This window comes from Bacteroides sp. AM37-9, from assembly GCF_003603455.1.
GTDB classification, from domain to species: Bacteria; Bacteroidota; Bacteroidia; order Bacteroidales; family Bacteroidaceae; genus Bacteroides; species Bacteroides xylanisolvens.
The window spans coordinates 1-57,671 of sequence record NZ_QTNF01000017.1 but is presented as its reverse complement, the minus strand read 5'-3'; the positions used below and the strand labels follow the sequence as shown (position 1 = coordinate 57,671).

Below are 57,671 nucleotides of genomic sequence, written 5' to 3'. Positions count from 1 at the left end.
TAAATATAATAAAGTAGCTGATGACGATACAGTACAAATCTCTGAAATAATAAAATCATCATTTGGCTATGTAGAATCGTTAAGTTTATATGCCCCATTAAATCGAAAATCATCCAGCTTAATGTTTTCTACAGATGCTGATTTTTTTATTTTTGACAAACCAATTGAAGGAAAAAAATCAATTGGAATAGCAGATTCTAAAACCCGTCTCCTCCCCAACGAGCTATTCTTTGATGATTCAATCTATTGGTTGGCTTTAGATAATGGAGTTAAGCACTATGGTAATGCCTATTTTGTCAACGACATAGGTTCTGTCACTTTTTCCAGTGGTTTTGCCGGAAATGGCTGGGGTATCATTCAAAACAAATTGACCGGCAACATCAGTGCAACATTTGATGATCTGACAATTCGTAAAAAAATGAGAATATATGAATTGGAAGTGCAAAAGCAATCAGTGACTAACGGGTCTTGGTGGGTCAGCGATGCCTGTTCTGGAGACTTAGTAGAAGAAATATCATAATGTCTGTATATAAATACAAGAAATATAAAATTTCTCTCCAGTCCGATTCTAAAAAGACACAAGGATTACGGACTGGGGATATAGTTAGAAGACAATATTTTGATGGAAAGAATCTTATTTATTCGTTAATGTGTGTATTGGATTATGGAATAGATAAGACTGTAGATCCTAATACAAATGATATTGTCGAAAAACAGTATTTCATCGGAGCGCTGTTAGAAGGCGATGTGCCCAAAACAGAAGAAATCTTAGACTTTGCCAGAATTACCAATCTGTTTGATATAAATAGATCTGGAGCCATATATTTAACTGGGTCTGACGATAATGCCCCATATATGGATGTGATTGACGGTATTGGACGTAATGAGAGTTTGTGTTGGCCTTTAAATATTGCAACTCCTGATTATGAAGATTCCGAATCACAATATATAGTACGAGGAACAGAAGCAGTAACCACTGATTACATATTATCAGAAGCGGGCAATAATCGCATTTGTCATTTTAAAAGGAATGACGCTATATATTACGGTTTCATTGGTCTGCAACAAGATTTCTACAAATATGTTCAAAACCCCAACCGCATTCTTATTTCATATAAGATCAAAGCCAATAAAGCTGTCAATTGTAAAGTTTCATTAGAATACCAAGATGGAACAAGAACAGATGGAGAAGAAACCACTTCTATTACAACAGATTGGCAATATAAGTTGCACACAATAACTGTCGATTATTCCGGACGTTATTTGCGAACAGTAAAACTGGATTTAAGTGAGATGTCTCCTTCAGATGAAGTTTGGGTGTCGGATTTCAATATCATCTTACTGTCTAGTGTTGCTAACTTTGGCGATGCCAGTAAAATACGTGTTGGCAAATTGAATGGAATAACAGATCCAGTATTTGGTCAATTAGAAGGATATGGAGGTTACTTACAGAAACTTTTTGCTTCAAAATCTGCTCATATTTCTGGAACATTAACTGCTGGTGATGAGAATGGTTTTGCTGCAACCTTTTATGCCGGAAAAATCCATAGGAATGTATTCGTTAATTCTTTAGATGTTAATTTTACATCTGCAATTACTATTGACACTCAAATAGAAAACCCTACTGGAATCGGCAATGTATATAGTGCCTCTAAAATCATAAGCATGATAGCCCAATCTGAAGAGTGGTTCGCGCAACATATCGGGAAAAAATATACATTCTCTTTTTGGATATATGCTGGGCAGGCATGTCAATTATCTATTTTACAAAATGATAAAGCAATAGGGACCGTTCAAATACCTATTGCTGACACGAATATATGGTCTCGTAAAAAGGTAACATTTGAATTACAAGCTCCGAAACAGGCAGAAGAAGCATTGGTTCTATCCATTGTCCCAACTTTTGATACCTCTGATAATGCAGGAGAATCAATATTTTATTTTTCTTCACCACAATTAGAGGCAGGAGAACTAGTCACACAATACCAACCTACTGACACTATACTTAATTACACAGAGGATTATGGAGCTTGGTTTAATCGTGGTGGCATTGGTGGGACCATCCAGAACCCATTGCTTCAATTAAATTTTGACGGAGAAGGTAGTATTGGTACTCGTAGTAATTCAGTATTAATCAAAACAGATGGTTCTGGACATTTTGCCAATAAAAATATTAAATGGAATAAAAATGGCGATGTAACATTTGGCAAAAATGTGACAATGACTTGGGATAACCTTGACCAGTCTGTAAAAGATGAATTAGTCAGTAAGTCTATTCGTATTGTTGGAACTGATACCTTTACTCTTTTAGGAGATTTAACAGGAGCCGACCCTGTTACTAATCCGGCAGATATTACCTTAACGCTGGAAGAAGAGAATCTACAGTCTACTTCCAGTCAACGACAATGGTATTATTTACAAGGATATGATTATATACCGTTTGAAGGAGAAAATGGAAAGACATTAACAATATGGCCTTTTGAACCTTATTGGGATAATGGTAACTCGTTAACAGTTCGTTGTATCGTGAAATTTAGTGATGAAGAGTATTCCGCTACATTCACAATACGGAAACAATATATAGTGGGCTATTCACTTGAAATTACTTCCAGTCAAGGAGTATCATATAAAAACAATAGTTGTCAAACTGTTTTAACCGCTAACGTCTATTATCAAGGTAAACTAGTTGATCCGGATTATGTAGCTAAAAACTACATATTCAAGTGGACTAGGTATCATCTTCCCGATATGGAAAATGAAGTGATTGATTGGTGGAAAGAACAAAGAGATAATGAAGGCAATATAGTACAACAAGAAATTGATAGATCAAAACCAAGTATCACATTAAATTATGGAATATCAGGACAAGACTGTTTTATGTGTGAACTTCTAAACGGTAACATGTTCCCGTATGAATTCCCTTTAATATTTTAAGTATGGCGGCAGAACAAGAGCAATCCCCTAACCTGCTTGATTTTAATAATAAGCAAGAAAACAATGGAACTAATAACCGTGGACGTTTAACAGCTCACGAATTTAATCAATTGATAAATGCCGTAAACAATAACTCAAATGACACCTTTTCCTTCAAAAAACAAGTAGGTAATCTTTCATTTGATGTAATTGAAAATGAAGAGGCTTTTGAACAAATCGAATCCAAAGATGAAAACACCGTGTATTTCATACTTGAAGAATGATACAGATAAATGGTAAAGATGTCAGTCAAATAAGAGTTGGTAACAAAATAATTACCGCAGTTTACATAGGGACAAAATTAGTTTGGCAATCTATACGTTCCTGCTTTGGATCTGGTTTCTGGATTAACTCATCTCCTTGGAAAAATGATGAAGGCTGGAAAAACTAACAAATTTTTAAATTACGCTTTACAAAAAAATAATTAATTATGGCTAAGAAATTCAGAACTGACGAAATTCCTGCTGGTAAATTTACAGAGGACTGGGGTGGCAATAAAAACAATACCATCCCCGCAGCACCTGACGAAACGAACCTTCTCCCCTACTCTGGGGAGGCTGTCCAAAAGTTTATAAAGAGCTATTTGCAAGACCATGAAAACAATAAAATTGGTCACATTCCTCCTATGACAAAAGATCCGGACGGTTTTTATCATATTCGAGCATTTGCTAATAAAAACACATACAATGAATGGCTTGCTGACCCTGATGAGAATCAAGCACTAAAATTGCTTGATGTTACTATCCCTATTAGTGACGAACAGGGTGTAATGAATATTGTAGAATTAACTACGGCCAGTAATCAAACAAATTATGTAAGCATTGATGGTAGTATAGTTCTAAAAATGCGTTTTACTTCTCAAACATACAATCCTGTTACTGGGAAATACGCAAATACCTATGAAGATGGTACTATGACTATCCAAAGGCGTGCCTCCGCTTCCGATTCTTGGCGTACAATTGGTACAATGGCAATCAAGAGTGTAGAAGCCGAAAGCGACACTTATACGGATGTAGATATTAGTGGATTACTTAACAGTGGAACCTGTCAATTACGTATCATTGTAACTGGAGACCAAACACAAAGTACCACAACTTATGTAGTGTTCCAAAGTGTTACAAAAACAGAATTGAAACTTACGTTCCGAAACGAATGGCAGCAACCTATTACTGGTGCCACTATGTCTTTATTATATACATATACTGGTGCCGTAGCTAAAACATTAAATTTAAAAATTAGTGGTGAAGGTGGTGTACGTTCTGTCCAATACGCTGTTGGTAAAGTTGAGTACACGGAAACCCCAAATCAGTTTGATGTAACCGACACTGAAGGGGATCCTGTTAAAGTTATGTCTCATGGAGTACATGAAATTGAGGCTTGGTTATCTGTAGACGGCACAGATGTGGAAAGCGAACACATTGTTTCACAGGTAATGGTAGTTTCAGACCCTGATAATAAGACTCCATATATTATGTTGAACCAGATAGTCAAATCTCTTGTAAACTGGACATCCGTTCAATTTTTCCAATGGGCAATATATAACCCAGGTTCAGATGTATTACCTGTTACTTTTAAATTAACAGACATTCAAGAGGTTGAGAATTATCTGTCTTACACTGAACAGCAAGCCCAAAATGGTGTGGTTTACACATTTGGTAACATGATAGAAATCGAAAGTAAAGAAACGAATTTCAGTGCTTATATGTTATTTAGCACTGGGGGAAAATACTTGCGTGATCGTATTAGTTTTAATATCGATAACTCACAAAATTTTGCCCCGACTGATGGTGCCGATTTAATTATCAATCCAAAACTACGTAGTAATACAGAAACCCACCCAGATACTATTATTAATACCGTTTCAGGCGAGAATGTTCCCGCGACCTTTGAAAATTTTGGTTTTATTAGTGATGGTTGGGTTGAAGACGATAATGGAATCAAATGTTTGCGTGTTCCTAGTGGAAGAAACATAGCAATTGATTATGAGACGTTCTCCGACTTTATCCAAGCTCAAAAAACAGGTTCTCTTACATTTGAAATAGACTATGCTATTCGCAATGTAACCAACGAAGACGAACCGGTATTACGCATGTGTTCTTACACAAAAGATAATAATCCGCTAGGTTGGGAAATGAAACCTATTGATGCCTGTTTTATGACCCAATCCAAAGTAACCCGTAAAAATCAAGACGTTGGCTACAACGAAGGGGTACGCACTAAAATCGCAGTCAATCTACTATACAACTTGTCCAGCACTGGACAAAACTATTGCCGTATTTTCATAAACGGGATTATTAACCGTGAAATCAATTATGCGACAGACGACACTTTCGTACAATATGTAGACGGAAAGCAAACATCACAAGGTATCCGTATTGGTAGTTCTGGAGCCGACATTGACATTTACAGTATTAAGGTGTATAAGAAAGCACTCACAGCTAATGATGTGCGCCAAAACTATATGGCATCCTTAGATAATAGTGAAGAAAAAATAACATTCCGCGATTCTAATAATATTCTTGATGGTAATACTATCAGCTACGATCTTGCTTATGAAAAATACAATGTTATTCTTTGGAAAGGTAAATATGCTACTTATGGCAATACTAAAAAGGACAAATTCAACGGAACTTTAATTATCCATATCCCTGGAGAACCGGAGAATAGTGGAACATTGTACGACATGAACGAAAAAGGTCAAGGAACCTCATCCATGTTGTATTGGTGGTGGAATGGACAATGGGGCTTCAATGAAGATGGATATTGGGTTGATGAAAATGGAGTAAATCGTGGTAAATGTTATCAGTTAACTAACGATGTACCTGGAGCACTCAAATTGGTGGGGAAAGTAAATTTTGCCAGTTCAGCACAAAGCCATAAAATAGGTTCTACAGCTCTATTTAATGATTTATTTAAAGCTGTATGTGGCGGTAATTCCATTACCAATACAGAAGGTTTTGAAAATTGTCGTGTAGCTGTACTTCAAAAACCGTTTTTGTTCTTTGTACAAGAAGATGAGAATTCCGAACCACAATTTAAATCTTTTATGACTTTTGGTCCAGGTAAGGGAGACAAACCGACATTCGGATACGACAAAACAAAATTTCCAGATTATGTATGTCTGGAAGGAGCTGATAATGACCGTGCTTTGGTGATGTGCCGCGTACCTTGGATTGATGAAGATGTCACTTTAGAAGGTGAAGAAGATTGGATGTATAACGGCGAAAAGCAAATGAGTCTGGTCTTTGGGGATACCAATAAGATCGCCCCTATCAAAAGTGGATTTAACTTTGTCTTTAAGCATTATGATAATATAGATTATTTCAACGGTACCATTGAAGATTTAAATGCCGCAGAAAATCTTGATACCTCCAAACATTATTGGCTGACTAAATCAGGGCGTAACAATGCACAGTTCGATTTATTCAGATATGATTTCATTACTTCTACTTGGGTGGGTGCAGGCATTGAAAAGATTGAAAGTGGAAGATATTCGACTGTAAACATCAACGAACAATGCGGGAATATTGCCAGCGGTACAGATTGGGATGCAATTAACTCATCGTTTAAAACGGCTAGAATAGCATTGTTCAAGGCCGATGCAGGAAAATACTTTAATCTTACAGAAACTCATTTTGCTATGAATTTTTGTAAGTTAATTGCAGCTAGTGATAACAGAGGGAAGAATATATATTTTTATGTTGACCCCAAAACTCATTTAATTGGTTGGCATCAAGATGACTTGGACACAATATTTCCCGTAAATAATGTAGGACAAAGAGAAAAACCTTACTATGTAGAAGAACATGATAAAAACAATGATGGAGGCTTTTATTGGAATAGCGAAGGGAATGCACTATTTAACCAAATGGAAAACGCTTTTCCAGATGAATTGCGTACCAATATGCGCTCTATATTACAAGCAATGCTTAAATTAAGTGATGATGGAACTTTAATGGGCTGTATGGAAAAATATTATTTTTACGTACAACGTTATTTCCCAGCCGTTGCTTACAATGAAGTGGCTCGTCTTGTATATGAACGTGCCAGAACCGCCTATGTGAGTTCAGACCCGGAAAATAAATACACAAATGGTACAGATCCCATAACACAAAGTTTAGGAGATGGATTACAAGCAGAAATGCAATGGGTTGCACGCAGACTTACCTACATATCTTCTTATGCAGCCTTTGGAGACTTTGGAAGGCGTGACGGTGAAGGATCAGCAGGCTCATTAAACTTCCGGTCTATAATAAAAACAGATGGTACACGTCCACAATTTAAATTTTCTATTGTACCACATATTTGGATGTACCCCTCATTTGCCATAGGTTCGACACTATCTTATGGGGTTGGTAACGCACTGTCTCCACGTATTAAAGCCGGAGAAACATACGATGTCAATGTTGGAACTTCAGATGGCAATACTAATATTTTCTTAAATGGTATTGATTATATGCGTTCCATTGGTGACTTTACAGACAAAAGTTTAGGAGAAACATTTAATTTAAGCGGTGCTCGCCTAACAGCCTTTCATGTGGATGGAAAAGATGTTGTTGAATTCCGTCCTACCGGTATGACTATTACTGCCCCTTTGTTGCAAGAACTAGTATTAAAACGTGTCGCTAGTTTAGTAGGTGGTTTAGATTTATCTATTTTGCTTAAACTTAGAATGTTGAATTTAGTAGGAACAATGTTGTCTTCTGTTGTTCTTCCAGCTACCGAATATTTAGAAGAGGTTCATCTTCCTGGGACTTTAACATCTTTGTCTTTAGATCAACAGCCTAATTTGAAAACCATCACATTGGAAGGAGCTGACCGAATGCAAAGTTTATCAATTGGCGCAGGGATTGCAGATTCGCGTACCATATTTAATTTATGCTTTACAGGCAATGCACCGCTGAATTATTTAAAGTTAGCAAGTATAAACTGGACCGAGGTTTCTCTTTATATGATTAACTATTTGGCTTCTATTACAGACAGTAGTGTATCTGGAAAAATAGCAGTAATAAACAATACTACCAACCGACCTAATTTTAACAATAAAATTGATTGGTTGTATCATTGGGGAAATGTAGATGATGAGAACAACAATCTTCATATTACTTACTACTCAACTCCTATTGCAGCTATAGAAATCAAAGGAAGCCAATACATTTATTCTACAGGTGAACACACTTTTTACTGTAAGCCGAATACCGCTAATGGGAATGATGTGGTTAGCATTCGTTGGTCATTGGATACCAATTTGTATGCAAAAATAGTCAATACGTCAAAAGATTATTGCGTTATCAATGTATCTCAATTAGGAGATGAAGATACATTGGCTCCACATACAACTTTAAGATGTTATCTAACAAAAACAAATGGTGAAGTGCTTGAAGCATCATGGGATATTGGTTTATACCCCAGACGTGCTCATCTCGGAGATTATGTATTTTATGATGGAACTTATGGTCCTACAACTGCTGGAAAAACCGTAGTTGGAATTTGTTTTTACATAAATCCAGCAGATGCCAATGATAGACGTATGGTAGCATTATCAAATCTTGAAAATTCAGGTATAGTATGGGGGCTTTATCCTCAAAATACAGGACAAACGGAAGAGTGGAATGAACAATATGCAATTTATCCTATTGAATTACAAGATGATGTTAATTATAGTGTATATGATATAGGTTCAATTGCTAACATTACACAGACTGGCTTACAACCTACAGAATATGACGACCAAGGTAATACCTCTCCTAACTACATAAGGTATGATAATTATGTAGATGAAAATACAATTGACGGATTTGTAAATTCAGATGTTAAAACAGTTGCTGTTGGAGATGGTATCGCTGCTCCAGGTACAATTAATACAGGAAAAGAGGAATTGGCTGCGGATTTAGCTATTTTATCAGGTGCCTATAAAAGAGGTGACGAAGTTCCTGTCGGTTTAGCAAAAACTTTAAAAATTATTCAACATAGAAATAAAATCTTAGAAGATTCAGGAGTTAATTTGCCGATACCTGAAGCGACTGACTTATATACTGAACAAGCAATGTTGACCCAGTATATAAATAACATAATTGCTAACAATGAGAATCTTAGTAAATATCAACAATTTTATTATCCTGCTGTCAGCAAATGCTATGCTTATCAGCCTACAGTGAAAGCAGGCGAAGAATTAGCAGATAAATTTAAATATCATAATTGGTACCTACCATCTGTTGGTGAACTTATGCGTATGTATTGGCACGCTAGGCAAGGAGTGAATTATGACGATGATAAAATAGGTGCAATTTTTCAAAAAGCAATAGATGCCGGTATTTTGAACGATTTTTCTAATTCTTGGTACTGGAGTAGCAGTGAGGGCAGTCAGTACTACAGCTGGTTCGTGGGCTTTAGTAATGGCTACTTCAGCAACAACGGCAAGTACAACAGTTACATGGTGAGAGCGGTTGCAGCATTTTAGTATAGTGGAGCGTCTTTTGACGCTCCACAAAAATAAATATGCCATAATTGTAAACCTCTACAGAAAAAATAAAGTATTCGTAAATAAACTATATGTAATAAGACACATTGTGAATAAAATCTTTTAATTATGGCAAGAACAATTCGTAATGCAGGAAGTGCACCTATTTACAGAGAAACAGAAAATTTAATGTTACTCTGTATAGAAATGGTAGAACGAACCCCTAATAGTGTAGGAATTCGTCAATTAAGCAAACGTCTCATAGACACTCTGCTTGATGGATTAACAGTGATAGGATTGGCTTTAAATGAAGAAGATCCTGATTCCAAACTTGAACTTATTAATTCATTTTATTTGCAAATGCGTACAGTGAAAACTTGCATTGACACCTTAAAAGAGTGGTCAAATCGGAGTCCTCATACACGCATAATTAGCAACAAGCAAATGCCACATTTTGCTGAATCTTTAAAGGAAATTTCAAAGCATATTAAAAGCTGGAGAAGCAAAGTGTTGGAGCAGCAGACCTGTTGAACGGTTACGACTATGATAACAGGGACATCTTTATTGAAAAATGGGCGTGTCACTGGGCCTTTACCAAGCGTTAAAGACCTAGTTAAGAACAAGATAGTACACGCAATAACCGCAAGCCGGTACTGGAGTAGCAGTGAGAACAGTCAGAACAACAGCTGGAACGTGAACTTTAGTAATGGCAACTTCAACAACAACAACAAGTACAACAGTAACATGGTGAGAGCGGTTGCAGCACTTAACGATAAATATGTCGAGGGATGGTTTAATGCGTTAGATGATTGCTGTGCCCAAAAAAAGACAAGTTCACAATGTGTTATGTATAGACTTATTTGGCATGAAGATCTATTAGATTTAGCGAGAGAAGTTTATGAACGAACATATAGACCAACAACAAGTACTTGTTTTATAGTTACCCGTCCTAAATTACGGGAAGTGTTTGCTGCAAATTTTCGTGACCGTATTGTACAACATTGGTTGTGTTTACGCTTAGAACCACTGTTTGAGGCACGGTTTGTTGAACATGGAAATGTATCATTTAATTGTCGAAAAGGTTTTGGAACCTTTGCATGTATTGATCAGTTGACAAAAAATACGATTGAAGTCTCTGATAATTATTCCCACGAGGCTTGGTATGCTCAATTTGATATTAAAGGTTTTTTCATGTCAATTGATTGTGAATGCTTATTAAAGTACTTATTGCCATTTATCAAAGAAAAATGGAATTATTGGAAAGGAACCGAATATGAACAGGATTTAGATTTAGTGCTTTGGCTTACAGAAGTAATTATCCGACATCGCCCACAAGATGATTGCATACGTCAAGGGAATTTAAAATTATGGAGAATATTACCTAAAAACAAAAGTTTGTTTTATATTGAATGGATGAGAGGTGAACCAATAGGAAACCTAACCAGTCAATTATTCGCCAATTTTTATATGTCATTTTTTGATGAATGGGCTATTAAAGCAGCAGAAGAAAGAGGAGCCAAATATGTACGTTTTGTAGATGATTTTAGCTTTGTGTGCAAAACTAAGGAAGATGCAATTTATTTCAAAAGAGCTTCTAGGAATCAACTACGATATATTTTAAATATTCAAATGCACCCTAATAAAATCTATATTCAAGAAGTTAAAAAAGGAATAAAAATGGTAGGAGGAGTAATTAAGCCGGGTAGAGCTTACTTATCGAATCGAACTGTTGGAAACTTTATTAATGCTGTAAGTTATTTAGAAGAAGCATGTAAAAACTGTGACAAGGAAGCTATATATGCCAATGTGAGGTCTATAAACTCTTATTTAGGTTTCTTAATTCATTATCAGTCATACGGAATCAGGCGCAAAGCATTTTCAGAACTACATTATTTTTGGAAGGCTTGCTATATTCAAGGAAAATTTCAAGTTGTAAAAATAAAAAACACAGTACAATGTTTATAACTTATAATCAAGGTAATGAGCAACCTCAACGCATACGACACAATATAAAATTAGGGTTGCGTCAATACACAATTGCATTTGATGTTCATATAGTAAAAGAAGGTGAAAACGAAGAATACAAATGGTGTGAGATAACCCTTCCAGTTGGAACACCCACATATAGCCAATTGGTTTCAGCTATTATTCATGGACGTTACTCCGATGATGCAATGCAAGCCATTATTAATAATTACCTCCTAGAAGATGAAGATAGTGAGCATCAAAAAGAATGGAATGACATGCAAATGTGGAGAGTGGAAGCAAAGCGTATGGCCAAGGAAATATTAGAAGAGATTAAGAAATAGTTTATCTCTTCTCGCATCAACAAATACTTTGTTCAAAGGCTATTCTTTTGAAAAAGTAATTTATGGGAACAGTAGCAAAATCTTCTATCACACTTGTATCTATTAGCGATGCTTATTCGTTGTCGCTAACCCCAAACTCGTGTGTGATTAAAGCAGATTTCGATGGTTCTAACCCTAAATTAGAACATGCTTATACTATTATTTCAGCATATTGTGGAGATGAGAAAACCCCAATAGAAATTGATTCCAGCACTATTATAAAAAGTAACGATAATATAGAATGTCAACTAATAAAAGTTGATAGCTATAGATACCGATTATCCATTATATCACTCCCAGTTGATATATTACAAGGATATATTGAAATTCCAGTTCTTTCTGGAGTAAGTGCAGGGTTAACTGGGCGTTTCACATTTTCTATTGTACGCGAAAGTACCATGCTGGATTGGATTCAAGATTGGGAAAACAATAAAACAACTATTGGCTCTTCTTATGTGATTACTCCCAAAATATTTGTTGGAAAAAAAATAATTGGTAGTCACGACAGTCTTGAAGATGTTCCAGGATTAACGGGGGTATATATTGGTCCTTCAGAAAATAACGGAGCCGGTATATATGGATATAAAGATAACAAAGAAATTTTTCATATAGACCAAACCGGAGGTAAAATAGGCGGTTGGGATATTACATCTGGTGGTATTCAATGTGAAGATGGCACATTATCCATAAAATCAGAAGGAACCATTTCTGCTCAAAGTGAAGGCATCATTCATTGGTCATTAAACAAAGACGGTTCAGCCTCTTTTGCCAATGGTAATGTTACAATGGATGTTGAGGGAAATGCCTCATTCAAAGGAACAATAGAAACATCTGGTGGTAGTATTGCAGGGTGGATCATAGGAGCCGATAGCATTTACAATGGAACTATAGGAATCAATTCATTAAAAAAATTCATAGCCATCGCTAATGTTGCTTCTGTCCAAGATATTGGTAATCAATTAGACTGGGTAAAAGAATATGGCGGTGTTGCAATGTATTGCATCAGTAACACTAATTATGGTCTGATAGGATATAAAAATAACGAAAAAGTGTTTTCAGCAGGTTCTGATAATTTTATTGCAGGTTGGAACTTTAATGAGAAAGCTATTTTTAGTGGAATACAAACAAATTCTGGATTTACAACAAAATCTGGAGACATAACAATTAGTTCTAATGGTATTAGAGGATTTAAATGGCGTTTAGAAAAAGATGGTTCAGGAGCATTAGCAGGAGATAATATCACATGGGATAAAGACGGAAATATGAATTTTAAAGGTAAAATTGATGCTTCTCAAATTATATCTGGAAAAATTGATACGTCTCTTATTAACACAGATGCTATATTATCAAATGGAGATGCCTGGGCATTATTAAAAGATGGTTCTGGTTATTTAGCTTCAAAAAATTTAACTTGGGATGAATTTGGTAATATAAATGTATTAGCTTCATTATCATTACCATATAAAGAATTTTACATTAACACAGATTCAACCCCAACTCCTATGGATTTATCACAAGGAAGATATTTTATAGCGAGATATGGAAATATATATGGTGATCAAATTATAGAACTTCCTACCCCTATTAAAGAATATAATGGTTCAGAAATTAGAATATATTCCGGATTTATGACAACAAGAGCTTCCAGAAGTGACTTTGATATAATAATAAAAGGAAATGGTATATTTTTCTATCCAGGATATATTCCAGTACTAGGTTCTCCAATACAAATCTCAAAAGTGCGTGTATCAAATAAAGAAATTATTTTAAGATGTATTTCACTGGGGGATTTTGTTTTTTGGTATATACAAAATTTCTGTGACTTTACAAATGATGATTTTAATCCACAGTAAGTCAATAATAAATTGATGTAAATGCGCACAGATATTTATGTAAATACAATTACGGGTGATATAGTTTTAAAAAATCAAAACTCTTTAGAAGAATATTTGTTTGAATGGATCGAAGAAACTGATTTACAACTTACCGCTCAAATAATACTCCCTTCCAACTTTGATATAAAGCAACTTTACACGATTGGTGTGCAAATAAAGATACCATATACACCAATCTATAAACCAATAAAAATACGTTTTGGTAGAGACTTTGGTGGTGGTAATATTCGTATAGTTATAAACCCAACTGATAACTCTGAATGGTTTGAAGTGCATACAAGGCTATTTGGCCTACAAGATAAGATTTTGTATGCTTCACAATTAATAATGGTTAGTCAAGATTATTATCTTATACAAATAAATAAAGGGGTGGCATATTTATGGTCCAATGCAATATCTGATATGGTAAATATAAATGCAAATATTCAGAACCGAAACTTATTGTTACAATGTGTTCCGTCCAACAACTATAGGTATCCAACTTCAGGTGTGGGTTTAATTAAATATCTTCATGCCAACCTTAGTCATTCAGGATTAGCAGAAAAGTTACAAACTGAATTCAAAGATGATAAAGTGGAGATTATTAATGCCGCTTTTAATTCCTATTCAGGAGATCTGGAATTAGACTTAGATTTTTCAGAAGCAGATGCAGGTGTATAAAGTAAAACGAAATCAGAACATATTTGATGTTGCAGTAAGCACACATGGTTCTATAGAAGGTATATTCGATTTGTTAATCAACAATCCTGATTTATCCTTCCACTCACAATTAAAAGAAGATGAAGAAATATATTGGGATGAAGAATTTATTATATATGACAGCATTGTAAATACATTACAATCAGAACATATTGTACCGGCAAACGGGGAACGACATGTATATCACAAAAGTACAACAGCCTCATTACGATGTGTTGTGTACATATCCCCCAAAGAAGCATCCATTGCATTACAAATGGCCGGAGACGGAAATCTTATTGTTGATTGGGGAGATAATAGCGATCTGGAAACTATAACGCTATCTCCCACTCTACAGAAATATGTGCATTTTTTCGATAATTATACCGATGAAAGATCAATTAAATTGTATGGTGATTTCAATTTAAAAACCTGGGAATTGTCTTCTATTAATGGCTTAATGATGCCAACTATGCCCTTGGTGGTAGACGAGATAATTTCGGAGAAGAACAATCTCTCTCTACAAGGACTATTTTTATGTAAAGGTACATATTTGGTGAAACTGGCTGACATGAGTTTATCCAGTCTTGCTCCCATTCAGGATATGAGTTTATCTAATTTAGAGTTAAGAAATATTGATTATACAGAAGACACAGTTATCAATGACTATTTAATCTATATTGCAAAGCATAATAATCAACGGAGGAATTGTAAAGTTATATTAGATACACAACCCTCTGGAACATATAAGGAGCCGCTTAAAGATAGTAATGGCAATTATGTTATTACAACTGGTATGGAAGCGATATACGTGATTACCCATGAAACTGCATGGAATGAAGCGGGTTCATGGAGCTTTGATATAAATGGAACGATTTATCAATATGAAAATTCAGACATAGCATGAGCCGTACATTAACAGAAATATACAATGAAGCCGTGGAGACCAGAAACAAATATCTGGAACTTACAGAGCTAACAAATGACTCAAAGATGTCAATAATCAATGCTTTCACATGGGTAACAGCTGCTGCAATTTACTCATTTGAAACATTGTTAGACGTTTTTACCACAGATATTGCTAAAACCTTTACCCAACGAATTAATGGGACTTCAGCATATTACGCAAATGCCATGTTGAAATGGCAATATGGAGATGATCTAATTATCAATGATGAAGGTACAGCATTTCATTATGCAACTGAAGATACAACAAAAAGATTGATTACACATGTATCTTATCAAGAGTATTATAATGAAGAGTTCAAAGATAATATTTTGATATTAAAAGTTGCTTCCGGAGAAGGTCGTTCTTTGTCCCAATTGTCTGATGAGGAACTAATTGCAGCACGTGCATATCTCAATCAGATTAAATTTGCAGGTGTTAAGTGTAATGTAGTTAGTCGTAGAGGCGATGTGCTTGTTCCCAGAGTCACCGTGTATTATGATGGAGCCATTACGAAAGAGGAACTTTACGATAATATTGATACGGCACTTATTGACTTTATTGTAAATATGAAATTTGATTCTCTTGTCTACTCACAAAAAATTATAGATGCCATTCAAAAAGTAGAGCATGTTACAGATGTTCATATTGATCAAGAAGCTAGTGTAGAACAAGGAATATTTATCGCTCAATATAACGACAACAATGAACTCGGACCATTAACCAAAATTGAACGAAAGTGCTATTTGGCTAGCGGTTATGCAAAACAAAGTACACAACAAGATGCAGAAAGTGAACTTCCAACTTTTCGTGAAGCAATTGTTATAAAACTAGAAACAGAATGAGAAGTTATCGTATTAACACTGACCGTTTAGTAAATCAGTTAGTTCCTCATTATCTTGGAGGACGAAAACTGATATTATTTCTTCAAGCCATTTTACAACCGTTAAACTCTTTGAATATAAAATGGAAAGAATGGGCTGACGAAAAACGAATAGAAGCAGCAATGACCTCCCAGATTATTATGATGGAATATTTCTTAAATTATAAATTTAGGAAGTATTTTTTAGACACCTCTGAACATATTGTCATTTCAGATGGTGCTATAAATGGAGTACCGATATATTGGGAAGATGCTAATAAAAATATATGCGAACTTCCTTTGTATAACGAAGGCGAAACCGAAGTTAGCGGGCACCCAACCACTCCATTGCGTTGGAAAGATGAAAAGATGCCAACAAGTGATGTAAGTTTTGTAGTAAGTTGTCCTGCTATTAATACCAAGACAATCTCACAAGAGGAACTTACAGCTATGATTACTTATTATGTAGATCGTTATCGTATTGCGGGAAAAAAATTTAAAGTTACATACGCTTAAATGAAAGAGTTTACTTCACAAACAGGTGGGCGTTACACCTACATTGATGATATTATGAATTTACAGAATCTTGCATTAGCTTTTACAAGTATATTTGATGAGTGTGATAACTTTATTATCAGCGGATGTCAAGTATCAGGTACAAGTATTAGTGCTGGATATGTCTATATCAATGGTAAAATACGTTATTGCGCAGGAACATCTGGAGTCTCTAAATGGCCTATGTATTTGTATGAGAACAACTCGGTTGAACGTGTGTCTTATGCTGATTCCGGAGATAAAATTGGACGGAATATATACGGATGTGCTGTATCATCCAGTGTACCAATAGCCAATGATGTACTAACTGAAGCACCACCCCAATTTATCAGTATTACATCAGATGGTACAGCACTTCGACTTAAAGAAGCGTTATTTGGTAAATATGCTTTAATGATAGATTCCCCTAATTCAGTTCAGACTGTACAGAAGGATGTTGTTATTGATGGAACAGTAACGGCCAATAAAGACCTTACAGCCCAAAAGGGGATTAATTTAACATCAGGAACAGCTAAAGCTAGCATCACCTATAATGCCTCTGGAGCATTAAGTATTCAATCCCAATTAAATGGAAAGCCTGTTTACAAAGTAACTATAACAGAGGACGGAGCTATTCAATTTTATATTGGAGATACTTTATTGGCTTCGCTTGACTCCAATGGTATGACGCTAAAAGTCACAATGTCTTTAAATTCTATTAAGGCAGGAAATATTGTTGTAGCTAGTAATCATATATATAATACAGGCGTTGCAGCTGATACCGGTAGTATAAATATCAATATGTTAGGGTACAATGAAGGAGACTCCTATTATCGGGACACCAAAATTGGCGATGGAAAAAATACTGTTATACTAGAAATCATAGGAAAATCTAAAGCTAGTATTTTTTATGGACCAGTAAAAATATCCCATGCGGATTCTTCGCTCCTAAGTTTAAAGAATGCCTCTCTTCCTAAGACAGACAATCAATTGATAACCTGTTTAAATTGGGAAGATAAAAATTCAGAACAAATCGGTTATATGGGGTATTCCAATATCTCTAATAAAGATTTATATATCAAAAATAACATTGGAAACTTGGTTCTCAACAATGATGTATATGTAACAGGAAAACTATTCGTTGGTGGAATTGATGTTATAGCTAGAACTATAGAATATCCCAAAGATAGTGGATGGATTGCAATCAATGTTCAGAACTGTGGTATTACAACAAAACTGTATGTCCGTCAAGTTGGGAAAGTAGTGTCCATTCAAGGAGAATTACATACCCATCACAGTGGTACCATATTTACATTACCAAACACCATTGATCCTCCTAAATATAAAATAGGTTATTCCCATAACAAAGGACGTGGAAATTGGCATTGTACAATACAAGGCGGACAACGTAATTGTGTAGTTGATTATTGTAATAATGGATGTTCAGAATACATCGGATTTTTAATGACATATATTATTTAAATTATGAAGATTATTAATGTTAGCGTTGATATTGAGAGTCAACGTTTAAGTTTTCGGTCAACATCGTCTCAAAAAAATGAACATAATGAAAACGTTTCCGAACAGCAGAAAGAAACCAAAACGCCGCAAAAAAAAGCCCGGAAGACCAAAGGGACACAGCCTGAAAAACTTCGAGCAGACACGGATCGGGTTTCTGATGAAACATGAAGTTCCTATAGAATATAAACTATTAATGGAAGTATCTGACTTTCTAAAAATTCATGCACCATCTCCGGAACTGATTGAAGCAATAAGTTATGCTTCAGATGACATATTCTTCAAAAAGGCTAAGTTCTGGAGATGCTTAATGGATTATAAAAAGTATGGTTTAAGACCTCCATATAGTATTCATACAAACGCAAATAAGGAATTATACTATATACATTTAAGATTTAAAAAGTATCTAATTTGACTTATCTAAATTATCAAATTAGATACTTTTTTATATCTATAATCTTGTAAATAAGAAAATAATTAGTAATTTCGCATCACAATTGATACACACGATCTTTTATATTGACTTTTAACACAGTAAATTCATGCACAAGGTATCGCGCTTTTTCAAGCCCTTACCATGTCCTACCCCAGCTCCTAAAAAACTATACCTATTAAAATGCGAAGCAACTGGATTATATAAAATTGGAGCAACAAGCGAGGATGTAAAAAATCGTATTAGTAAGCTGTATTATAATAGCCACACTGATCAACGAACAATTAAAATTATAAAAGTTTGGGAGAAGTGTGGCTATTGTGAGTATTATATACTCAACAGTTTTGCCAAGTTAAAGGTTTCTCATCCTTTCTACAAAAACGGACATACAGAATGGTTTAAATTTATAAGTGATGAATCCAGTCTAATACGGACTGTAGAATCTATTATTTCAAATTTAACATAAAGGAAAATATGATTAAAGTAACTAGACTAAATGCGGTTACTTCTTGGAACCGTGCTTTAAATGCAGCACGCAGAACCGTAGGAAAGTCAGCATTAAAAAAAGAACCTTCAGACTCATGGAAAGCAAAAATGTTATTGGCAGAACATTCTCCCATTCGTTTGGTAGAATATGAATGGACATGGGAACAAATACCTCAATGGGTAACAGTACATTTTACTCGTCATCATATAGGCTGTGAAAAGTTTGTTCATACTCAACGACCGGACCGTACCGGTTCACAAATTCCCAGAGGAGAGCACTTGCAAGGAGAATTAAATGAAATGGATATGACTGCAAATGCACAAGAAATAATGGCTATTTCACGAGTACGTTTATGTAATTGTGCTTCAAAAGAAACTAGAGAAGCATGGACAGCAATGTTGCAAGAACTAAAAAAGATAGATCCGGTCCTTGTTAGTAAGTGTGTGCCAACATGTGTTTATCGCGGTTTTTGTCCAGAGCTAAAATGTTGTGGATATGCCAATACTCATCAATTCCATGAAGCTGTTGAAAAATATAGAAAGACTGAATAATTATGAAAGTGCAAAAAAGAACAGGTCAAATTGTAGATTTTGACCTAGAAAAAATAGAAAATGCGATAAAAAAAGCCTTTGATAGCAAACAAGTTGAATACGACCCAGCAATTGTAGAATCGGTTGATAAATTAATCAGCCTTACCTACACTAATGTTCCAGTATCTGTAGAAACCATCCAAGATAACGTAGAACGCGTATTAATGCAATTTGGATATTATGATATAGCCAAGACTTTTATTCTATATCGTGAACAACGTAAAAGTACGCGTTTTGTCAAAGAACGTATTGATTATATGAATCAATATAGTCAATCAACAGACAATGCAGCTTCTTCATCAGAAACCGATGGGAATGCTAATGTAACTATGAAAAATGTAGCTAACTTGGAAGGTGAAGTCTATAAAACTACTAATCGTATAATCCAACGCCAACGTATGAAAGATGAGTTGAACATTCTCTTTCCAGAAGTAGCAAAGCAATACGAAACAGATCTTGATAATCATATCATTTATACACATGATGAAGCATCTACGCCAGTATTAAAACAGTATTGTATGGCAGTTAGTTTGTATCCATTACTAACAGAAGGCGTAGGCAACATTGATGGTGTTACTCCTTCAGAGCCTAACGATTTGCAGTCGTTTAGTGGGCAAATAACTAACTTGATATTCTTACTTTCTTCCCAATGTAAAGGAGCGGTAGCCGTAGGTGAATATTTCATTGCACTAAATTACTATGTAGTTAAAGAGTTTGGAGATAAATGGTATGAAAAACTTGACTGCGAGGCTTCCTCGCCACATTGCTTAATTAAAAGAACAGTACGTGATAATATCCTGAAAGCGTTCAAACAGTTTGTGTGGGGTGTTAACCAACCAGCCGGAAATCGTAGCTACCAAAGCCCATTTACAAATATTTCTTATTATGACCATACATATTTCACATCGCTCTTTGGAGAATTTTGTTATCCGGATGGAAGTAAGCCTGAATGGATAGCTATTGATACATTGCAACGTATGTTTATGAAATGGTTTAATCAAATACGTTTAAAGCAAGTATTAACCTTTCCGGTAGAAACTTTTGCGATGGTCCACAATGGCGATGATATAATCGACCTAAATTACAAACAACTTTGTGCCGAAATGTATGCGGAAGGACACTCGTTCTTTACTTATATTTCCGATAGTGCAGACAGCCTTGCATCATGCTGTAGGCTTAGAAATGAATTGGCAGAAAATACCTTTAGCCCCACTTCTGGCTTGACCGGTGTTATGACAGGTAGTTGTAATGTGATTACTTTGAATATCAACAGAATCGTTCAAGATTGGGCATTGACCCACACATTAAATGGAACACCTTTAATTAAGGGCAAGAAACTTACAGGCAATCCCTTATGTGTAACAGCAATTGAAAATGATTTAAAGAACTATGTAACTAGGATTTTGGAAAGAGTCTATAAGTATCATATTGCTTTCAAGACAATGCTATACGACCTTGAAGACAAAGGAATGTTTGCCGCTTCAAATGGCGGTTATATTCATATCAGTAAATTATATAGCACCATAGGCATCAATGGGTTGAATGAAGCCGCTAGATTCTTGGGAATGAAGGTAAGTAATAACCCGGAATATATTGAATTCCTTCAACTCATTTTGGGCACTATTAAAGAACAAAATAAACTGCATTCTATCCATGACAGGAAACGACCTTTCTTGTTTAATTCAGAAGTTGTGCCAGCAGAAGGACTGGGAGGAAAGAATTATAAATGGGATAAAGAAGATGGATATGTTGTTCCAGAGGATGAGAATTTATATAACTCATATTTTTACAATGCCCATGATGACACTTCTATACTAGACAAATTTATATTACACGGGTACCAAACCTATCAGTACACTGATGGAGGCTCGGCAGCTCACATTAATTTGGAAGATCATTTATCAAAAGAGCAGTATCTGAAATTAATTGATTTTGCCATAGCCAATGGAACCAATTACTTTACCTTTAATATACCAAACAGCAAATGTGAAGATTGTGGCAAAATCATAAAAAGACCCATTAATACTTGCCCTTGTTGTGATAGCCATAATATTACTCAATATACACGAGTTATCGGATATTTACGCCCAACTAAAGCATTTGGAAGTGATCGACAACAAGAGGCTAGAAACCGTATATATAGTGATGGTAAATCCCAGGTATGAAATATGTAGATACAAAAATAGTGTTTCAAGAATTGCCTAATGAAATTACTTTGGCAATAAATATAAGTGGTTGCCCATGCGCCTGCATCGGGTGCCACTCTTCTTATCTGTCACAGGATATAGGAGAATCATTAACAAAAGAAGCACTTCAACAATTGATACGCAAAAATAAAGGAATAACAGCTATATCATTTATGGGCGGTGATGCAAACCCGGCATATATAAATAAATTAGCCAAATATCTTTATCATAACTATCCTAATTTAAAAATTGGTTGGTATTCTGGACGAGATAAATTACCCGAAGAGATCAAACTTGATTTCTTTCATTATATCAAATTAGGCCCATATATATCCAGCAAGGGACCTCTTAATAATCCGAACACTAACCAAAGATTATATCAAGTTGTTAAAAAGGGGAATGGTATTAACCTATTTGATATTACTTCTCTTTTTTACAAATAATCAATATAATAATTAAATACATATTATATAGTTGTAATACAATAATATATATATTTATTCAAAAAATATTTTTGGTTTTATTTTGATAGTTAAATTGATACAATTATCTTTGCAGTGTTCTTTGAAAAACAACAGTATGTTGCATGGTCAAGCACGTCTTATTGTGCAAGACAATAAGGCAGCAAAACAAGAGATTGAATTGGCTATTGGAAATTTGAAAGATGGTGATTATACTATTCTTATTATGGACGATACCAAAAACAAATCTCTACCGCAATTGAAGTATCTATTTGGCGTAGTACTGAAGACAATTTCAGAACAATTGCCTACACACCCGCCAGTAGATGCCCTATACAGATATTTTGAGGAAATTTATGCTCCGATTCATGTCTGTGATCTTCCTGGAGGTGAAAAGTATGAATACTTTAACCTCAAAAATGAAAAAGCAAGTGAGATGAATGAAGTTATTGAGAGAATCATTCATCATGTAAACACTGAATGGGGTATTAAGGTTATGTTGAAAGATAAAACCAAAATGCCAGAAGCAAAAGAACTTTGGGCTGGAGCTTATACCGAACAGTGGAATCTTCCCCTCTCTAAATTAAACAAATAATTTTCATTTTATGGAAGAGATGATTAAAAATCCGTATGCCCTCTTTGCGGAGAATCAAGAAACTTATGAAGAGGCGGTAAAAAAAAGTACCGATGAGAGCCAATCATTTCAACGTACCAAACATTTCCGTATGGATTCCGCAGGAACTTATACTGTGCGTATCCTTCCCTTGGCACCAACCGAGCAACCAGACGGCTCTTACAAATTAGAACGTAAGGGGTACGAATATCCGGTCAAAACACAGGTGTTGAAACTGGACAACCCACGTCCAACAGGAAAAAAAGACAAACAGTTCTTTGTAAATATCTGTCATTCCAGCTATGCCGGATTATCTATAGACCTAATTGACACTTATCTTCAAGTTGCAGAAAACAAGTATGGCAGTGATGAAAAGTTGATGAAAAAGATTAAAGGTTCAGGCTTTGATGGTGGTCTAAAATGGAACTCTCAACGTGCCATGTATATTTTAGATTTGGACAACCGTGAAGAAGGTATTCATTTACTTATCCTGTCTTATTCGCAATACAAAGACTTGGAGGATCGCAAACTGGCTATATGGAAGAAACTTCTGGAAAAAAATCCTAAATGTTTGTGTCCCATCTCTTCTTTGGAAGATGCTTTCCCGGTAGAAATTACTCGTAAAGAGGAAAACAAGAAAACCACTTACACATTCAACATTGATACAATTTCCGGTGCCGAACCTCTATCTGAAGAGGAAGTCAGTTCGTTGTTGGAAACACAGCGTATCCCGGCTGCTATTTATCGTTACTCACGTTTCCACATGGAGGCTACCATTGAGTTCTTGAAGCAATACGATGCTAAAATGGAAATGGATGTAATGAGCAGCAAAGAGATCACAGAAGCTATTGAAAAGATTAAAATGGAGCTTCATCCTGATGATAAATCCCATTTCTCTTTTGACAAAAAAGAACGTAACAGCGGTGATAATGAGGAACCATCAGACAACGAACTGGATTCATTGTGGAACCTCTGGGAAAAACTAAATGAACGCGGTATTGGTGATAAGAGCGAAGAAGGGCAAGACTTACGTGATGCAATTCGCGAATATATTGATGCCAATGAGCTAAATGTCCGTGTCACTCGTGGAAAAACAAATGAAGATTTGCTGAATGATATTGAAGACGCGTTGGAAGTTGCTAAAGATGGCAGCAACAACGAAGAGGACGGTACACAAAGCGATACTAAACCGGAAGACACGCCTTTAGAGCCAGAACCGGAAGAGGAACCAGCACCAACCCTCGCTCCCACTCATGCTGTTCGTAGACGTGGTGAACATAATGATGACACCAATGAGCCAGCTGCAAACCCAGTCCGTGAACGCAGAGCTACACGTCCTGAACGTAGAAGAAGATAATTCATTTTTGTATTAGCATTATAGGGACATATCTAACTAATATTAATATGTCCCTATTTAAATTGAATCACAATGAGCAAGAAAATACCAAGTGCCTTATTGTTGAATGATATACATGTATCAAAAGACAATATTCCAGAATTTCAAAAAAACTGGGACGAGGCTTTATATATATGCGATCAATATGGGATTGAAGATATGATAATTGGTGGAGATTTGTGGTTATCACGCTCTTCTCAAACACTTAGCACACTCATGGCTGTTCGCCAAGCTATCATAAAAGCCACTAAAGCCGGAATAACCATTACCGTTGCCGAAGGAAATCATTGTAAAGTTGACCAGGAATCAGTTCTAGGGTATAGTCATTTGTTTAGTGAATACCCCCACGTCTATGTTGTTGATGACTATTCGATTATTAATATTAGCAACGATGTAGAACTATATATAATGAGCTATTTTCCAGAAAACGGAAGTTTCGTAGAACGGCTGAAAAAAATGGTAAAGGCGGAATTGAACGCGTCTGTACATAATATCCTATATATTCACGAAGGAATAAACGGGGCACTTAGCACGCCTAATGAAAAAGAACTGCCCACGAACATTTTCAGTGATTTTGATACAGTTCTTGTAGGACATTATCACAATCGTTGTATTATCAAAGGTACCAACATTGAATACATAGGTTCTTCCAGGCAACATAATTTTGGCGAAGATGAAGAAAAGGGCTATACCATTATATATGATGATGGTAGCCATGAATTCATAAAGAACCAAGTCAATATTCGCTACAAAGTTTTGGACATAAAAGCTAGTCAAATCAATTCAAAGCTAATTGATAAGCTGGATGATATGAAAGCGGATGGAAGATACAAGATTAAAACAAGAATCAGTTGTACAAGCCAAGAAGCTTCAAGTATTGATAAACAAAAACTTCTGGAAGCAGGGTCTTCAAAAGTGGAAATTGTTACTGAAGATGTGGAAATCACAGAAACAACAGCCCACTCTTTAGATAAAAAATTCGACAAATCCGGTATTAAGCAAGAATATACCAGTTTTTGTGCTAACAAAGGAATCATAAATATAGAAATGGGGTTACAATACCTTGATAAAATCAGTTAATATGTGGACATTAAGACAAGTTTACGCAAAAAACCTATGTGCTTTTAAGCAATTGGACTATACATTGTTGCAAAAACATACAACGCTGATTTTTGGCAACAATATGGATAATGATTCGCAAGGTTCAAATGGTTCCGGAAAATCTGCTATGCTAGAAGCAATCGCTATTGGGATAACCGGAGAGACACTTCGTAGAATAAAAATGGATGAGATAATCAATGATGCGGAGAATGAAGCGACTGTTTCCCTTTTGTTTCAAAACAATACTACAGGACAGTACTTATCTATTAAACGTGTTATCTCTCGTAAAACAGCACAGATAATCAAAGTTTCTATATATGATGATGAAACTGATTGTAACATAAAACATATAGAACAAGCCGGAGTTGCAGATTACAATAAATTTATACTTGAAACACTGGGGCTGACAAAAGATGATGTTTTCTCAAACTTCATTCTTTCTAAGCACAAATATTCGTCATTTCTCTCCAGTTCTGATCGCGAGAAAAAAGAAATCATTAATCGTTTCAGTAACGGTGTAATGGTAGATGAATCTATCGCTGCATTACAAGAGGATATGATACCGATTCAAGAATCATTAAAACAAGCAGAATTGAATGTAGCGAATCATACCGGACGTGTTGAAACATTACAAGAGCAAATCAACACAGCTATTACAGAATCAACAGAGCGTTCACAAAAGAAAGCTGAACGTATAGCAAACTGGAATGAAGCTATTGCTGGGAAAAGAGCTTATATCCGTGAACAAAATGTTCTCATAAATAAAAGTGACGAGTTACTGGAACAATATGATAAAACAGATGAAGTATTGCAAAAACTGGAAAACAGTAAAAAGGATACCGGTGCATGTTTTGAAATTATTTCAGAACGTTTTACTTCATGCGCTTTGCCATTACCTAAGGATTTTGCAGCTATATCAATTAAAAATCAGAAAGAATTGGAGGTTGTTACAACAGAATATTCCAATGTACAACAACAGCTGATTCAGCATGAGAAAAAGATTGCAACAGCCAAATCCTCTTATGAGAAGCTGTTAAAACAACATGAGAAGTTTCAAGAAAACTTCAAAAAGAAATCCACCAAAATTGAGAATCAAATAAATGAATTATTGGATTCTATTAAAAAGTTGGATGCCGAGAATAGTAATCTTAGATCACAAAGGACTAAGTTGGAAGCAGATATAGCCAGCCTCCAAAAACAACTTGCCGGAGTTATCGTTTGTCCTAAATGCCAACATGAATTCACATTGGCTAATGATGTAGATATAAACGAGGTTAAACTAAGATTGCAAGACCGAAATGGAGAGACACAAGACATTCTCCAAAATATTGAGGCTAATGAAAAACGCATTTCAGATATTACAACAAAAGGACGCGAAGCTCGTAAAGAACAGGATGAATTGAATCGTAGTAAAATAGAATGGTCGAATAAGATTACCGAGACTTGTACAGCATTGGATGAATTATCACGTAATACGTCTTATTTAACCAATAAAATGCAAACTCTCCAGCATCAAATGAATACCCTTCAGAAATCCATTGATGATGCGCGTACTAATTTATTTGATGATTCTTATGCAATATTAGATGAAGCTATTAGAAAGCAAGAATACGAAGCAAAGCAGGCCGAGTTGAATATTAACAATGCTAATGGAGCTATTCAGTCATACGAAGAATCTATTCGTGACATCGAAAACTCTTCCGAAACTGACATGATAGAATCTCTCAAAGCCAACAAGAAAAAATATGAGAAAGAATTGGTATTAGCCATTTCTGAAAAAGAAACTATTGAACGAAAATTAAATTCATATAAAGAGCAAGAAGCAACCTTTATTGAATTTAAAACCCATCTGGCTAATACTAAAATTGATGCTCTTAGTCACATAACTAACGAGTTTCTGGAAGCCATTGGTAGTGACATTCGTATTGCATTTTCCGGTTTTACAGTCTTAAAAAGCGGAAAAATCAGAGATAAGATTTCCATTTCTCTTATTCGCGATGGTGTAGATTGTGGCTCTTTTGATAAATTTTCAGAAGGTGAAAAAGCAAGAGTTAATCTAGCTAATATTTTGGCAATGCACAAACTTACCAATGTAAATTGCGATGACGATAAAGGACTAGATCTCCTGATACTTGATGAAATATTAGAAGCCACTGACGAACAAGGGCTTTCCAACATTTTTGATGCCCTCAATCAATTACAGATTACATCTTTGGTAGTCAGTCATGGAAATATAGCTGAAGGCTACCCATACAAGACTGTAGTCAATAAACTTAATGGCGTTTCATACATAGAATGATTAACGAATCAAAAAACATTAAAAATGAGTCAATAAATCAAATTACACGTGATAATGTGCTTGCATTAGATATAGCAGAGCACTGTGGATATTACTCAACCCATGAATCAGGAACATGGAATTTTACCCAAAGAAAAGGCAAAAATGCGACCGAGCAACATAAAATGTTTTATGACACACTGGTTGAATTTATCCAAAAATACAACATCAAATTGATTATCGCCGAAGATGTATGCGTTTCAAAGCATTTCATTGCAGCGCGAAAACTATCCGAATTTAGAGGCATATTATATCTGATATGCGCCCAGCTTGGACTCCCGGAACCAAAATTCATAAACGTTAGCACAGTAAAAAAATGGGCTACCGGTGACGGAAAAGCTGACAAAAAGAAGATGATTGAATATTGCATCAAACGATGGAATATTACACCAGTCGATGACAACATGGCTGATGCAACCCACATCTTCAAATATTATGTAAGAATATACAAACTTTAGACAGAAAATGAGTTACGCAAGAAACATAAGGCGTAGGCAACAAAGAGAAGGCCAGCCCCATTTAATGATGCTAGGAAGCTTGCTAGGAGATTTTTACGAATTCCTTAGTAAACAACCCCAGCCAACAGACAACGAGGTAAGAAGTAATTTTATCTCTAGTAATAATAAGTGGAAGAAGTATTGTAAAGTCCACAAATTGATGAACTCGGATCACTTGTTTGTGCTCAATGTTCAAGAGGCGTGGAAGAGACATACTCAGCAGTTACCACAGAACCCATAATAATAAGTGATGAAGTAGCTGCACGGCGAAAAGCCCTATTTGATAAATACGTAACACCGTACAACCGAATGATATACAAGTTATGTATGCGCTATACTTTTAATCCTTCTGACATAGAAGACAATTACATAGAAGTGCTTACCAACATGTATAAATATATCGAGACATATAATCCAGAGCGTTCTGTACAAACATGGCTCCATATTGTAACCAAACGATGTGTTTTTGATTTGGATCAACGTAAAAAAAGGCATCAAGACATGTTGAGTGATGATAACGATGTGGAAACATTTTCTTCCAGTGAATCTATTGTAGATTTTGACGAAGTAAGCTCTAACGTAATGGGTATTGACAATTATCAAGAGTTATACAGCGATGATGTTTTAGCTGCATTAAAACAGTTGAAACCACAATACAGAAGCGCACTTTTGTATCAACAGGCAGGATATAAACTCAAAGAAATTGCCGAAATCGAATATCGGAACGGTGCCTTAGAATCTCGCAATATCGAAACTGTCAAAAGTCGATTATTCTTGGCGCGTCAACAACTTCAACAACTATTGACTCGTGATGGAAAAAGAAGAACGACTGACGAAACAGATTAAGACAGTATATACAGAAATAGCCAAGCGTTTGGTAGCCCCCTCCTTCTCATTCCCAGAGGGAGGGCAAGCCAAACGCCAACTATCCAAATTTATTGTCAACTTTACTCAAATTTGTGGTGGAGAATTTAATACTTCACGACTTGTAGACTATTGTGTATTCCAGCTTCATAAAAACAGGAATGCCCAATATCAACGTACATTAGCTCCAAAAACATTTGGGACTACCGCTCTTCAAAAATATCTATCAATGTCTTCCAAATCCAAGCAATATCTGGAAGACCAATGGTTATCTGAAGCCAATCTAACCAGAGCCTATCTAAATTCACTAATCTGTAAAAAAGAGCATCCTCAGTCTAAGTATATTTATATGCCATCTGAGGAATGCACTAAGAAACGGAGTATCAACACAGATATTGGGTTTCTAATATGCTCTACATCCACATTGATGTGGAGTCCATTCTCTCCAGCATGTCAAATATGCACAAATGTCGAGAAATGCAAGCAAGAAACCGCGATAAAATATCCAGAGTTATACCGAATAAGACTCGAAGAATATGGCGAAAGAAGATAACGTATTAACAGAAGATTTCTTATTTGAATTATATTACGCTTGTTTTACATACGACTATGTATGTAGCTTAGTGTGTGAATATATGCAGAAATCGTACCTGCCTGGTAGAGATTTTCAAGCATTGCAGGGGTATCTGTGCAAATACTTCGCAGAACACAAATCATCCCCTACCCTTAATATTATCAGCCAGATAGTTTCTGTCAACAGAGAGGTTTCAGCACTTTTAGAAGATATAAAAGACTGCGCCGAAGGAGTTGAACCGGAAATTATATTGGAACAGTTTGAAAATTATCTAAGACAAGTAAAATTTCAAAAGACTTACAAAGAGATAGGTGAACTTTATGCAAAACAGGATCGTGACAAAGCAATGAAGTTGCTCCAATCATTTGCAGAATGGCAAAATGATTTCAGCTTGCGTCAAAACTCTTTTGTTGATGTAGTCGAAACCTTTGAATCCCGTTTTAGGCGTAATAGAGAAAAACACAATCAAGAGTCAAGATTTAAACCAATCACCAGATTTTATATTGATGGTCTGGATGAAATGAACGGTGGACGAGATTTACGTACTCAATTAACATGCCTCTTAGCCCCTACTGGTGTTGGGAAAAGTCATGCCGCACGTTGGATTGGGAAATGCGCCTCTCAAATAGACGGATTAAACGTACTTCATTTCCAGTTAGAAGGTTCTGAAGATGAAGTTGTGGATGCTTATGCCGCGTCACTAGTTTCCTGTAATTCTTATCGTTATAGTACTGGTACACTAAAAGACCGGGAATTAGAACGAATGATACAAGAAATCAAGGCAATGTCTGGCACCCTAAAGGTCAAATCCTTTCCAAAGTTCGCTAATCAAGTGTCTACCATTGATATAAAAAATGGTATTGCTGAATACAAAAAAATCTATGGCATATCTCCAGATGTTGTTATCATAGATTCTATGGATTTGTTAACAGATTCCAGCGGACGTAGGTGGTCAGAAAATGGAGAACGCCACAAACGAGTTGCTGTTGCTAATGATTTAAAGGACTTGGCAGGTGACGAAAATGTCTGGATGGTTGTGACTTATCAGGCAACTATAGAAAATAGAGAGTGGCTTAACGATGAACAAAATGTATTGACTGAATACAATTGTTCAGAAGCCAAAGGTTTGAGTAGACCAATGACTCATCTTATTACTCTTAATCAAAGCATCAATGAAATGCGCGAAAATGTCATGCGCCTAAATGTTGCAAAATCACGATTCTTCAAAAAAGGAGACCCATTTAAAATTGCTACTGATTATGATAACGAATGTTTTTATGACAGAGCAAGAACATTAAATATCAGCAAAGTTGCGTAATATGGAATTGAGTAAAAAAGAAAAAGAGTATATAATCCAAGAACTTTCTATTGAACTACATGCAAAACCGGATGGTAGCGGAAAGAACTTGATTGTCCCCCAGTGCCCCTATTGTGGGCATGAAGGGGGGAAATACGGTATATATATAGGTAAAGCAACCGAAAGGAAAAAGCCTTTTATGGCACACTGCTTTTCGTGTGGACGTTCAACCCAGACATTAGAGCAATTGCTAACAGATATAGGCCGTCAGGACTTAATTATAACAGATACTTTTGATCTTGATGGAGATAAAAAAATTAATGATTTCTCTTTTCTGGAAAACGATGACAGGGAAATAGATGACTCTCTGTGTGTTGTGGAAATGCCTGAATATTATAAGCGCACTCATTTTAATCGGTATTTAAGAAAACGTGGATTTATTGAAGAAGATTACGATTTCTTTCCTGTTGGCACTACACGTAACATGAACTTCAAGTTTGATGATTATGTAATATTTCCGATTATAGACAATGGAGATATTGTTGGGTATATTTCCCGGCATATTTGGGATAAAGCTGATATTGATGAATACAACCGTAAAGCAAGTCATAATGGAAAATTCCAAATTATGCGTTATAGGAATAGCACTGAAAACGATTTTGTTAAATTATTATACAACTATGATAGTATAATTGAAGACGAAACAGATACCGTAATTCTTGTAGAAGGAGTGTTTGATGTCATTGCACTTACGCGAAAATTAAACCTGTATAATAACCCATCTGTGGCTGTTGTTGCTACGTTCGGGAAGAAAATCTCTGATACACAAATTTATAAGTTACAGGCAAAAGGAGTTCATACAATAGTCATTGGATATGATGGAGACGCTACAGAAGCTATAAAAAAGACAGGTGATCAACTAAATGAATATTTTGATTGCTATGTTGCCGATATAGAAGATTCCAGCCAAGATTTCGACAGCATGGACTTTTGGGAGATATATGACACATTCGCTTTCGGACTGAAAACTTTAACCGAATATAAATTAAACAAAATTCAAATATGAATCCTGATTTATTAAATTGGCTAGATAATAATAAGATGTGTTTCAATATCATAGATGAAGATGTTATTGAAATCACGGGCTTTGGTAAAATGTACTATGAAGATACCAGTATGATTAAGTCCATCTTCCGTACTGATGCTGACAACAACATCAAGTTCAATACAATGGAAAACATCCAAACATTACAAGAAGAAGGCATTAATTATATAGTATTTCAATTTGGAGACAACTGGTATTATTACGATACAAGAAAAGATTTTGAATTTCAAATTTTAAAGTATGTAGGCGATAGGAAGCCATTAAACCATGCCCAAGAATTTGTAAACTTAGGCATACATACCCCTTTTGAATTGCTCAATGGAAGTTTCTCGCTAACAGATTGGATAAAAAAAGCCAAATACTTAGGGCAATCCGCATTAGGTATTTGCGATTACAATACAATGGCAGCAACCCTTATTCTTCAAAAAGAATGTGAAGCTGCTGGCATCCAATGGGTGTTTGGATATTCACTTACATTCACTGATGGTATCGAAAAGATAGATGCCAAAATATACTGTCAGTCACAAGAAGGACTTCAAAATTTGCTTAGAATTCAAAAATGTATTAATGTAGATTCTGAAAATAAAATCATTGATTTACAAGATCTTCTAAAACATGGAACCGGTAATATAATTGTATTTAGCAAATACGCGTCATTTTGGTTGAAAGAAATAGGAAATAATCTTGACCGTTTTTTCGATAGTTTTGACGATTGCTTTTATCAATTAGATTTATCGGAATTCAAAGCTGAACGTATTGATATTAAAGTACTAGATGCCACAAAATGTTACTTTGACTACATTTATGATACAGGCGATCTTCCTCCAGTATTAATTTGTGACTGCTATTATTTGGACAAAGATGATGCAAAAAACAAAATCATCCTTAACAAAATTGCTGAAGGGGCAGCACATGAACAAAGTGATGACCAATATTTTAAGGACTTGGACGAACACTGGACTACTATGTCTGGCTTGTTTGATGAACACAAATGGGACATAGAGGATATATTCAATTGGGCGTGTGAAAATACAGTCAAAATTGCTGAAGGGGCAAAAGCTAGATATGAAATTGAACGCAACTTTATGCCTCAATATGACATGGCTGACAATGAAAAATCAAAGTACGCCAACCGACATGAAATGTTTTTGGATTTGCTGGAAGATGGGTTCAACAAACTGGTCCCCAAAGGTAAAGAAGATATATATCGCAAACAATTAGATTATGAGGTTTATGTATTAGAATCAACCAACAACGTAGATTACATGCTCGTACAATATGATACTGTTAATTGGGCACGCAAAAATGGAATATTAGTGGGATGCGGACGTGGTTCTGCTGGAGGGTGTCTAGTTTTATACCTATTGGGGATAACACTTATAGATCCAATAAAATACGATTTGTTATTTGAACGCTTCCTTCTTCCAGAACGTGCAGGACTATACTCTTCAGATGTGACCATTATTGGAGATGACGTAGATTCCAATCAATATATCGAAGTTACATTAGAAAATCATAAAACTTATAAAATAGACAAAGACGCACAGTTACTTGTGAAACGTGCCGGAATGGATGATCCTATTGTAGTATATGCAGATGAACTGCAAACTGACGATGATATTCAATTTGATAATCGAGATCTTTTATTTACTCTAAACGAAATTTAATTATGATTCCAATTTTAAGAAAAGTGGGATGGGATTTAAATCCCAATGACAAGGTAGTTAATGCCATCCTCAAAAGATGTGAAGCCAATAATGGCGAGTGTCCATGCCACAATGACTCCAAAGACAAACGATGTCCGTGCAGCTCGTATAGAGAACATGATGTTTGTCATTGCAATTTATATGTAAAAATCGAAAAATAAAAAGGTATGGAAGATATGATTTTGACAGAAGAGATGCAAAAAATAATGAATCTCATTCAGGATGATGAGAATAATGTATTCGTAACAGGTAAAGCCGGTTCTGGAAAGACTACATTTCTAAAATATCTAATTGAAAAATCCGGGAAGAATTGCATTGTAGCTGCCCCAACAGGCATAGCAGCGATTAATGCAGGGGGCGTTACATTGCATAGTCTATTTGGCATTCCTTTTGGACCCATTACACCTTACGACCGACTGGAAAACAAATTTTCAGAATACAAAGTAGAACTATTGCTCAAAATGGAATTGCTGATTATTGATGAAATAAGCATGGTACGCCCAGATATTCTGGACACCATTGATCGCAAACTAAGGTGGGTTTACGAAAGCGATGAACCATTTGGCGGTGTACAAGTGATAATGTTTGGCGATCTTTTTCAATTGCCTCCAGTAACAAAGAAACAAGAAAGAGAAATATTGTCTGACTTTTATGATGGCTTTTTCTTTTTCAACGCCTTAGTTTTCAAACGCACAGGTTTCCACATTGTAGAGTTAACAAAAATATTCAGGCAAACAGAACCTGAATTTATTAATGTACTCAACAATATTCGTAATTACCAGGTAACATCCGATGAACTGGATTTATTAAGCGAATTGAAAGACCGCAAAATCAGTAGCAGTTATGATAACGAATACATCCATATTTGTACACACAAAGCTGATGTTGAGAAAATTAATGCCGACAAATTAGGGGAACAAGAGATACGAAACTATGATATAGTTATCAAGGATAAGTTCCCAGAATCATCTATACCATGTGATTTACATTTAAAACTTCGAGTTGGGGCAAGAGTTATGTCATTAGTTAACGACTCATTAAAGGGTTATTATAATGGTATGCTTGGAATTGTGACCGCATTAGAAGATAACGTAATTACAGTACGTATGGATAATGGCCGGACTATCAAATTTGAGCGTTATACATGGAGTAATACGCAATATACTTTAAAAGATAATGAGATTGTAAAAGAAGAAATTGGTTCATGTACTCAATTCCCATTAACATTGGCATGGGCCATTACCATTCATAAAAGCCAAGGACTTACATTCGATAAAATTATCATTCATGTATCACATACTTTTTGTCCTGGACAACTATATGTAGCCCTTAGCCGATGTAGAACGCTGGAAGGCATCGTTTCAGATGCTTTTATCACCAAACAAATGATTATCCCAGAATATGCTCTAATTGATTTTGAAAGGGCATACAAATCAGAAGGTAACTATTATGGTAAACGGTTAGATTAATTAAAAATGAAAGTCATATCAGTTAAATATAAAACATCTTCAACAGAGGTGAAAGCCATAGATTGTTTTGTGGACAGTGGTTATTTGCAAGGTCCTGGAGGTTCCCTTCCAGATGTGGATGTAGACTTCCAATCAGACCGTAGACAAGAGGTAAAAGAGTATATTGAACGCCGTTATAACCATGATGGTAAACAACGTGTGTTTTCTGCCGGAACCTTTACGACTTTAAAGTTGAAAGCAGTTCTTAAAGATGTAGCGCGTGTACATCGAGTACCGGTAAATATTGTAAATTATATCACAGCTATATTTGAAGATGACAATATGAGCTGGACAGACCTGTTTACAATGGCTGCTACTAATAAAAAGGTACATAGCTTCATAATGGAATACCCACAAGTAATTGAAGATATTCGTACTTTGATGGGGCAACCTCGTTCTTCATCAGTTCATGCCTCTGCCCTACTAGTAACCCCAGATTCAAAAGATGGAAAAGATTTGGAGTGCTTTGATTTTACCCCTATAAAGAAAATAGACGGTGTATTGATTTCCGAATTTGACGGTTATTCATTAGACGAACAGGGATTACTAAAAAATGATTGTCTTGGTATCAAGGAATTATCAAAACTACAAGCTGTCATCAATATATGTAATGATAAATATCATACCAATATTACTTTTCAAAATATCGTGCAAAGCGGACTAGATAATCCTAAAGTATATCAACTACTACAAAAGGGATATACCCAAAATATTTTCCAGTTTTCATCTAAAGGGATGACTAAGTTTCTGGTAAGTATGCAACCAGATAAAATTGAAGATTTAATCGCAGCCAATGCCTTATTTCGTCCAGCAACACTAGATTCTGGATCTACAGATAAATATGTAGACTGCAAATTGGGAGATGCAGATCCTGTATATCTATGGGGAACATACAATGCCATGAAGAATACTTATGGTGTGCTGTGTTACCAGGAACAGCTAGCACAAATTGCACGTGAAGTTGGAAAATTCAGTTTAGGTGAAGGTATTAAATTGGTAAAACTTATATCCAAGAAAAAAGTAGATAAGATTCTTGCCTTACGAGACAAGTTTATGGCCGGAGCTAATGAAAATGGTTGCCCAAAAGAAGATGCAGAAGCAATATGGCACATGTTTGAGGTAGCTGGTGGTTATCTTTTTAACAAAAGTCATGCAACCGCTTACGCTGTTACCGCCTATGCCGGAGCCTACCTCAAAGCCAATTACCCTACAGCTTTTTATACCATAGCTCTTCAATGGGCTAAAGATGATGAAATTCCTACATTAATGAGTGAGATGGAACTATGCAGTGAAGCAAAAATAGTTCCACCAGATATAAATGTAAGTGGCGGAACCTTTATTACAGACTATGAAACCAATAAAATTTTTTGGTCTCTTTCTCGTATTAAAATGTTGGGAGCTAAAGCTACAGAATGGATTATAAACGAACGAAATGTACGCGGAGAATTTAGTTCTATTGAAAACTTTATAGAACGAATATTCCGGTATAAATTAAAGCAGTACAAATATTGGGATGATCCAGACAACCCGAATGAAGTTACTAAATGCCCAGTTAATGCAAGACATGTCCGTCATTTAATATTATCCGGATGTTTTGACAAAGTAGAAAATGCCCAATCAGTCATAGAACGATATGCCATTTTAGAAAAAGCCGCAAAATGTTTAGGTTTTGAAATATCCGAAAAAGATATACCGGAAGATTTGAGAAACAAACATTATTTCTGGAGTCAACAGCAAATCGCAATTAGTGGCATTGGAGCTATCGACTATAAACGTATTTATGACAATTCAGAAGCAAAGCCCAAAATAAAAGGAAAAGCATCTTGGGCACTTTTAAAAAACATACAAGACCCCGATTATGATGGAAAACGCGTTGCTATTTGTGCTAACATTGTAGATATTGAGGAGAAAAAGTTTAAAGACAAGAAAACAGGTGAGAATCGAGTTTTCTGCAAACTTTTACTTCAACAAAACAATGATCTGGTAGAAATGGTCATCTGGAATGATGAATGGATGAATGTCCGGGCAACACTTTGTAAGGGTGGTTCTCTTAGCAGTGCAAAGAACAAAATGCTTATATGTTCCGCCCAAGTCAAGTACAGTGACTATACAGGTGGAAACAATCTTCAGTTATATAAATCTTCAATTATAGACATATTATGAAAATAAAAGCAAATATACCAATTATTATAACTATTGTCGGACCATCTGGAAGCGGTAAGACAACAATGGCAAACATCATGTCTGAAAACGGCATTCCAACAATAGTATCATATACAACACGTCCCATGAGGGAAGAAGAAACAAATGGAAAAGAACATTGGTTTGTAACTCCGGAAGACAAGCCCCAAATGTCTGAAATGATAGCTTATACACAATTCGGCGAACATGAATATTGGGCTACATTGCAACAGGCAAAGCAGAAGATATGTACATACGTAATTGATGAAAAAGGTCTGAAATATTTAAAAGAAAAATTTCCAAACTCATTTATTATATTTTCTGTATATATCGACAGAAGTATGGATGATCGTATAAATTGTGGAATCGACCAACAGCGATGTGAACGCGATTTGAATCGTATAGAGATACCTTTAAATGAATATGATTATGTTATTCATAATAATTATTCACTCGAAGAATTTAAACAAAAAGTTAAACAACTCACACTAAGTTTATTAAAATAATATGGCAACTCCTAATAACGAAAAGCCAATTATCGTGGCTTTTACCTTAGACTTTGAGACTGGCGGTTTGGACTGCCAAGATTGCGCATGTACCCAGATTGCAATCCATGCAGTACGTATAGATACTTTTGAAACAATTGACAGATATGTAAAATACATATCCCCATATAATAAACAGCCGGATAAAGGTGTGGCTAAACGTAAAGTATTGAAGAGTAAATTTGATAAAGACGATGAACAGCCCATGAAATATGAAGAAAAAGCCTTGACTTATTCTGCCATAACAATGGAGATGTTAGAATCTCTTGGTGTGGACATTAAGCAAGTTGCGGCAGAAGTTATTGATTTTATCCGTAGAAACATATTATCAAAAGGTCGCAACATAAAGCCCTTCTTAATTGGACAGAACATTGGATTTGATATAGGATTCATGCAACAGTTAATGGAATATGGAGGACAAATGAAAGAATTTGCCAAATTAATGAGAGGAGAAACAGATTTCTATGGGCACTTCCAGCCTTTATATATAGACACAATCGTTTTAGGACAATTGGCTTTGTCTCATTTAGATGGCATGACCAGTTATAAATTGGAAATCATGGCAGAAAAATTTGGTATTGAACTAGATGATGCCCATGATGCAGATGCTGATGTAACAGCAACGACCAATGTGGCTATGGTATGTTCCCAAAGGATGCGTAATGCTTCCGGCATAGATGATGGTAGTATGGTTATGACCAAAACAGAAAAATCACGTGTCCATTTCAAGATATAAAATATGATAACAGAAGAAGAAAAACAACAAGCGCAATCAATTGGACTGGAGCCAGAAGTAGTGTTCAACACTCTTTCAGACCGAAGAATCCTGGCTGTACAAACCGAAGATACCCATGAAACTATTATGGAAATTTCCGGATATGATTTACAAATAAATTTTAATCGGGACAAGTTACAGAACATTGCAGATATAGAAAGTATGCTAGATGGCCTCAAAGACCTATTCAGACGGGTTGTTATGCAAGATTTATTAGAAAGTAATGTTGAAAAAACAAACTCATAAAGCCTTTCCTAGCTATTCTTAGTAAACCAAGCCCAGTTGAACATATCGGCTGGGCTTTAATACAATTAAAGAATGGAACTAAAGAAACCAGAATCGTTGAATAAACAAGAAATTGATTTTTGTGAGCTGTTCATTTTCGGCTGTGACCCTTATGCTGGAAATGCTCGCAAATGCTACGAGGATATATTCTATGATTCCAGTCATACCTCTTTAAGAAAGGCAAAACAATTAATGGCGCGGGATGATGTACAAGAGTATATCAATCAGTTGCGAGCTATCGCAAATTATGAAACAGCCGATCTAAAAGCTCGTCTAACAGAAAAACTATTGCATATTATAGACGAAACTTCTACAGCAAAATATACAGATCGAAGAGGCACAGAGCTATCACCAGCTCCATTACGTTCTGTAGCTGTGCAAGCATCAAAAGCTTTAATGGAAATGTATCCAGTAAAGGTAGCACAAGAAAGTAAAGTTGAATTGAAAGGTAACGGTGACTCTGGTATTGTTTTCAATGTCATTGTTCCTCAATCTAATAATGATAATAATGTTGAATAAAAGAACAAATGGTAGGACGAAAAATTACAATCATTGCCTCCCCTTTATTGAAAGAATGGAAATTGAAAAAGTTAATTGGAAGGGACGGGGTTATTATTAAAGAGAATCAAACTCAAAAAACAAAAGGTGTATGGGTACGCTTAAATGAACCATTTGCAAATGAACTAGAATGGTTTATCCCAATCCAATCAGTACAAATTACTTCACATTAATATGGAACAGTTGGATAAAGGCATCGGATGGCTTCAAAAATTGCTTAACCTACAAAAGAGATATGGCTTTTTCAGCATTATAAAAGGACTATTTCTGTTGTTTTTAAGCGGTTACATCATATTTTTCGCATTAAATCCAAAGTATCTTTTGGATCGCATGTCCGAAATAACAACTGCCCAACACGACCATCTAGTAAATACAAGGTTATCGGCGGATTCCAATATTCGCCATATTTTATCTAAAATGATATTTACCACTAATGCTGACCGGGCATGGTTAATAGAATTTCATAATGGAAGTAAAAATCTGACAACAGGATTACCATTCCTTTTCGGTTCTATGCGAATTGAAGAAGTTAGGGATAGTATATCGAATGTTGACGAAGACTATGCGGATTTTAGCTTATCAAAATACAAACTTGTGGCAAAAGTATTGGACGATGGGTATTTTTATGGTGGGTTGGACGACATTCAAAAAATAGACCAACGCTTGTATTACAAATTTCAAGCCAACGACATTAGCGAAATAGCCTTATTAACATTGTATGATGGAGAAAAGCCCGCCGGGATTATTGGCCTATCGTTTTGTAACGGTAAAAAGATGGACAAACAACTGGTTGGAAAACATATCAGAAGCAGTGGCATAAAAGTAGCCACATTACTATCACAAATAAAAGATTAAGACTATGGAATTAAGATTAGAACGTCTATGGCCAAAAGAGACTTATACTATTGGCAGACTATATATCAATAATGAATTCTTCTGTAATACCCTAGAAGACAGGATAGTTGATAAAAATAAAAACGGAATATTCGATAATGGAGAGAAAAAGGTTTATGGAGAGTCAGCAATTCCGTATGGTACCTATAATATAATCTATAACTGGTCTCCCAAATTCGGTCGTAATCTTCCAAGATTATTAAATGTTCCCCATTTTGAAGGTATTCTCATACATAGTGGCAACACCGCCGCAGACAGTGCCGGTTGCATTTTAGTAGGGAAAAATTCAACTGTAGGCCGATTATCTGAATCAAGATATACTTCCGATTGCCTTAACAAAAAGATTGAAGAGGCACAAAAAAGAGGGGAACCCATTACTATCAGCATTGTATGAAACCAATTACTATCATAAGTTGTATTCTTTGTATTCTGTTGCTTGATTCATGCGCTGCTTCTAAAAATATGGAGAAGCAACAACAGATAGATTACTCCAGTGAATTGCAACAACTTCGTAATTCACTGGACTCTCTTCACATAGATATTGACAAACAATCTAAAGTAACAGCAGATAAATTGAGTAATTTAAAGTTAGAAAATAAAACAGTGTATCTGTCGATGCCAGACTCTACTGGAAAACAATATCCAATAAAGCAAAGTACAACTAATATAAACAAACAAGATACCGAGCATACAGAATCAGCTGAAACATTATCAATATCCATTTCACAAATATCATCCAAGCTAGACTCTCTATACCAAAGGGTTAATGAACTTTGCAAATCATCAGGAAAGACTATAGAATTAAGTTGGTGGGATTTACATAAAGATAAAATTTATCTATCGGCAATAATTACAATGCTAATAACAATATTTCTTGTTAAAATCAAAAAATCATATCATTTATAACAACCACCTCTATAGCAAAAGACTATTCTTGATAAAACATTAAGAAGTTATGGATTTACATATTAAAGATAGATTGCTTATTCCTTCTATTTTTCCAGAACGAGGAAATTTTATGGATTTTAATTTGAAAAAGTCTATCGCCCGGAAAATTGCTATTTCAGAGCAAGACAGAAAGGACTATGAAATAGTCGAAAAAAAGGAAGAAAAGCGAATTGAATGGAACGTTCAAAAAGACGCAGAAACCCCATTAGTAGTAGAATTTTCTAAAGAAGAACTGGATTATATGCGTAGGTCTTGTGAAGCTATTGCAGAACAACAAATGCCAGATGAAATGTGGGCTGTAGTTGAACGCATCTATAACGAAGCACAAAATTGATTTCTTACTTCTTTACTCACAATCATATCTTCCATACAAATGGGAATCTGTCTTACTGTACGGATTCCCATTTATTGTTTTAAATTAACAATATGGCTGTAGGATTAAAAGCACCAAACATAAAAATTGATTTCAAGCCATCTCCCAAACAATATGAATTATGGAAATTACTTCAACCCGACTATTGCCCTCATTGTGGAGGACATATATCACAAAAAATGGTCGGACATGATATTAAAGGAAACCCACAATATAAACCATATTGCACATCATGCGGCTCTGAGAATCTACCACAACTTATTTTAGGAGGCGGTGCAGCCGGAGGTGGAAAATCTTACTTAGGAAGTTGCTGGCTTGTTAGTAGCTGCATGAGATTTCCAGATATACGTGCCGTTGTAGCTCGTAAAACCTTAAAGAGTCTAAAAGGTTCTACTTGGAATACCATAAAGAAAGTGTGTAAGGAATGGGGGCTAAAAGAAGGGGTAAATTACAAAATAAACAATCTGGATGGGATATTGACATTTTGGAATGATTCAGTCATCATCATGCAAGAAATGGTTGACTTACCTTCAGACCCTAACTTTGAACGTTTCGGGTCTTCAGAATATACTATTGCATTCATAGATGAGGTATCAGAAATTTCAGAAAGAGCTATTGAAGTATTATTTTCTCGTCTTCGTTGGCGCACAGCAGAAACATTTAAGACTGCCAGAATGATGATGTCAACCAACCCTTGTATTAATTGGGTACGTTCGCGTTTTGTACAAGACGATGAAGGAAATCCTGTATTATGCAAAGAAGGTGAAGCATACGTTCCATTCTCTGTTTTTGATAATCCGGATATTCAGTTTGTACAGACCTATGTCGCTGCCTTAAACAAAATTACAGATCGAGCAACACGAGAAAGGCTTTTATATGGAAACTGGGATTTTGTTGACTCAAATCTTATGGCTGCATATTGGAATTTTGATGGCGAAAAACATCTTATTGAACGGTTACGGGAAAAAGTTTATGATCCGATGAAACCAATCATATCAGGATGGGACTTTAATGTCGCTCCATATATGAGTGAGATGGAGTTGCAGATTAATTATGAGAAGAAAGAAATATATCTGCTGGAAGAAAATTTAGGTAAACCAGAGAACAAAGAAAACAATACCCCAAAATTATCTCAAAAAATAAGGGACAAACACCTCCAGAATCAGCATATAGGTGGAATAATTATAACAGGAGACCCAGCAGGATTAGCACGTAGCACGCAAACAGAAGAAGGTGTCAACAACTATACTATTATAGTGGACAATATGAAAAATAATGTGCTAAGGCCACGTATAAAATTGCTTCAGAAGCAGCCGCCACAAAGTACCAGGTTGGAGTTTGTCAATGCAATATTAAACGGGTTTGACGGTTGGAAATTCATGGCAGACCTACGGTGTCGTAAATTTACTGAAGATATGATATACCAGCAGAAGAACTCTGACGGCACCAAATCCAAGAAAAAAGTATTAAACCCCAAAACGGGTGGAAAAGAAGAAAAATACGGGCACTTATCGGACATCTTGGATTATGTATTGGTATTGTTTCTCTGCGACTCATGGAGACGGTTCCAAAATCAAAAGACAACAATTGAAACATATACAGCACCAGTCTATAACACTTTTGAATATTAATTATGTATAGAAGGTTTTTAAACAAAAACGATTATCTGGGTATCATTACGGAGGATGCTTTATCGCAGCTTACCCGTGGGAAAGATATTTGTTTTGTGCAGGCAGAACAAGCCGCTGAAGCATCTATTATGGATTACCTTACTGAAAATTACGAAATTGAACGCGAACTAAATCGAGGTAAATTCATCTTTGAATATGATCGAAGAATCAGTTATCCTATAGGATGTCATTTTTACCTTGACGGAGAAATATGCGAGGTAATTCAAGCTATCAATGGCTACAAAGCTCCTTGTCCTATATCTTATTGGCACGAAACAGAAGAGATACTTGACTTGGAAAAAATAGAACAATACAGCCAGATGAAAAACTATCGTCCCGGAGATGTGATAAAGTTCTTAGGACGGGCATATATATGTGACCTCGCCAATGGCATAGACTTCAACGATATTCGTATTCCGGAAGTTAATGCCTGGGAAATGGTTGATACATACAAGTGGGACACCGTTCCATACAATGAATGGGAAGTTGTAGAATATGAAGGCAAATTCTTCACCTTGCTAACAATGGATAATTATGACTGTCTGGTCAATCCGATGGAGTCTGACTGCTGGGGGATGATTGGAGAATATGACCCTTCACTCAATTCTTATGAGTTGTCAGAACACGAATATGTAGAATATAAAGGAAAAATTTATTATCCTATAATCAATCCCAATGCTGATGTACCGGAACTGGAAAGGAATATCAGATACCATGACCCAAGAAACTATAACTTGAAACGTCACATGGTTCAACTGTCATTATACGAGTTGCACAAACTGATTTCTCCTAACAATATCAGTACTGTACGAATAGATGACTACGACCATTCTATGCAATGGCTAAAAGACGCTTCCAGGCTAAAATTAAATCCTCAAATTCCGAGAAAAATTGATAACAAGAAAGAGCCTCTTACAGACTGGCAGATGGCAACCTTTCAAACATCTTATGACCCATATCAAAACCCTTGGCATGTATGAAACGGTTTTAATATGACAACAGAATCTCAAAATTAAAAATTAACCTCAAAAATTACATGGATCTTCTAAAAAGAATTAGGCAGAAAATAGATGAATTCTGCTTTAACCACATGAGAATGGACGGTGCCCAGCATCTGATTGCCGGCATCTTGATTTATGATGTACTCAAATACCTTATACCTGTTTGGAGTGCCATACTAATCACTCTGATTATACTTGTCGCCAAAGAAGTTGTTTTAGACAAATGGATAAGGAAAGGAGTAGCTGATTGGCATGATATAATCTGGGGAGCCATAGGACTTCTGTTAGGAGTGCTGTAAGTACTACTCTTAGACTAAATGATACGGTGGGTAATAGTGATATTGCTCACCGTATTCTTGTTAATGATGCTGTAGATACTGAACTTACTTCTATTAATTGTGTTAAAAGTAGTGCTGATAAAGATAATTTTAATGATGCTGAAAGAAAAAGTAAAACTAATGTTGTATCTTTGCACAATTAAATAAATAATGAACAATATCATAATGCTAAATAAATCCTATTTAAGTATCACAGATACAGGATTTTATTAAATTAGAAAATTATGAACAACTCTAAAATTGGAAATTTATTAGCTTACATTTCATCTAAAATTGAAGATATTAATCTTAGAAAACTAATAAAATTAGTCTTCTTAATAGATGAAGAGTCAGTGCGTTCACGAGGTATATCTGTTACTTGGCTAACATACTATGCTTGGGAGAAAGGACCTGTAGCCCCTTGTATTTATGAGATTAAGGATAGAGGAGGAATTTTCTCTAAATACATTAGTGTTCACAGAAACAGAGAAGAAAAAGTAATTATTACCCCATTTGTAGATAAAAACGAAAGTTCAATTCAATTTAGTAAGAAAGAATTGAGACTTATAGATTCTATTATTGACAAATACGGACAATTATCTGCTGATGACTTATCAGAGATAACACATAAACCTGGAGGATTATGGGATATTGCCAAAAAGAAATATAATCCTAATTTTAAATCTTCCAATGGGCGTTCTGATATAAAATTAAATTTAAAGGATTTAATAGAGGGAGATGAAGAAAAGATAAGCGTTTACAATGACGCTTATGAAATTGCTATTATGTGTTAATGTAATAAAGATGTTATCACCAAGAAATGTAGTTTACGGCTTTAGTAAAATCACAAACCCTCCAAAGGAAAAGTATTTAATATCTTTATATAGAAGCAAAGAATTAAGTGTAGTGGCATGTTTTACTACATCACAAGATCGTGCAGGAGTACCGTTGGAGCAGGTAACACATGGAGCGATTAAAAACAAAGAAAAAGAAATTATTTCTTATGTATTCTTGACCAGTGTGTGTGTAGGAGTAGCACCAGATGGCAGTGATTATCATTTCCCGGTTCAAACGGTTGTTCGATTTGACTATTGCTTTAAAGACGGGGAGCAAACAGACCTTTTATCAAGCTTCAACTCTCCTAAAGTAGTTTGTAAATTGAATGATGCTGAATATGAGAATCTAATATATGCAATGTATAAGAGTGATGATACACCCGAAAAATATAAACCTCATTTTGAGAAGGTTTTATTTGATTTGGGAGAAAAGAAAAAGGCTACTTCATAGTAGCCTTTCTTTTTTATCTTCTTTTCATCTGTACAAAATCAATTAAGTCTTGTTCATTAATCAGTATTTTCTCGGTAGGCTTAGTATATGGGATTCTCCCATCTGCCAAATACCTCTGAACGGCCCTGTAAGACGAGCGTAGATATTCCGCAGCTTTAATATTGAAATGCATATTTTATAATAAACCCCGGTCACTTAGGGTGAATACCATGTGTCAAAACAGTAATCTGGGCTTTTACCTATTTTGGTAAGTCATAAATGACACACAGTGCAAAGTAACCGAGGCATATATTTTTATCTATTCGTCATATTGACGAAGTTCATCAAGTCTTGCTCCTTTATCAATACTCTACCGGCTGGCTTGGTGTACGGTATTCTTCCTTCAGCCAAGTATCGTTGAGCTGTTCTGTAAGATATACGAAGAAAATCAGCTGCTTCTCTTACAGTGACAAGTTTCATCTTCATACAATATTGTTAAGTCGTTCAAACTCTTTGTCTACTTCAGCCTGGTATATATGCGCATATAGCTGCGTGGTCTGGATATTCGTATGTCCAAGCATTTTGCTAATAACCTCAATCCTCACCCCATTGGCTAATGCAACAGTAGTGGCAAAGGTGTGCCGGGCGACGTGGAAAGTGATAGGCTACGCAAGGAAAAGCAGAGATAAGAAGATTAAACGTAAACCGTTTGAAATGAGTAGGGTTTCAGTATTTTGCCAAATTGAGAAAATGCAAATGATAACGTAATATTGAGGTTGTTCAGTTACCAGACCGTTAGCCGGGCAGTTACTGGAACGGGAACAGGTAACGGAATGCAATGAAAAGAAATCCTCACCGTTTTCTTTGCACTCGTACTCTACATTTTGCTTATCAAGGAACGCTTATATGGCAAGTAACTTTGCACCTAAAAATATAAGCGTATGAAAGTAGAAAAATTCAAGGTGCTGCTCTACCTCAAAAAGAGCGGACTGGGCAAGTCGGGCAAAGCCCCGATAATGGGAAGAATTACAGTGAACCGCACGATGGCACAGTTCGGATGCAAGTTGTCCTGCACTCCCGAATTGTGGAATCCCCGTGAAAGCCGTCTGAACGGAAAGAGCCGCGAGGCGGTGGAGACTAATGCCAAGATTGACAAGTTGCTACTGGCGTTAAACATGGCATTCGACAATCTTGTGGAACGCAAAATTGATTTCGATGCCACCGATGTGAAAGACCTTTTTCAAGGCAGCATGGAAACGCAGATGACCCTTATGAAAATGACCGATGTTGTCTGTGATGACATCAAGGCACGTATCGGTATTGACCGTGCCAAAAGTACTTATCCCGGCTATCACTATATGCGGCTGGCTCTCGGAGAGTTCATCAAGCATCAGTACAAGGTCAAGGATTTGGCTTTCGGGCAACTGACGGAACAGTTCATCCACGACTATCAGACATTTGTCACGGAAGATAAAGGACAGGCAATCGATACTGCCAGACATTATCTTGCCATACTTAAGAAGATTTGCCGTATAGCTTATAAAGAGGGACATGCCGATAAAATCCACTTCCAACATTTCACCCTGCCGAGGAAAACGGAAACGACTCCACGGGCATTGAGCCGTGAATCGTTTGAGAAAATCCGTGACGTGGAAATACCTGCATACCGCAAATCCCATATGCTGGCAAGGGATATGTTTCTCTTCGGATGTTATACAGGTGTATCTTATGCGGATGTCGTTTCGATTACCCATGCTAATTTGCAGACAGACGGGGAAGGGGCATTATGGTTGAAATACCGCAGAAAGAAAAACGAACTCCGTGCTAGTGTAAAACTATTGCCCGAAGCAATTGCGCTTATCAATAAGTATAGCAGTGAGGACAGAGAAACCTTGTTTCCTTTACTTCGCTGGCCCAATCTTAGAAGGCACATGAAAGCGTTGGCGGCACTGGCAGGCATCAAGGATGACCTGTGCTACCATCAGGCGAGGCATAGTTTCGCCTCGCTGATTACGCTCGAAGCTGGTGTGCCGATTGAGACCATCAGTAGGATGTTGGGGCATTCCGATATTTCCACCACTCAGGTGTACGCCCGTGTCAGTCAGAAAAAACTCTTTGAGGACATGGACAGGTTCATCAAAGCTACCGAGGATTTCAAACTTACCCTTTAATACAGCAAACGATATGCGAAGTACATTTTCACTGTTACCCTATATCAACCGCAGCAAGGTAAAGGCTGACGGTACGACCGCCGTTCTCTGCCGCATAACCATTGACGGGAAACAGACGGTCATAAGCACAAGTATCTATTGCCGTCCCGAAGATTGGAATGGCAAGAAGAACGAGATAAAGTCCATAAGGGAAAACAACCGCTTGCAGGAATATCTCCGGATCATTTCAGAAGCATACGAGGAAATACTGAAATCGCAAGGTGTAGTCAGTGCAGAGATGTTGAAGAGCTACATCACCCAAAACAACATTCATCCGACTACCCTCCTGCAAATGGGAGAATGGGAACGGGAGCGGTTAAAAAAACACTCCGAGGAAATAGATTCAACCTCCTCCTATCGAAGTTCAATGTATTACCAGAAGTACCTGACAGACTATATTGTGTCATCGGGTAAAAAGGACATCTATTTTGAAGAAGTTACAGAGGACTTCGGCAAATCTTATAAGGCATATCTGAAAAGATGCAAGAACTTCGGGGCATCTCAGACCAACCATTGTCTGCGATGGTTGAACCGCCTGTTGTATCTGGCGGTCGATAAGGAGATAATCCGAGTGAATCCCTGCGAGGAGTTGGAATATGAAACCAAACCGGAGGCAAAGCACAGATACATCAGCCGCGATGAGTTCAAGAAGATACTTTCCACCCCGATGTATGACAACAGGCTGGAGTTGGCGAGACGGGCTTTCATATTCTCCTGCCTGACAGGATTGGCGTATGTGGATATACAGTTGTTGCATCCCCACCACATCGGGATGAATGCGGAGGGCAGACGGTATATCCGTATCAACCGCAAGAAGACAAAGGTGGAAGCGTTCATACCCCTGCATCCCATAGCGGAACAGATATTGTCGCTGTACAACACGGTCAATGACGAACAGCCCGTATTTCCGCTTCCTAACCGTGACGCCTTGTGGTTTGAAATTCATGAGTTAGGTGTAATCATAGGCAAAGAGGATAACTTGTCCTACCACCAAAGCCGACATAGTTTCGGAACTTTCCTTATTTCAGCGGATATACCGATAGAGAGTATCGCCAAGATGATGGGGCACTCCAATATTCGGACGACACAGGGATATGCACGTATAACCGATGACAAAATCTCAAAGGATATGGACAAACTGATGGAACGCCGGAAGAAACAATCTACCGGCGAAAAGACAAACAAAAGTAACTAAACAATGTCAATGCAATATATTATGGATAGAGGTATAATCACAATCAGTGAAGCGGGTATGGTCACTATTCCGACCGCACCCGTATGGATGACACAATTCGAAATCGCCGACCTGTTTGGAGTATTCTCTTGTGACATCCGTAAAGCGATTCATGCTATATATAGGAATAAGGAGTTAAACGAATGTGATACGATAAAATATATCAAGCAACCAGATGGTATCAGTTATGATGTTTATAATCTTGAAATGGTTATAGCCATTGCATTCAGGATATGCAGTAGAGAAAGTATCTTGTTCAGACGGTTTGTGATAAATGAAATCTACGCCACCAAGAAAGAGAACTCAATAACATTGTTTGTATCTTGTGGCAGAGGAAGCAACCTATGGTATAGTTGAGGTTCATCCCATCAGTCACCTGTTCCCGATGCTCGGATGCAAAGGTAGCGCATGGCACTGATGGCAGTGGCAAGGTCAGGCGGCAAAGCCGTTTCGGGCAGAATCTTCCTCCTGCGGAGCGTATTCAGCCCGAAAACCTTGCCTCTGCCGGCCATACGCTCGAAAGGCATCCGGCAACGGAAACAAGCGACTGACGGGAAATCAGAAGACAAAGAAAAGGAACGGCTAACAGACGAAGCGGAATCTTGATGCTTCATCCGTAAACCGTTCCTTTTTGTTTTTGCTGTCAAGTCCATTACTACCGCAAATTATAGAGCAGACGGCAAACTGCACTCTTTCAAGAAAATCAGATTGCCTTCTGTCGGTAGGCGGAGCGGTAGCCGTCAGTTAGCATCTTCTCTATGTCGGATTCACGGTAGAGGATTTTGCCACCTAATTGGATATAGGCTATCCGTCCTTCGTTGCGGTAGTCTTGAAGTGTTCTTCGACTTACCTTCAACTGTGCTGAAACCTCCTTGTCGGTAAAGAAACGTTCTCCGCCCAATGTCGGGCGGTAGTTGGCGGTCAGGCGCTCGTAGTTGTCCAGCAGACGGTCAAGGCTGCCCATGAAGTGGATTATCCACTCGTTGTCTTTGTTAATCAATTCGTTCATGTTACTTTGAATTTAGTGGGTATTGTTATTATACTTTATTTATTGCACTGAGATTATATCGTCCGTCCTTTGAATCTCGCTTCTTTTCGTCTATCCTCCACAACGGAAACGATACGCTGCACATCTTCGGGACGGTAATACGTCTTATGGTTTATTTGTGAGTAGGCAAGCGTACCGTTGTCCCGCAGAGTCTGTAACGTGCGAGGACTGATGTTCAGCATCCGGCACACGTCCTGATTGTCCATCCACTCACTTATTCTCTTTTCGCCGTGCCGTTGGCAGATTGCTTCCATACGGTGAACGAAGCGGTCGAACTTGGCGACCATCGCCTCAAAGGTCTTTCTTTCGATAGATACGATTTCCATATACATTCTTCTTTGCTGTTATTGTTTCTTTTGCCGCAAAGGAATATATAATCAGTTATCCGACAATGGATTTTCTAAAAGTGGAAGCATGTGGCACCGGTATGGCATAGGTTGTCCGGGGTACTATTTATCGTTATCATCTTAATTGGGGATTTTAGCAAGAATGCCAAGAACAAAATAAGGGCTTAATTCAAATTTACCCGTAAATACATCTTTGTTCTTCCTGTGATTCATATCCGGCAAATCGAAGAAGTCTGCACCATTGTTCATACCGCCATAAGGCAAAACTACACAAAATTGCCTAACAGAATCCAAGTCCTTGACTGCCTGAACTAAAGCCTCTTACTTTGCTCCCGACAAACGGTCAACTATGCGCATACAGACTAACAAGTATTCACTTTAACAAGAAACAACAATGAGCAAGAAATTCAAAAACATTGAGAACGATGAAGCGTTCAAGAACTTCAAGTTGGAAGACTATATGCCTTCCATGCCCAAACACGAACCGGAAGAGAGTTCTTCCGTAACAGAACAAGAACCTGTTGTGGAAGCGGGCAATCTCTTTCCTGTATTGGACGAGCCGGAAACAAGCGAGGGATCAGACAACGAGACAAAGAGAATAGAGGCGGATAACGTTAGCGTGGAACGGACAATCGCCAGACGTATCAGCAGCAAACAGCGCAGACTGTCATTGGACGAATACCGTGCCACCTTTCTGCGGGTACCCAAGATTGCCGACCGCAAGCCCGTGTTCGTCAGTGGGGAGGTCCGTGATAGGCTGGACGAAATCGTGCGCCGCCTCGGTGGACGTGGCATGAGTGTATCAGGGCTTATCGAGAACCTCGCCCGTCAGCACATGGAAGCCTACAGAGAAGACATCGAGCAATGGCGTAAATTGTAGGAATTAAGACGAGACTAACCGGGTACTTTTAGGGCATCTTTCAGAGTTGCTCTAAATCACTTGTAACGATGTTTGGAGGGGCAAGTTTATGTTTCGGGCAGACCGAAACCGCTTGCCCCGCTCCAAACCTCGCAGGGAAGGCACATCCCGTTGGTCTATTCTTCATGTAATCATTGCACTTAGTGAATACATTAAATTTTAGGATATTATGGACAACGAAAAGAGAAAGGACAACGGACGGGAACGAGCCAACAAGGGCGGTCGCCCCGTCAAGGGAGCTGCCGAGAAACTGAAATACCGTATCACGGTAAAGATGGCAACGGAGGACTACTACCTGTTGAAGTCCAAGGCGAAGTCGGCAGGAATTTCAGCCAGTGAATTTATCCGTGGTTGCATCACGAAAGGCGGAGTGAAAGAACGGCTCTCGAAAGAGCACGGCGACCTTATCCGCAAACTGTGCGGCATGGCGAACAACCTGAACCAGTTGGCGAGAAAAGCGAATGCGGAGGGCTACACTTCCGTGTTCATACCCTGTCGCACACTGGTGATAGAGATAGACAACCTTGTAAACCGGATACGCCTATGATAGCCAAAATCATGAAAGGCTCGGACTTCAAGGGTGTGGTTTACTACATTCTGAACGATGAAAAAGGTACTCAAATCATAGATGCGGACGGCTTATTTTTGGAAAATAACGACACGATAGCGCAGGGATTCACCGGTCAGGCACGGATGAATCCGAGGGTGACAAAGGCTGTCGGGCATATCGCATTGAGCTTCTCAAAGGAGGATGCGCCACGGCTGAACAATGCGGTCATGGCTCGGATAGCCCGTGAGTATATGGAGCGGATGGGCATCAAGGATACGCAATACATCATCGGGCGGCACTTCGACAAGGAGCATCCGCACGTGCATATAGCGTTCAACCGTATCGACAATAACGGCAAGACCATTTCCGACAGGAACGACCGCTTTCGCAGCGAGCGCATCTGCAAGGAGCTTATCAAAAAATACGGGCTTCACTTTGCCAATGGTAAGGAGCAAGTGAAGGTAGAGCGTTTGCGAGAGCCGGACAAGACGAGGTACGGGCTATATCAAATCTTGAAGGCGGAAGTCGGCAGATGCAAGGATTGGAACACCTTGCTTGAACGGTTGAAGCGGCAGGGCGTCGATGTGCAGTTCAAGTACAAGGGGCAGACAAACGAAATTCAAGGTATAGTCTTTACGATGAACGGCTACCGCTTCAACGGCTCGAAGATAGACCGCGCTTTCAGCTATTCCAAGATTGACGCGGCATTGAGCCGTAACAATTACGAGGAACGACAGATGCGACCGCAACCACATCCGCAATCTAATCGGGACGAGATAAGCCAAATTTCAGATAGTGGCGGCAATCTTATCGAGGGGTCTTTAGGCTTGTTTTCTCCAAGCAATCAACCGGAGGAACAGCAGCCTTATGATCCTTATTTGAGAAACAAGAAAAAGAAGAAACAACGTAAAATCAATTGGTAACTATGGCAGACAATAACAATGTATTCATCCTCTTTGAGGAAATCAAGACAACCTTAAATGGCATCAAAAGTAAATTGGAAGAGTTGCCCGACGTGGCAGACCGACAGCCTCAAATCGGGAATGACAAGCCGGATTTATCCCCGATTAAGGAGGCTGTTGTGGAAACGACAAAGGCTCAATCCGAAGAGATTAAGGACTTGTTGGCAAGGCAATGGGAGGCTTATGCACAGGTGACAACCGTGATTTTGAAGCGAATCGGTTTCCTTGAAGAACAGTTTAAAGTACCGGATGTTCAACAGCAACTGCCCCGACAGGATCATATCCACAGGCACAGCTTCGACATCAAATCGAGCAAGGTCTTTTCTTTCGTTGTGGGGATTGGTGTGATATGCGCCTTGTCCCTGTGGGGCAACATCGGACAATGGCAGTCCAAACGTCAGTATGCCGATGATGCGCTGAAGTTCCGTGCCATCCGCTCTTGGGGCGGATGCAATGCCAATGATGTGCTTTGGCTGAACAAGGTGTTCGACATCCGCCGGGACGAAAAAGCCATCGAGTGGGTACGGAAACAGGCGGACGGATATGGCACGACTTTGAAAGCCGTTTCCGACAGCATCATGCAGGAAGACATGAAAGGCAAATCTCCGACCGATAACCTTAAATCCGATTGATATATGGCATCGGTAAAGGTCAAGTTCCGCCCTTCGACTGTCGTAGACAAGGAAGGGACAATATACTACCAAGTCATCCATAACCGAGTAATCCGTCAGATAAAGACGGATTACCGGGTGTTCAGGGAGGAATGGAATGAGAAAAGCGGTGTAGTAATTCTTTCTGCCAATGGAAGAACAGATATTCTACGTTCGATAAAGGAACGTATCGGATGGGATTTGAAGAGGCTGAAAGCCATCATTGGAAGAATGGAAAACAGCGGTAATGTTTTCACGGCAGATAGTATTGTGGAGGAATATCAAGAGGCCACAAGGGAACAATCCTTCTTCCGGTTCATGGAGGGTGTCATTGTTCGTCTGAAACTGCTTAACAAGGAACGGACAGCGGAGAATTATGCAGCCACGCTAAAAAGCTTCATGCGCTTCCGGGAAGATAGCGATGTCCTGTTGGACGAATTTAGCTCCGACCTTATGATGGAATATGAGGCTTACATGAAGGCGCAGGATATAACCATGAACACAGTCTCATTCTATATGCGCATACTCCGTGCGGTGTATAATCGTGCCGTGGAGAAAGGACTGACGGAACAGCGCAATCCATTCCGGCACGTCTATACAGGCATAGACAAGACCGTGAAACGTGCCATTCCACTGAAAGCCATTAAACAGATTAAGGAATTGGACTTGTCCATGAATCCGTCATTGGAGTTTGCAAGGGATATGTTCCTCTTCTCGTTCTATACACGTGGAATGTCGTTCATTGACATGGCCTACTTGAAAAAGAAAGACTTACAGAATGGAATCCTTTCTTACCGCAGACGCAAGACGGGGCAACAGCTTTTCATCAGGTGGGAGAAGTGTATGCAGGAAATAGTCGACAAATACCAGAGAAATGGGACTGATTACCTGCTGCCTATAATCAATAAGGTGGGTAATGAGCAGCGACAATACCGTAATGCACTACGCCTCGTCAATAACAAGCTAAAAGAAATAGCAATAATCGTAGGATTGCAAGTGAATCTCACTATGTATGTCAGCCGCCATTCTTGGGCAAGCATAGCAAAGAACAAGAATGTACCGCTTTCCGTCATCAGCGAGGGAATGGGACATGATTCCGAGGCGACTACTCAAATCTATCTGGCATCATTGGACAATTCTTTGGTGGACAAGGCGAACGAGATGATATTGAAAAATCTGTAGGAGTGTGTTTAGCAAAATAGGTTATCTCTTCGTAAGAGAGGGATTTGTCGGTGTAAAAATACTCAAAATAGCGCAAATCAAAGAATGTATCGGGGAGAAAATCAACTTTTTATATCAAAAAACATAGAAAGAACATAGAAATGTTTAGCAAAAAGATAACTATCATGATTTGAAGTGTTGATTTTTAGTACGTTTCTATCCTAATCCCTCTCTTACGAAGAGAGGGAGAAAAATTCGACGTAAAAGATAAGAAATGGAAAAGAAAAGTCTTTATATTGTCATAGGAATAGTTATGAGCATTGTGTTATGCGCATTGAGTGGATGTGGATATGATAGAATTGGAACTTCTTCTGAAAAAAGTAAGATCCGTCCAATTCTCGTTATAGCCTTTCTCTAATAAATCGGTTAAGTTATGAGATTAGAAAAGTGGTTTATTTCAAACTTGGATGATTCGCAAAGAAAAATCATCATACAAAGTATAACCGATGATATAATAGTACAAGGAGCGGCTGGTAGTGGAAAAACGAATCTCGCCATCCATCGTGCTCTACAGGCAAAAAATAAAGGAAGTTATGCTATTGTCATTTTTACCGTGGCCTTGAAGAGAATGATAGCATATGGTATGCAGGCACTTGGTTTAGACAAGGAACGTATAGCATATGAATGGGCTTGGACTCACCGCGGTTTCGATTTGACTGGAGATGTGTATTGGGAGAAAGGAAATAGAAATACGCTCTATTTGGTAAATGATTTAAGCGTCAGAAAATTTGAACGCACAGAAAAGGACAAGACTACCTATGGAATTGACTTCGCAGATTGGGTTGATTATAAGTTCTACTCTGCCTTTGGACGAAGAGTTAGTTGGTTTAGAGAAATTCCATACACATCAGGCTTTAGCGTGACAAATACAGAAAAATTTGAACTGATTCCAAGTGGAACCATGTACAAACAATCTGAAGACCGTATTGATTATCTCATCATCGATGAAGCGCAAGATTTCAACGTATCAGACTATCAATCAAGAATGATAGCCCATAGAGGAAAAAGCCTTTCCTTGTTTGGGGATTCTGTACAACAAATGAACTTCAATGGTAGTTCCATTGATGAAATTGCTAAAACTTTGGGATATAAACGTTTCTCGTTAGATTACAATTATCGTTTGCCAAAGACCATAGCAAAAGTAGCTCAGCAAATTCAAAGTGTCAAGGTGGATTTGATGACAAATAACATGAAAGATGGTGGTAATAGCGACTATCCTAATTATCCAAAACCCATTATCACGAAATACTCTTCCAAAGAGAAAGAGTTAGAAGGCATCTTAAATAGGATAAAAATGGAAGATTTGGACGATGTGGCAATCTTGGTTCCTGATGAGAGTGACGTGCGTGAAGTAAACGATTTTTTAACACAAAGAGGGATAAATACTCAGGTGCATTATCGAACTGGAAATGTCGTTCCTTTTAGGACAATCAACACTTTGGATTTTTCAAATAACGACCTACCATGTATTCTTACATACTATGCAGCAAAAGGGTCTGAATTCGACAATGTTTTTGTTCCATTTGCTAATGAGGCGAATACCTGTAAAAGGAATGCTTTCTATGTAGCATGTACTCGTTCTTCACGTAATCTTTATATTTCCTACACGGGCAAGAAAACATCATTTTTAAAAGATGTATCGAAGGAATATGTTGTTGAAATAGAAAATAATTAGAAATATGTTTTATTATATAGGCATAAATTCATGGAACTTACTGGAGTCGTTTGTTTCAGAAAGTATATCTCCATTCTCTTTCTATCAAGTAAGAGGATATGGCAACAATTTGAGCCGTTATATAGATGGAACAAATGAAAGAGTTAACTATCTTATCTTGTCAACAAAGGAAATAGAGGGTGATTACGTATTAAAAGTCAATGAGGAAATTTTGGACAAATCAAATATAACTCCAGTCAAGAAAAGTAAAACCCTATTTACATATAGTAAAACAATTTATTACAAAAAGGGTGCTGTCGCTTTTCTGTTCTCTTCGAATGATTTACTTGAATCTTTTGTTGCAGAATCACAAATATTGTTTGAGGTAAAATGTATAGAAAAATATAAATCTGAATTCGTGATAAATACAGGTAAAACAAAGAAGCCTTTGGTTACTGATAGAATTGCGAATTCCTTTTCTTTTCAGCGTCATGAATACATTGTCCAAGACAATGTTTATGATAGATTAAAGGGAATGATTGTTGCATACACCCATGCAATGGTATTTGCAGAGGACCCTCATGAGCAACGACTTTCATGCCAATTGCGAGATTTGAAAAATTCATTTGCAGGATTAAATAGGCACAGTTGCAAATATCCGTGGCTTATTTTTGTAGTATAGGTCTATATTTT

Annotated in this window: 60 protein-coding genes and 1 pseudogene (1 of these 61 running past the window's edge); 54 read left to right on the top strand and 7 right to left on the bottom strand. The window is 37.1% G+C overall.

Annotated features, from left to right (window positions below; genetic code table 11):
* The 28 genes from DW862_RS13340 to DW862_RS13195 form a co-directional block, all read left to right on the top strand.
* Positions 1-520: the 3' end of a hypothetical protein gene (locus DW862_RS13340; protein ID WP_115484569.1), read on the top strand. The gene continues 1,160 nt to the left of window position 1, outside the view; only the last 520 of its 1,680 coding nucleotides appear in the window; the start codon falls outside the window, past its left edge; it ends in the stop codon at positions 518-520.
* The gene (locus DW862_RS13335) at positions 520-2,934 is read left to right on the top strand and encodes a hypothetical protein (protein ID WP_120068773.1); all 2,415 of its coding nucleotides are present in this window, start codon (positions 520-522) and stop codon (positions 2,932-2,934) included. The genes DW862_RS13340 and DW862_RS13335 overlap by 1 nt, the downstream gene beginning before the upstream one ends.
* A gap of 2 nt (positions 2,935-2,936) precedes the next feature.
* Positions 2,937-3,197: a hypothetical protein gene (locus DW862_RS13330; protein ID WP_008647836.1), complete on the top strand. Its 261-nt coding sequence runs from the start codon at positions 2,937-2,939 to the stop codon at positions 3,195-3,197.
* Positions 3,198-3,403: 206 nt separating this feature from the next.
* Positions 3,404-9,433, top strand: a complete 6,030-nt coding sequence (locus DW862_RS13320; RefSeq protein ID WP_120068770.1) for a DUF1566 domain-containing protein — start codon at positions 3,404-3,406, stop codon at positions 9,431-9,433.
* A 129-nt stretch (positions 9,434-9,562) separates the two neighbouring features.
* Complete coding sequence (locus tag DW862_RS13315) at positions 9,563-9,964, top strand: hypothetical protein (RefSeq protein ID WP_008647838.1); 402 nt, start codon at positions 9,563-9,565, stop codon at positions 9,962-9,964.
* A 12-nt stretch (positions 9,965-9,976) separates the two neighbouring features.
* The gene (locus tag DW862_RS13310) at positions 9,977-11,398 is read left to right on the top strand and encodes a reverse transcriptase domain-containing protein (RefSeq protein WP_118419516.1); all 1,422 of its coding nucleotides are present in this window, start codon (positions 9,977-9,979) and stop codon (positions 11,396-11,398) included.
* Positions 11,389-11,742, top strand: a complete 354-nt coding sequence (locus tag DW862_RS13305) for a hypothetical protein (RefSeq protein ID WP_118419517.1) — start codon at positions 11,389-11,391, stop codon at positions 11,740-11,742. Before DW862_RS13310 ends, DW862_RS13305 begins: the two co-directional genes overlap by 10 nt.
* Positions 11,743-11,804: 62 nt before the next feature.
* Positions 11,805-13,634 carry a hypothetical protein gene (locus tag DW862_RS13300; RefSeq protein ID WP_109115707.1) on the top strand — a complete coding sequence of 610 codons (1,830 nt, stop codon included), beginning with the start codon at positions 11,805-11,807 and terminating at the stop codon, positions 13,632-13,634.
* A gap of 21 nt (positions 13,635-13,655) precedes the next feature.
* Positions 13,656-14,336 (top strand): hypothetical protein, encoded by a 681-nt coding sequence (locus DW862_RS13295; protein ID WP_032854717.1) that lies wholly within the window; start codon positions 13,656-13,658, stop codon positions 14,334-14,336.
* Complete coding sequence (locus tag DW862_RS13290; RefSeq protein ID WP_032847104.1) at positions 14,323-15,261, top strand: hypothetical protein; 939 nt, start codon at positions 14,323-14,325, stop codon at positions 15,259-15,261. Before DW862_RS13295 ends, DW862_RS13290 begins: the two co-directional genes overlap by 14 nt.
* Complete coding sequence (locus DW862_RS13285; protein ID WP_032847102.1) at positions 15,258-16,145, top strand: hypothetical protein; 888 nt, start codon at positions 15,258-15,260, stop codon at positions 16,143-16,145. The genes DW862_RS13290 and DW862_RS13285 overlap by 4 nt, the downstream gene beginning before the upstream one ends.
* Complete coding sequence (locus tag DW862_RS13280) at positions 16,142-16,678, top strand: hypothetical protein (RefSeq protein ID WP_032847100.1); 537 nt, start codon at positions 16,142-16,144, stop codon at positions 16,676-16,678. The genes DW862_RS13285 and DW862_RS13280 overlap by 4 nt, the downstream gene beginning before the upstream one ends.
* On the top strand, positions 16,679-18,178 hold the full coding sequence (locus DW862_RS13275; protein ID WP_032847098.1) for a hypothetical protein: 1,500 nt from the start codon (positions 16,679-16,681) through the stop codon (positions 18,176-18,178). It abuts the gene before it with no gap.
* Between the two features lie 85 nt (positions 18,179-18,263).
* A complete protein-coding gene (locus DW862_RS13265; protein WP_128132079.1) occupies positions 18,264-18,629 on the top strand; it encodes a hypothetical protein in 366 nt (121 codons plus the stop codon).
* A 127-nt stretch (positions 18,630-18,756) separates the two neighbouring features.
* Positions 18,757-19,113 (top strand): GIY-YIG nuclease family protein, encoded by a 357-nt coding sequence (locus tag DW862_RS26755; RefSeq protein WP_032846116.1) that lies wholly within the window; start codon positions 18,757-18,759, stop codon positions 19,111-19,113.
* An 8-nt stretch (positions 19,114-19,121) separates the two neighbouring features.
* On the top strand, positions 19,122-19,685 hold the full coding sequence (locus tag DW862_RS13255) for an FAD-dependent thymidylate synthase (protein ID WP_032846114.1): 564 nt from the start codon (positions 19,122-19,124) through the stop codon (positions 19,683-19,685).
* A gap of 2 nt (positions 19,686-19,687) precedes the next feature.
* Positions 19,688-21,889 (top strand): anaerobic ribonucleoside-triphosphate reductase, encoded by a 2,202-nt coding sequence (nrdD, locus tag DW862_RS13250; RefSeq protein ID WP_120068768.1) that lies wholly within the window; start codon positions 19,688-19,690, stop codon positions 21,887-21,889.
* Entirely contained in the window at positions 21,886-22,353 is a 468-nt protein-coding gene (locus tag DW862_RS13245) for a 4Fe-4S cluster-binding domain-containing protein (protein WP_118496990.1), read from the top strand. Before nrdD ends, DW862_RS13245 begins: the two co-directional genes overlap by 4 nt.
* A 136-nt stretch (positions 22,354-22,489) precedes the next feature.
* Positions 22,490-22,966 (top strand): hypothetical protein, encoded by a 477-nt coding sequence (locus DW862_RS13240; RefSeq protein ID WP_008768557.1) that lies wholly within the window; start codon positions 22,490-22,492, stop codon positions 22,964-22,966.
* Between the two features lie 10 nt (positions 22,967-22,976).
* Complete coding sequence (locus DW862_RS13235; protein ID WP_120068765.1) at positions 22,977-24,341, top strand: hypothetical protein; 1,365 nt, start codon at positions 22,977-22,979, stop codon at positions 24,339-24,341.
* A 72-nt stretch (positions 24,342-24,413) separates the two neighbouring features.
* On the top strand, positions 24,414-25,460 hold the full coding sequence (locus tag DW862_RS13230; RefSeq protein ID WP_008647868.1) for a phosphoesterase: 1,047 nt from the start codon (positions 24,414-24,416) through the stop codon (positions 25,458-25,460).
* 1 nt (position 25,461) lies between these two features.
* Entirely contained in the window at positions 25,462-27,780 is a 2,319-nt protein-coding gene (locus DW862_RS13225) for a hypothetical protein (protein WP_120068762.1), read from the top strand.
* Positions 27,777-28,277 (top strand): crossover junction endodeoxyribonuclease RuvC, encoded by a 501-nt coding sequence (locus tag DW862_RS13220; RefSeq protein ID WP_008647870.1) that lies wholly within the window; start codon positions 27,777-27,779, stop codon positions 28,275-28,277. The genes DW862_RS13225 and DW862_RS13220 overlap by 4 nt, the downstream gene beginning before the upstream one ends.
* A gap of 240 nt (positions 28,278-28,517) precedes the next feature.
* Positions 28,518-29,162, top strand: a complete 645-nt coding sequence (locus DW862_RS13215; RefSeq protein WP_050396634.1) for an RNA polymerase sigma factor — start codon at positions 28,518-28,520, stop codon at positions 29,160-29,162.
* On the top strand, positions 29,128-29,733 hold the full coding sequence (locus DW862_RS13210; RefSeq protein WP_225472623.1) for a hypothetical protein: 606 nt from the start codon (positions 29,128-29,130) through the stop codon (positions 29,731-29,733). Before DW862_RS13215 ends, DW862_RS13210 begins: the two co-directional genes overlap by 35 nt.
* Positions 29,717-31,072 (top strand): DnaB-like helicase C-terminal domain-containing protein, encoded by a 1,356-nt coding sequence (locus tag DW862_RS13205; RefSeq protein WP_008647873.1) that lies wholly within the window; start codon positions 29,717-29,719, stop codon positions 31,070-31,072. The genes DW862_RS13210 and DW862_RS13205 overlap by 17 nt, the downstream gene beginning before the upstream one ends.
* Position 31,073: 1 nt before the next feature.
* Entirely contained in the window at positions 31,074-32,117 is a 1,044-nt protein-coding gene (locus DW862_RS13200) for a toprim domain-containing protein (RefSeq protein WP_120068758.1), read from the top strand.
* On the top strand, positions 32,114-33,823 hold the full coding sequence (locus DW862_RS13195) for a PHP domain-containing protein (protein WP_120068754.1): 1,710 nt from the start codon (positions 32,114-32,116) through the stop codon (positions 33,821-33,823). Before DW862_RS13200 ends, DW862_RS13195 begins: the two co-directional genes overlap by 4 nt.
* Before the next feature lie 35 nt (positions 33,824-33,858).
* Here the strand turns inward: DW862_RS13195 and DW862_RS26625 are convergent, their stop codons facing one another.
* On the bottom strand, positions 33,859-33,981 hold the full coding sequence (locus DW862_RS26625; RefSeq protein WP_255342287.1) for a hypothetical protein: 123 nt from the start codon (positions 33,979-33,981) through the stop codon (positions 33,859-33,861).
* 48 nt (positions 33,982-34,029) lie between these two features.
* Between DW862_RS26625 and DW862_RS13185 the strand changes: the two genes are divergently transcribed.
* From DW862_RS13185 to DW862_RS13110, 16 genes are all read left to right on the top strand, one after another.
* Positions 34,030-35,331: an ATP-dependent RecD-like DNA helicase gene (locus DW862_RS13185; protein ID WP_008647876.1), complete on the top strand. Its 1,302-nt coding sequence runs from the start codon at positions 34,030-34,032 to the stop codon at positions 35,329-35,331.
* Between the two features lie 6 nt (positions 35,332-35,337).
* On the top strand, positions 35,338-37,533 hold the full coding sequence (locus DW862_RS13180) for a DNA polymerase III subunit alpha (protein WP_120068750.1): 2,196 nt from the start codon (positions 35,338-35,340) through the stop codon (positions 37,531-37,533).
* Positions 37,530-38,057: an ATP-binding cassette domain-containing protein gene (locus DW862_RS13175; protein WP_008647879.1), complete on the top strand. Its 528-nt coding sequence runs from the start codon at positions 37,530-37,532 to the stop codon at positions 38,055-38,057. The genes DW862_RS13180 and DW862_RS13175 overlap by 4 nt, the downstream gene beginning before the upstream one ends.
* 1 nt (position 38,058) lies before the next feature.
* On the top strand, positions 38,059-38,832 hold the full coding sequence (locus tag DW862_RS13170) for a PolC-type DNA polymerase III (RefSeq protein ID WP_120068747.1): 774 nt from the start codon (positions 38,059-38,061) through the stop codon (positions 38,830-38,832).
* 3 nt (positions 38,833-38,835) lie between these two features.
* On the top strand, positions 38,836-39,117 hold the full coding sequence (locus DW862_RS13165) for a hypothetical protein (RefSeq protein ID WP_120068743.1): 282 nt from the start codon (positions 38,836-38,838) through the stop codon (positions 39,115-39,117).
* 72 nt (positions 39,118-39,189) lie between these two features.
* The gene (locus DW862_RS13160; protein WP_008647884.1) at positions 39,190-39,675 is read left to right on the top strand and encodes a hypothetical protein; all 486 of its coding nucleotides are present in this window, start codon (positions 39,190-39,192) and stop codon (positions 39,673-39,675) included.
* Positions 39,676-39,683: 8 nt separating this feature from the next.
* A complete protein-coding gene (locus DW862_RS13155) occupies positions 39,684-39,887 on the top strand; it encodes a hypothetical protein (RefSeq protein WP_109115695.1) in 204 nt (67 codons plus the stop codon).
* Between the two features lies 1 nt (position 39,888).
* Positions 39,889-40,569 (top strand): hypothetical protein, encoded by a 681-nt coding sequence (locus DW862_RS13150; RefSeq protein ID WP_008768547.1) that lies wholly within the window; start codon positions 39,889-39,891, stop codon positions 40,567-40,569.
* Between the two features lie 4 nt (positions 40,570-40,573).
* Positions 40,574-41,002, top strand: coding sequence for a DUF5675 family protein (locus tag DW862_RS13145; protein ID WP_120068740.1), 429 nt, complete (start codon positions 40,574-40,576; stop codon positions 41,000-41,002).
* The gene (locus tag DW862_RS13140; protein WP_120068736.1) at positions 40,999-41,514 is read left to right on the top strand and encodes a histidine kinase; all 516 of its coding nucleotides are present in this window, start codon (positions 40,999-41,001) and stop codon (positions 41,512-41,514) included. The genes DW862_RS13145 and DW862_RS13140 overlap by 4 nt, the downstream gene beginning before the upstream one ends.
* A 49-nt stretch (positions 41,515-41,563) precedes the next feature.
* A complete protein-coding gene (locus DW862_RS13135; protein WP_008768544.1) occupies positions 41,564-41,890 on the top strand; it encodes a hypothetical protein in 327 nt (108 codons plus the stop codon).
* A gap of 92 nt (positions 41,891-41,982) precedes the next feature.
* Positions 41,983-43,560, top strand: coding sequence for a phage terminase large subunit (locus DW862_RS13130; RefSeq protein WP_008647899.1), 1,578 nt, complete (start codon positions 41,983-41,985; stop codon positions 43,558-43,560).
* 2 nt (positions 43,561-43,562) lie between these two features.
* Positions 43,563-44,579 carry a hypothetical protein gene (locus tag DW862_RS13125; RefSeq protein ID WP_117615043.1) on the top strand — a complete coding sequence of 339 codons (1,017 nt, stop codon included), beginning with the start codon at positions 43,563-43,565 and terminating at the stop codon, positions 44,577-44,579.
* 110 nt (positions 44,580-44,689) lie between these two features.
* Positions 44,690-44,899 carry a hypothetical protein gene (locus tag DW862_RS13120; protein WP_133304323.1) on the top strand — a complete coding sequence of 70 codons (210 nt, stop codon included), beginning with the start codon at positions 44,690-44,692 and terminating at the stop codon, positions 44,897-44,899.
* Positions 44,900-45,162: 263 nt separating this feature from the next.
* Positions 45,163-45,711, top strand: a complete 549-nt coding sequence (locus DW862_RS13115; protein ID WP_008768542.1) for a Panacea domain-containing protein — start codon at positions 45,163-45,165, stop codon at positions 45,709-45,711.
* Positions 45,689-46,204 carry a hypothetical protein gene (locus tag DW862_RS13110; RefSeq protein WP_118496894.1) on the top strand — a complete coding sequence of 172 codons (516 nt, stop codon included), beginning with the start codon at positions 45,689-45,691 and terminating at the stop codon, positions 46,202-46,204. Before DW862_RS13115 ends, DW862_RS13110 begins: the two co-directional genes overlap by 23 nt.
* 13 nt (positions 46,205-46,217) lie before the next feature.
* Here DW862_RS13110 and DW862_RS26750 read toward each other — a convergent pair whose 3' ends face one another.
* The 3 genes and pseudogenes from DW862_RS26750 to DW862_RS26360 all read right to left on the bottom strand — a co-directional run.
* Positions 46,218-46,376, bottom strand: a complete 159-nt coding sequence (locus tag DW862_RS26750; protein ID WP_118496896.1) for a helix-turn-helix domain-containing protein — start codon at positions 46,374-46,376, stop codon at positions 46,218-46,220.
* A gap of 122 nt (positions 46,377-46,498) precedes the next feature.
* Positions 46,499-46,669, bottom strand: a complete 171-nt coding sequence (locus DW862_RS13100) for a helix-turn-helix domain-containing protein (protein WP_008647907.1) — start codon at positions 46,667-46,669, stop codon at positions 46,499-46,501.
* Positions 46,666-46,845 (bottom strand): annotated as a pseudogene (locus DW862_RS26360) (tyrosine-type recombinase/integrase); the annotation flags it as partial. The pseudogene DW862_RS26360 and the gene DW862_RS13100, both read right to left, overlap by 4 nt.
* 279 nt (positions 46,846-47,124) lie before the next feature.
* On the opposite strand from DW862_RS26360, the gene DW862_RS13090 reads away from it, so the two are divergent.
* From DW862_RS13090 to DW862_RS13080, 3 genes are read left to right on the top strand one after another with little or no spacing between them, the layout of a single operon-like run.
* Entirely contained in the window at positions 47,125-48,354 is a 1,230-nt protein-coding gene (locus DW862_RS13090) for a site-specific integrase (protein ID WP_120068730.1), read from the top strand.
* Positions 48,355-48,367: 13 nt separating this feature from the next.
* On the top strand, positions 48,368-49,588 hold the full coding sequence (locus DW862_RS13085) for a site-specific integrase (RefSeq protein WP_120068726.1): 1,221 nt from the start codon (positions 48,368-48,370) through the stop codon (positions 49,586-49,588).
* A gap of 21 nt (positions 49,589-49,609) precedes the next feature.
* The gene (locus DW862_RS13080; protein WP_032588735.1) at positions 49,610-49,984 is read left to right on the top strand and encodes a hypothetical protein; all 375 of its coding nucleotides are present in this window, start codon (positions 49,610-49,612) and stop codon (positions 49,982-49,984) included.
* Between the two features lie 11 nt (positions 49,985-49,995).
* Here the strand turns inward: DW862_RS13080 and DW862_RS13075 are convergent, their stop codons facing one another.
* From DW862_RS13075 to DW862_RS13065, 3 genes are all read right to left on the bottom strand, one after another.
* Complete coding sequence (locus tag DW862_RS13075; RefSeq protein ID WP_120068723.1) at positions 49,996-50,241, bottom strand: hypothetical protein; 246 nt, start codon at positions 50,239-50,241, stop codon at positions 49,996-49,998.
* Between the two features lie 89 nt (positions 50,242-50,330).
* Complete coding sequence (locus DW862_RS13070; protein WP_118171407.1) at positions 50,331-50,636, bottom strand: helix-turn-helix domain-containing protein; 306 nt, start codon at positions 50,634-50,636, stop codon at positions 50,331-50,333.
* A gap of 53 nt (positions 50,637-50,689) precedes the next feature.
* Positions 50,690-51,001: a helix-turn-helix domain-containing protein gene (locus DW862_RS13065; protein ID WP_022199349.1), complete on the bottom strand. Its 312-nt coding sequence runs from the start codon at positions 50,999-51,001 to the stop codon at positions 50,690-50,692.
* A 415-nt stretch (positions 51,002-51,416) separates the two neighbouring features.
* Here DW862_RS13065 and DW862_RS13060 point away from each other — a divergent pair, with 415 nt between their 5' ends.
* The 7 genes from DW862_RS13060 to DW862_RS13030 all read left to right on the top strand — a co-directional run bounded on the left by DW862_RS13060 (position 51,417) and on the right by DW862_RS13030 (position 57,660).
* The gene (locus DW862_RS13060) at positions 51,417-51,902 is read left to right on the top strand and encodes a DUF3408 domain-containing protein (protein WP_120068720.1); all 486 of its coding nucleotides are present in this window, start codon (positions 51,417-51,419) and stop codon (positions 51,900-51,902) included.
* Between the two features lie 208 nt (positions 51,903-52,110).
* A complete protein-coding gene (mobC, locus tag DW862_RS13055) occupies positions 52,111-52,488 on the top strand; it encodes a plasmid mobilization relaxosome protein MobC (RefSeq protein ID WP_120068717.1) in 378 nt (125 codons plus the stop codon).
* On the top strand, positions 52,485-53,414 hold the full coding sequence (locus DW862_RS13050; RefSeq protein WP_120068714.1) for a relaxase/mobilization nuclease domain-containing protein: 930 nt from the start codon (positions 52,485-52,487) through the stop codon (positions 53,412-53,414). The genes mobC and DW862_RS13050 overlap by 4 nt, the downstream gene beginning before the upstream one ends.
* A gap of 2 nt (positions 53,415-53,416) precedes the next feature.
* A complete protein-coding gene (locus tag DW862_RS13045) occupies positions 53,417-54,085 on the top strand; it encodes a hypothetical protein (protein ID WP_120068711.1) in 669 nt (222 codons plus the stop codon).
* Positions 54,086-54,088: 3 nt separating this feature from the next.
* Positions 54,089-55,285, top strand: coding sequence for a site-specific integrase (locus DW862_RS13040; RefSeq protein ID WP_120068708.1), 1,197 nt, complete (start codon positions 54,089-54,091; stop codon positions 55,283-55,285).
* A 412-nt stretch (positions 55,286-55,697) separates the two neighbouring features.
* Positions 55,698-56,999: an ATP-binding domain-containing protein gene (locus DW862_RS13035; RefSeq protein ID WP_120068705.1), complete on the top strand. Its 1,302-nt coding sequence runs from the start codon at positions 55,698-55,700 to the stop codon at positions 56,997-56,999.
* A gap of 4 nt (positions 57,000-57,003) precedes the next feature.
* The gene (locus tag DW862_RS13030) at positions 57,004-57,660 is read left to right on the top strand and encodes a hypothetical protein (protein ID WP_243636486.1); all 657 of its coding nucleotides are present in this window, start codon (positions 57,004-57,006) and stop codon (positions 57,658-57,660) included.
* Positions 57,661-57,671 lie beyond the last annotated feature (11 nt).

What these genes read in the sequence shown, in the direction of transcription:
- DW862_RS13150 (WP_008768547.1), top strand. Translation starts at nt 39,889, where the DNA reads ATGGAACAGTTGGATAAAGGCATCGGATGGCTTCAAAAATTGCTTAAC.
- DW862_RS13230 (WP_008647868.1), top strand. Translation starts at nt 24,414, where the DNA reads ATGAGCAAGAAAATACCAAGTGCCTTATTGTTGAATGATATACATGTA.
- DW862_RS13040 (WP_120068708.1), top strand. Translation starts at nt 54,089, where the DNA reads ATGGCATCGGTAAAGGTCAAGTTCCGCCCTTCGACTGTCGTAGACAAG.
- nrdD (WP_120068768.1), top strand. Translation starts at nt 19,688, where the DNA reads ATGAAAGTGCAAAAAAGAACAGGTCAAATTGTAGATTTTGACCTAGAA.
- DW862_RS26625 (WP_255342287.1), bottom strand. Translation starts at nt 33,981, where the DNA reads ATGTTCTCTATACGAGCTGCACGGACATCGTTTGTCTTTGGAGTCATT.
- DW862_RS13320 (WP_120068770.1), top strand. Translation starts at nt 3,404, where the DNA reads ATGGCTAAGAAATTCAGAACTGACGAAATTCCTGCTGGTAAATTTACA.
- DW862_RS13130 (WP_008647899.1), top strand. Translation starts at nt 41,983, where the DNA reads ATGGCTGTAGGATTAAAAGCACCAAACATAAAAATTGATTTCAAGCCA.
- DW862_RS13290 (WP_032847104.1), top strand. Translation starts at nt 14,323, where the DNA reads ATGCAGGTGTATAAAGTAAAACGAAATCAGAACATATTTGATGTTGCA.
- DW862_RS13085 (WP_120068726.1), top strand. Translation starts at nt 48,368, where the DNA reads ATGCGAAGTACATTTTCACTGTTACCCTATATCAACCGCAGCAAGGTA.
- DW862_RS13060 (WP_120068720.1), top strand. Translation starts at nt 51,417, where the DNA reads ATGAGCAAGAAATTCAAAAACATTGAGAACGATGAAGCGTTCAAGAAC.
- DW862_RS13120 (WP_133304323.1), top strand. Translation starts at nt 44,690, where the DNA reads ATGAGAATGGACGGTGCCCAGCATCTGATTGCCGGCATCTTGATTTAT.
- DW862_RS13220 (WP_008647870.1), top strand. Translation starts at nt 27,777, where the DNA reads ATGATTAACGAATCAAAAAACATTAAAAATGAGTCAATAAATCAAATT.
- DW862_RS13140 (WP_120068736.1), top strand. Translation starts at nt 40,999, where the DNA reads ATGAAACCAATTACTATCATAAGTTGTATTCTTTGTATTCTGTTGCTT.
- DW862_RS13200 (WP_120068758.1), top strand. Translation starts at nt 31,074, where the DNA reads ATGGAATTGAGTAAAAAAGAAAAAGAGTATATAATCCAAGAACTTTCT.
- DW862_RS13225 (WP_120068762.1), top strand. Translation starts at nt 25,462, where the DNA reads ATGTGGACATTAAGACAAGTTTACGCAAAAAACCTATGTGCTTTTAAG.
- DW862_RS13145 (WP_120068740.1), top strand. Translation starts at nt 40,574, where the DNA reads ATGGAATTAAGATTAGAACGTCTATGGCCAAAAGAGACTTATACTATT.
- DW862_RS13240 (WP_008768557.1), top strand. Translation starts at nt 22,490, where the DNA reads ATGTTGCATGGTCAAGCACGTCTTATTGTGCAAGACAATAAGGCAGCA.
- DW862_RS13275 (WP_032847098.1), top strand. Translation starts at nt 16,679, where the DNA reads ATGAAAGAGTTTACTTCACAAACAGGTGGGCGTTACACCTACATTGAT.
- DW862_RS13115 (WP_008768542.1), top strand. Translation starts at nt 45,163, where the DNA reads ATGAACAACTCTAAAATTGGAAATTTATTAGCTTACATTTCATCTAAA.
- DW862_RS26750 (WP_118496896.1), bottom strand. Translation starts at nt 46,376, where the DNA reads ATGCATTTCAATATTAAAGCTGCGGAATATCTACGCTCGTCTTACAGG.
- DW862_RS13090 (WP_120068730.1), top strand. Translation starts at nt 47,125, where the DNA reads ATGAAAGTAGAAAAATTCAAGGTGCTGCTCTACCTCAAAAAGAGCGGA.
- DW862_RS13160 (WP_008647884.1), top strand. Translation starts at nt 39,190, where the DNA reads ATGGAACTAAAGAAACCAGAATCGTTGAATAAACAAGAAATTGATTTT.
- DW862_RS13335 (WP_120068773.1), top strand. Translation starts at nt 520, where the DNA reads ATGTCTGTATATAAATACAAGAAATATAAAATTTCTCTCCAGTCCGAT.
- DW862_RS13330 (WP_008647836.1), top strand. Translation starts at nt 2,937, where the DNA reads ATGGCGGCAGAACAAGAGCAATCCCCTAACCTGCTTGATTTTAATAAT.
- DW862_RS13300 (WP_109115707.1), top strand. Translation starts at nt 11,805, where the DNA reads ATGGGAACAGTAGCAAAATCTTCTATCACACTTGTATCTATTAGCGAT.
- DW862_RS13155 (WP_109115695.1), top strand. Translation starts at nt 39,684, where the DNA reads ATGGTAGGACGAAAAATTACAATCATTGCCTCCCCTTTATTGAAAGAA.
- DW862_RS13235 (WP_120068765.1), top strand. Translation starts at nt 22,977, where the DNA reads ATGGAAGAGATGATTAAAAATCCGTATGCCCTCTTTGCGGAGAATCAA.
- DW862_RS13195 (WP_120068754.1), top strand. Translation starts at nt 32,114, where the DNA reads ATGAATCCTGATTTATTAAATTGGCTAGATAATAATAAGATGTGTTTC.
- DW862_RS13180 (WP_120068750.1), top strand. Translation starts at nt 35,338, where the DNA reads ATGAAAGTCATATCAGTTAAATATAAAACATCTTCAACAGAGGTGAAA.
- DW862_RS13030 (WP_243636486.1), top strand. Translation starts at nt 57,004, where the DNA reads ATGTTTTATTATATAGGCATAAATTCATGGAACTTACTGGAGTCGTTT.
- DW862_RS13135 (WP_008768544.1), top strand. Translation starts at nt 41,564, where the DNA reads ATGGATTTACATATTAAAGATAGATTGCTTATTCCTTCTATTTTTCCA.
- DW862_RS13175 (WP_008647879.1), top strand. Translation starts at nt 37,530, where the DNA reads ATGAAAATAAAAGCAAATATACCAATTATTATAACTATTGTCGGACCA.
- DW862_RS13185 (WP_008647876.1), top strand. Translation starts at nt 34,030, where the DNA reads ATGGAAGATATGATTTTGACAGAAGAGATGCAAAAAATAATGAATCTC.
- DW862_RS13070 (WP_118171407.1), bottom strand. Translation starts at nt 50,636, where the DNA reads ATGAACGAATTGATTAACAAAGACAACGAGTGGATAATCCACTTCATG.
- DW862_RS13075 (WP_120068723.1), bottom strand. Translation starts at nt 50,241, where the DNA reads ATGAAGCATCAAGATTCCGCTTCGTCTGTTAGCCGTTCCTTTTCTTTG.
- DW862_RS13265 (WP_128132079.1), top strand. Translation starts at nt 18,264, where the DNA reads ATGAAAACGTTTCCGAACAGCAGAAAGAAACCAAAACGCCGCAAAAAA.
- DW862_RS13315 (WP_008647838.1), top strand. Translation starts at nt 9,563, where the DNA reads ATGGCAAGAACAATTCGTAATGCAGGAAGTGCACCTATTTACAGAGAA.
- DW862_RS13125 (WP_117615043.1), top strand. Translation starts at nt 43,563, where the DNA reads ATGTATAGAAGGTTTTTAAACAAAAACGATTATCTGGGTATCATTACG.
- DW862_RS13310 (WP_118419516.1), top strand. Translation starts at nt 9,977, where the DNA reads ATGATAACAGGGACATCTTTATTGAAAAATGGGCGTGTCACTGGGCCT.
- DW862_RS13110 (WP_118496894.1), top strand. Translation starts at nt 45,689, where the DNA reads ATGAAATTGCTATTATGTGTTAATGTAATAAAGATGTTATCACCAAGA.
- DW862_RS13210 (WP_225472623.1), top strand. Translation starts at nt 29,128, where the DNA reads ATGGAAAAAGAAGAACGACTGACGAAACAGATTAAGACAGTATATACA.
- DW862_RS13035 (WP_120068705.1), top strand. Translation starts at nt 55,698, where the DNA reads ATGAGATTAGAAAAGTGGTTTATTTCAAACTTGGATGATTCGCAAAGA.
- DW862_RS13100 (WP_008647907.1), bottom strand. Translation starts at nt 46,669, where the DNA reads ATGAAGATGAAACTTGTCACTGTAAGAGAAGCAGCTGATTTTCTTCGT.
- DW862_RS13305 (WP_118419517.1), top strand. Translation starts at nt 11,389, where the DNA reads ATGTTTATAACTTATAATCAAGGTAATGAGCAACCTCAACGCATACGA.
- DW862_RS13065 (WP_022199349.1), bottom strand. Translation starts at nt 51,001, where the DNA reads ATGGAAATCGTATCTATCGAAAGAAAGACCTTTGAGGCGATGGTCGCC.
- DW862_RS13245 (WP_118496990.1), top strand. Translation starts at nt 21,886, where the DNA reads ATGAAATATGTAGATACAAAAATAGTGTTTCAAGAATTGCCTAATGAA.
- DW862_RS13050 (WP_120068714.1), top strand. Translation starts at nt 52,485, where the DNA reads ATGATAGCCAAAATCATGAAAGGCTCGGACTTCAAGGGTGTGGTTTAC.
- DW862_RS13255 (WP_032846114.1), top strand. Translation starts at nt 19,122, where the DNA reads ATGATTAAAGTAACTAGACTAAATGCGGTTACTTCTTGGAACCGTGCT.
- DW862_RS13165 (WP_120068743.1), top strand. Translation starts at nt 38,836, where the DNA reads ATGATAACAGAAGAAGAAAAACAACAAGCGCAATCAATTGGACTGGAG.
- DW862_RS26755 (WP_032846116.1), top strand. Translation starts at nt 18,757, where the DNA reads ATGCACAAGGTATCGCGCTTTTTCAAGCCCTTACCATGTCCTACCCCA.
- DW862_RS13170 (WP_120068747.1), top strand. Translation starts at nt 38,059, where the DNA reads ATGGCAACTCCTAATAACGAAAAGCCAATTATCGTGGCTTTTACCTTA.
- DW862_RS13285 (WP_032847102.1), top strand. Translation starts at nt 15,258, where the DNA reads ATGAGCCGTACATTAACAGAAATATACAATGAAGCCGTGGAGACCAGA.
- DW862_RS13045 (WP_120068711.1), top strand. Translation starts at nt 53,417, where the DNA reads ATGGCAGACAATAACAATGTATTCATCCTCTTTGAGGAAATCAAGACA.
- DW862_RS13295 (WP_032854717.1), top strand. Translation starts at nt 13,656, where the DNA reads ATGCGCACAGATATTTATGTAAATACAATTACGGGTGATATAGTTTTA.
- DW862_RS13205 (WP_008647873.1), top strand. Translation starts at nt 29,717, where the DNA reads ATGGCGAAAGAAGATAACGTATTAACAGAAGATTTCTTATTTGAATTA.
- DW862_RS13080 (WP_032588735.1), top strand. Translation starts at nt 49,610, where the DNA reads ATGGATAGAGGTATAATCACAATCAGTGAAGCGGGTATGGTCACTATT.
- DW862_RS13280 (WP_032847100.1), top strand. Translation starts at nt 16,142, where the DNA reads ATGAGAAGTTATCGTATTAACACTGACCGTTTAGTAAATCAGTTAGTT.
- mobC (WP_120068717.1), top strand. Translation starts at nt 52,111, where the DNA reads ATGGACAACGAAAAGAGAAAGGACAACGGACGGGAACGAGCCAACAAG.